The sequence below is a fragment of the Photobacterium carnosum genome (assembly GCF_021236965.1).
Taxonomy (GTDB): Bacteria; Pseudomonadota; Gammaproteobacteria; order Enterobacterales; family Vibrionaceae; genus Photobacterium; species Photobacterium carnosum.
This window is the reverse complement of sequence record NZ_WMDN01000022.1, coordinates 1-57671: the sequence shown is the minus strand read 5'-3', so window position 1 is coordinate 57671 and position 57671 is coordinate 1. Positions and strand designations below refer to the sequence as shown.

General features: G+C 37.7%; 51 protein-coding genes and 1 pseudogene (1 of these 52 running past the window's edge). 28 read left to right on the top strand and 24 right to left on the bottom strand.

Going from position 1 to position 57671, the window contains the following annotated elements; translation table 11 throughout:
* Positions 1-932, bottom strand: partial view of an ATP-dependent helicase gene (locus GLP24_RS16420; RefSeq protein ID WP_232598966.1) — the start only. Its footprint begins 1390 nt before the window's first position; 932 of the gene's 2322 nt are visible here — the first part of the coding sequence; its start codon is at positions 930-932; the stop codon falls past the left edge of the window.
* A 215-nt stretch (positions 933-1147) separates the two neighbouring features.
* Here GLP24_RS16420 and GLP24_RS16415 point away from each other — a divergent pair, with 215 nt between their 5' ends.
* From GLP24_RS16415 to GLP24_RS16385, 7 genes are all read left to right on the top strand, one after another.
* Positions 1148-1861: a DUF445 domain-containing protein gene (locus tag GLP24_RS16415; RefSeq protein ID WP_101769829.1), complete on the top strand. Its 714-nt coding sequence runs from the start codon at positions 1148-1150 to the stop codon at positions 1859-1861.
* A 241-nt stretch (positions 1862-2102) separates the two neighbouring features.
* Positions 2103-2867 carry a metal-dependent hydrolase gene (locus GLP24_RS16410; RefSeq protein ID WP_101769828.1) on the top strand — a complete coding sequence of 255 codons (765 nt, stop codon included), beginning with the start codon at positions 2103-2105 and terminating at the stop codon, positions 2865-2867.
* Between the two features lie 216 nt (positions 2868-3083).
* Positions 3084-4187, top strand: coding sequence for a phosphoribosylaminoimidazolesuccinocarboxamide synthase (locus tag GLP24_RS16405; RefSeq protein ID WP_232577751.1), 1104 nt, complete (start codon positions 3084-3086; stop codon positions 4185-4187).
* 477 nt (positions 4188-4664) lie between these two features.
* Positions 4665-4841 (top strand): trimethylamine N-oxide reductase system protein TorE, encoded by a 177-nt coding sequence (gene torE / locus GLP24_RS16400; RefSeq protein ID WP_101769826.1) that lies wholly within the window; start codon positions 4665-4667, stop codon positions 4839-4841.
* Positions 4842-4884: 43 nt separating this feature from the next.
* Positions 4885-6063 (top strand): pentaheme c-type cytochrome TorC, encoded by a 1179-nt coding sequence (torC, locus tag GLP24_RS16395; protein WP_152654221.1) that lies wholly within the window; start codon positions 4885-4887, stop codon positions 6061-6063.
* Between the two features lie 20 nt (positions 6064-6083).
* The gene (gene torA / locus GLP24_RS16390) at positions 6084-8552 is read left to right on the top strand and encodes a trimethylamine-N-oxide reductase TorA (protein WP_232616276.1); all 2469 of its coding nucleotides are present in this window, start codon (positions 6084-6086) and stop codon (positions 8550-8552) included.
* A gap of 278 nt (positions 8553-8830) precedes the next feature.
* A complete protein-coding gene (locus tag GLP24_RS16385; RefSeq protein ID WP_101769823.1) occupies positions 8831-9127 on the top strand; it encodes a hypothetical protein in 297 nt (98 codons plus the stop codon).
* Between the two features lie 79 nt (positions 9128-9206).
* Here GLP24_RS16385 and gnd read toward each other — a convergent pair whose 3' ends face one another.
* Genes gnd through zwf form a run of 3 tightly spaced genes read right to left on the bottom strand, consistent with a single transcriptional unit; the run spans position 9207 to position 12884 of the window.
* On the bottom strand, positions 9207-10655 hold the full coding sequence (gnd, locus tag GLP24_RS16380) for a decarboxylating NADP(+)-dependent phosphogluconate dehydrogenase (protein ID WP_101769822.1): 1449 nt from the start codon (positions 10653-10655) through the stop codon (positions 9207-9209).
* Position 10656: 1 nt separating this feature from the next.
* Positions 10657-11382: a 6-phosphogluconolactonase gene (gene pgl, locus GLP24_RS16375; protein ID WP_232601082.1), complete on the bottom strand. Its 726-nt coding sequence runs from the start codon at positions 11380-11382 to the stop codon at positions 10657-10659.
* 2 nt (positions 11383-11384) lie between these two features.
* On the bottom strand, positions 11385-12884 hold the full coding sequence (zwf, locus tag GLP24_RS16370) for a glucose-6-phosphate dehydrogenase (protein WP_101769820.1): 1500 nt from the start codon (positions 12882-12884) through the stop codon (positions 11385-11387).
* A 617-nt stretch (positions 12885-13501) separates the two neighbouring features.
* On the opposite strand from zwf, the gene GLP24_RS16365 reads away from it, so the two are divergent.
* The gene (locus GLP24_RS16365; protein WP_101769819.1) at positions 13502-13837 is read left to right on the top strand and encodes a PBPRA1643 family SWIM/SEC-C metal-binding motif protein; all 336 of its coding nucleotides are present in this window, start codon (positions 13502-13504) and stop codon (positions 13835-13837) included.
* A 123-nt stretch (positions 13838-13960) separates the two neighbouring features.
* A complete protein-coding gene (locus GLP24_RS16360) occupies positions 13961-14428 on the top strand; it encodes an RNA methyltransferase (protein WP_101769818.1) in 468 nt (155 codons plus the stop codon).
* A 54-nt stretch (positions 14429-14482) separates the two neighbouring features.
* Here the strand turns inward: GLP24_RS16360 and GLP24_RS16355 are convergent, their stop codons facing one another.
* Both GLP24_RS16355 and GLP24_RS16350 read right to left on the bottom strand, forming a co-directional pair.
* Entirely contained in the window at positions 14483-16618 is a 2136-nt protein-coding gene (locus GLP24_RS16355) for a diguanylate cyclase domain-containing protein (protein ID WP_232575445.1), read from the bottom strand.
* Positions 16618-17814, bottom strand: a complete 1197-nt coding sequence (locus GLP24_RS16350) for a sugar ABC transporter substrate-binding protein (RefSeq protein WP_101769834.1) — start codon at positions 17812-17814, stop codon at positions 16618-16620. Before GLP24_RS16350 ends, GLP24_RS16355 begins: the two co-directional genes overlap by 1 nt.
* Before the next feature lie 197 nt (positions 17815-18011).
* Here GLP24_RS16350 and GLP24_RS16345 point away from each other — a divergent pair, with 197 nt between their 5' ends.
* On the top strand, positions 18012-18578 hold the full coding sequence (locus GLP24_RS16345; RefSeq protein ID WP_269155028.1) for a C40 family peptidase: 567 nt from the start codon (positions 18012-18014) through the stop codon (positions 18576-18578).
* Between the two features lie 20 nt (positions 18579-18598).
* Here the strand turns inward: GLP24_RS16345 and GLP24_RS16340 are convergent, their stop codons facing one another.
* The 7 genes from GLP24_RS16340 to GLP24_RS16310 form a co-directional block, all read right to left on the bottom strand.
* Complete coding sequence (locus GLP24_RS16340) at positions 18599-19393, bottom strand: ATP adenylyltransferase family protein (RefSeq protein ID WP_101769816.1); 795 nt, start codon at positions 19391-19393, stop codon at positions 18599-18601.
* 415 nt (positions 19394-19808) lie between these two features.
* On the bottom strand, positions 19809-20969 hold the full coding sequence (locus tag GLP24_RS16335) for an amino acid permease (protein ID WP_232616275.1): 1161 nt from the start codon (positions 20967-20969) through the stop codon (positions 19809-19811).
* Between the two features lie 99 nt (positions 20970-21068).
* On the bottom strand, positions 21069-21212 hold the full coding sequence (locus GLP24_RS16330) for a hypothetical protein (protein WP_232575443.1): 144 nt from the start codon (positions 21210-21212) through the stop codon (positions 21069-21071).
* A gap of 213 nt (positions 21213-21425) precedes the next feature.
* Positions 21426-21812 carry a DUF805 domain-containing protein gene (locus GLP24_RS16325; protein ID WP_101769814.1) on the bottom strand — a complete coding sequence of 129 codons (387 nt, stop codon included), beginning with the start codon at positions 21810-21812 and terminating at the stop codon, positions 21426-21428.
* Between the two features lie 19 nt (positions 21813-21831).
* Positions 21832-22107 carry a hypothetical protein gene (locus tag GLP24_RS16320; protein ID WP_101769813.1) on the bottom strand — a complete coding sequence of 92 codons (276 nt, stop codon included), beginning with the start codon at positions 22105-22107 and terminating at the stop codon, positions 21832-21834.
* A 96-nt stretch (positions 22108-22203) separates the two neighbouring features.
* Positions 22204-23427, bottom strand: coding sequence for a NupC/NupG family nucleoside CNT transporter (locus tag GLP24_RS16315; RefSeq protein ID WP_101769812.1), 1224 nt, complete (start codon positions 23425-23427; stop codon positions 22204-22206).
* A gap of 263 nt (positions 23428-23690) precedes the next feature.
* Complete coding sequence (locus GLP24_RS16310; RefSeq protein ID WP_101769811.1) at positions 23691-24605, bottom strand: LysR family transcriptional regulator; 915 nt, start codon at positions 24603-24605, stop codon at positions 23691-23693.
* A gap of 303 nt (positions 24606-24908) precedes the next feature.
* Here GLP24_RS16310 and GLP24_RS16305 point away from each other — a divergent pair, with 303 nt between their 5' ends.
* From GLP24_RS16305 to GLP24_RS16270, 8 genes are all read left to right on the top strand, one after another.
* Complete coding sequence (locus GLP24_RS16305) at positions 24909-25730, top strand: phosphate ABC transporter substrate-binding protein (RefSeq protein ID WP_232616274.1); 822 nt, start codon at positions 24909-24911, stop codon at positions 25728-25730.
* Between the two features lie 93 nt (positions 25731-25823).
* The gene (gene pstC, locus GLP24_RS16300; RefSeq protein WP_232577759.1) at positions 25824-26735 is read left to right on the top strand and encodes a phosphate ABC transporter permease subunit PstC; all 912 of its coding nucleotides are present in this window, start codon (positions 25824-25826) and stop codon (positions 26733-26735) included.
* Positions 26736-26741: 6 nt separating this feature from the next.
* Entirely contained in the window at positions 26742-27641 is a 900-nt protein-coding gene (gene pstA, locus GLP24_RS16295) for a phosphate ABC transporter permease PstA (RefSeq protein ID WP_045040667.1), read from the top strand.
* Positions 27642-27658: 17 nt separating this feature from the next.
* A complete protein-coding gene (pstB, locus tag GLP24_RS16290; RefSeq protein WP_232616273.1) occupies positions 27659-28408 on the top strand; it encodes a phosphate ABC transporter ATP-binding protein PstB in 750 nt (249 codons plus the stop codon).
* A gap of 200 nt (positions 28409-28608) precedes the next feature.
* Positions 28609-28953, top strand: coding sequence for a DUF1971 domain-containing protein (locus GLP24_RS16285; protein WP_045037919.1), 345 nt, complete (start codon positions 28609-28611; stop codon positions 28951-28953).
* Positions 28954-29093: 140 nt separating this feature from the next.
* A complete protein-coding gene (locus tag GLP24_RS16280; protein WP_221944947.1) occupies positions 29094-29486 on the top strand; it encodes a hypothetical protein in 393 nt (130 codons plus the stop codon).
* 180 nt (positions 29487-29666) lie between these two features.
* Positions 29667-31325, top strand: coding sequence for a mechanosensitive ion channel family protein (locus tag GLP24_RS16275; protein ID WP_232616272.1), 1659 nt, complete (start codon positions 29667-29669; stop codon positions 31323-31325).
* 354 nt (positions 31326-31679) lie between these two features.
* Entirely contained in the window at positions 31680-32132 is a 453-nt protein-coding gene (locus GLP24_RS16270; protein ID WP_232575437.1) for an META domain-containing protein, read from the top strand.
* Between the two features lie 84 nt (positions 32133-32216).
* Here the strand turns inward: GLP24_RS16270 and metE are convergent.
* Positions 32217-34512, bottom strand: a pseudogene (gene metE / locus GLP24_RS16265) (5-methyltetrahydropteroyltriglutamate--homocysteine S-methyltransferase).
* Positions 34513-34790: 278 nt separating this feature from the next.
* Between metE and metR the strand changes: the two are divergent.
* Complete coding sequence (metR, locus tag GLP24_RS16260) at positions 34791-35702, top strand: HTH-type transcriptional regulator MetR (RefSeq protein ID WP_232616271.1); 912 nt, start codon at positions 34791-34793, stop codon at positions 35700-35702.
* A gap of 24 nt (positions 35703-35726) precedes the next feature.
* On the opposite strand, the gene GLP24_RS16255 is transcribed toward metR, so the two are convergent.
* A complete protein-coding gene (locus tag GLP24_RS16255; protein WP_232616270.1) occupies positions 35727-35915 on the bottom strand; it encodes a DUF4250 domain-containing protein in 189 nt (62 codons plus the stop codon).
* A gap of 166 nt (positions 35916-36081) precedes the next feature.
* Positions 36082-36750, bottom strand: coding sequence for a hypothetical protein (locus tag GLP24_RS16250; protein ID WP_232575433.1), 669 nt, complete (start codon positions 36748-36750; stop codon positions 36082-36084).
* Positions 36751-37037: 287 nt separating this feature from the next.
* Here GLP24_RS16250 and glpA point away from each other — a divergent pair, with 287 nt between their 5' ends.
* The 4 genes from glpA (at position 37038) to GLP24_RS16230 (ending at position 41819) form a co-directional block, all read left to right on the top strand.
* Complete coding sequence (glpA, locus tag GLP24_RS16245) at positions 37038-38714, top strand: anaerobic glycerol-3-phosphate dehydrogenase subunit A (RefSeq protein ID WP_232616269.1); 1677 nt, start codon at positions 37038-37040, stop codon at positions 38712-38714.
* Complete coding sequence (gene glpB, locus GLP24_RS16240) at positions 38714-40057, top strand: glycerol-3-phosphate dehydrogenase subunit GlpB (protein WP_232579234.1); 1344 nt, start codon at positions 38714-38716, stop codon at positions 40055-40057. Before glpA ends, glpB begins: the two co-directional genes overlap by 1 nt.
* Complete coding sequence (glpC, locus tag GLP24_RS16235; RefSeq protein WP_221945496.1) at positions 40057-41265, top strand: anaerobic glycerol-3-phosphate dehydrogenase subunit GlpC; 1209 nt, start codon at positions 40057-40059, stop codon at positions 41263-41265. The genes glpB and glpC overlap by 1 nt, the downstream gene beginning before the upstream one ends.
* A 137-nt stretch (positions 41266-41402) precedes the next feature.
* Positions 41403-41819 carry a hypothetical protein gene (locus tag GLP24_RS16230; RefSeq protein ID WP_232616268.1) on the top strand — a complete coding sequence of 139 codons (417 nt, stop codon included), beginning with the start codon at positions 41403-41405 and terminating at the stop codon, positions 41817-41819.
* 15 nt (positions 41820-41834) lie between these two features.
* Here the strand turns inward: GLP24_RS16230 and GLP24_RS16225 are convergent, their stop codons facing one another.
* Complete coding sequence (locus GLP24_RS16225; RefSeq protein WP_232604474.1) at positions 41835-43037, bottom strand: MFS transporter; 1203 nt, start codon at positions 43035-43037, stop codon at positions 41835-41837.
* 314 nt (positions 43038-43351) lie between these two features.
* Between GLP24_RS16225 and dcuC the strand changes: the two genes are divergently transcribed.
* A complete protein-coding gene (gene dcuC / locus GLP24_RS16220) occupies positions 43352-44719 on the top strand; it encodes an anaerobic C4-dicarboxylate transporter DcuC (protein ID WP_045037933.1) in 1368 nt (455 codons plus the stop codon).
* A 160-nt stretch (positions 44720-44879) separates the two neighbouring features.
* On the opposite strand, the gene GLP24_RS16215 is transcribed toward dcuC, so the two are convergent.
* The 3 genes from GLP24_RS16215 to GLP24_RS16205 form a co-directional block, all read right to left on the bottom strand.
* Positions 44880-47060, bottom strand: coding sequence for an FUSC family protein (locus GLP24_RS16215; protein ID WP_232616267.1), 2181 nt, complete (start codon positions 47058-47060; stop codon positions 44880-44882).
* Entirely contained in the window at positions 47057-47962 is a 906-nt protein-coding gene (locus tag GLP24_RS16210; protein WP_232616266.1) for an HlyD family secretion protein, read from the bottom strand. The genes GLP24_RS16215 and GLP24_RS16210 overlap by 4 nt, the downstream gene beginning before the upstream one ends.
* A 67-nt stretch (positions 47963-48029) precedes the next feature.
* Complete coding sequence (locus tag GLP24_RS16205) at positions 48030-48245, bottom strand: DUF1656 domain-containing protein (RefSeq protein WP_080159154.1); 216 nt, start codon at positions 48243-48245, stop codon at positions 48030-48032.
* 171 nt (positions 48246-48416) lie between these two features.
* On the opposite strand from GLP24_RS16205, the gene GLP24_RS16200 reads away from it, so the two are divergent.
* Positions 48417-49319, top strand: a complete 903-nt coding sequence (locus tag GLP24_RS16200) for a LysR family transcriptional regulator (protein WP_232616265.1) — start codon at positions 48417-48419, stop codon at positions 49317-49319.
* 93 nt (positions 49320-49412) lie between these two features.
* On the opposite strand, the gene GLP24_RS16195 is transcribed toward GLP24_RS16200, so the two are convergent.
* Positions 49413-50183: a ribonuclease H family protein gene (locus tag GLP24_RS16195; RefSeq protein ID WP_232616264.1), complete on the bottom strand. Its 771-nt coding sequence runs from the start codon at positions 50181-50183 to the stop codon at positions 49413-49415.
* 214 nt (positions 50184-50397) lie between these two features.
* Here GLP24_RS16195 and GLP24_RS16190 point away from each other — a divergent pair, with 214 nt between their 5' ends.
* The 3 genes from GLP24_RS16190 (at position 50398) to GLP24_RS16180 (ending at position 55439) form a co-directional block, all read left to right on the top strand.
* Complete coding sequence (locus GLP24_RS16190) at positions 50398-51639, top strand: mechanosensitive ion channel family protein (RefSeq protein ID WP_101769791.1); 1242 nt, start codon at positions 50398-50400, stop codon at positions 51637-51639.
* A gap of 224 nt (positions 51640-51863) precedes the next feature.
* Positions 51864-54242: a YgiQ family radical SAM protein gene (locus GLP24_RS16185; RefSeq protein WP_232598980.1), complete on the top strand. Its 2379-nt coding sequence runs from the start codon at positions 51864-51866 to the stop codon at positions 54240-54242.
* Between the two features lie 189 nt (positions 54243-54431).
* Entirely contained in the window at positions 54432-55439 is a 1008-nt protein-coding gene (locus tag GLP24_RS16180; RefSeq protein WP_232616263.1) for a phospholipase A, read from the top strand.
* Here the strand turns inward: GLP24_RS16180 and GLP24_RS16175 are convergent.
* The 3 genes from GLP24_RS16175 to GLP24_RS19885 all read right to left on the bottom strand — a co-directional run.
* Positions 55436-55591, bottom strand: a complete 156-nt coding sequence (locus GLP24_RS16175) for a hypothetical protein (RefSeq protein WP_162841613.1) — start codon at positions 55589-55591, stop codon at positions 55436-55438. The genes GLP24_RS16180 and GLP24_RS16175 overlap by 4 nt on opposite strands.
* A gap of 149 nt (positions 55592-55740) precedes the next feature.
* On the bottom strand, positions 55741-56487 hold the full coding sequence (locus GLP24_RS16170; RefSeq protein ID WP_101769785.1) for a DUF2884 family protein: 747 nt from the start codon (positions 56485-56487) through the stop codon (positions 55741-55743).
* A gap of 69 nt (positions 56488-56556) precedes the next feature.
* Positions 56557-57671 (bottom strand): M10 family metallopeptidase C-terminal domain-containing protein (locus GLP24_RS19885; RefSeq protein ID WP_269155026.1); only part of this gene is annotated, 1115 nt, incomplete at its 5' end.

Here is a 57671-nt window from a genome sequence, read left to right as displayed (position 1 = left end):
GTTTGAAAGTCGTGAAACCGCTGTTTATTATTAGCAATTAAATGACTCGCAGTTAATGCTAGGCTATGACCAAATCGAAATGTATGCGATAAGCTATACGTTGTTGCGGGTGCAAAATCTTGTTCAAAATTAAGCATAAATTGTGGCGCACTGCCACGCCATTTATAAATACACTGATCGACATCCCCCACAGCCACTAATTGTGCTTGTGGTGATAATAGTAATTTCAATAATTGATATTGTGCGGTATTTATATCTTGGAATTCATCAACTATCATAAATTGAATACGTTGGTGATAGTAAGCCAATAAAGCATGATCATTTTTTAATAATTGAATTGTTTCCACCAGCCAATCATCAAAGAATAGCTGTTTACGCTCTTTACGTACGGTTTCAAAGTTCCAAAAAGCGTCAACAATAAAGGCATATTCTCGGTTAATTTCTGAAATATCAAAGACTTCTTTTGGCGGCAGCATATGTGCTTTTACTAATCCAATAAAACTCATTAACAATTCAATAGTACGAGGATCTTTAAACGTCTGTTGCTTTTGATACGATTTTTCTTGTGCCGCCATTTGACGTAATACAAGTTTAGCAATGGTTTTATCACTATCACCATTATTAAAATCGATTTGATAGCCCGTCGTGGACAGATACCCCGACTGCCTTAATAACTGAAAACAAAAACTATGAAAAGTATGAACAGGTACACGTGCTGCCATCGGAATTTGAACTAATTTTGCTTTAAAATCAGTACGGATATCACGATTAAACATGAGCACTAACATATTGTCAGCAACAATGGTCTGTAATTTATGTTCAACAACCCCTATTAGCGTTGTTGTCTTACCCGTTCCAGCGCCAGCCACACACAGTGCATTACCTGACTGATGATGAATAAAAGCAGTTTGTTCAGCTGTAAAACGGGTCATTAAAAATACTCAGTAAGACAATAAATGCAGAGCAGGCGAGTATAACAATTGCCATCTGAAGTTTAAATCGTAAAACCACTATTACTGTCAGTGAACACAAATGTAGCATTGGTCTGTTTCTATCTGTTAGAATTTAGGCTAATTTTGAATGGCACAATGCTATTTACTGACCCTATGACCGTATATATCGGTGTTATAACGACTAAGAACTGCACATGTTAAAAAATAAAAGCTTCATGACTAATGCCCTCTCTCTTCTACTTTTATTTATTGGTTATATTAGCAATCAGCATATTATTCTTTATTGTGGCTTATTTGCCTTTTCAGGTGCATTAACCAACTGGCTTGCCATTTATATGTTATTTGAAAAAGTACCGGGGCTTTATGGCTCAGGTGTTATTCCTGCTCGTTTTGAAGCATTTAAAGCGGCAATAAAAGCATTAATGATGGAACAATTTTTCACTCAACAAAATATTAGTCGTTTTTTAAACCAAGATACCGACCAATCAACATCACTTGATATGCAGCCAATTATCAACAAGATTGATTTTGCACCAACATTTGATTCATTACTTGATGTCATCATGAACTCATCATTTGGTGGCATGATCACCATGATGGGGGGGCCAGAAGCAATGGAACCTTTACGTGAACCATTCATCGCAAAAATGAAAGAGTCAGTAATAGACATCAGCCACCAAGACAACTTCAAAATTGCACTTAAACAACAATTAATCAAACCTGAAACATTGCATGATATTGAAGATAAAATTGAAGATATTATTGACCAACGTTTAAATGAACTAACACCGAAGATGGTTAAAGAAATGGTTCAAAAAATGATCAGTGAACATCTTGGCTGGTTGGTTATTTGGGGCGGTGTTTTCGGTGGTGTCATCGGTATTATATCAGCACTTATCACGGGCTAATCAAAACATCTTCTACTACCTAGTTGCCGTATTCTTTTTAAATAGTATGCGGCTGCTATACTCATTTTACCCTCTACTTATTTACAGCGTAATTTAGTCACATCCATTATAACAAAATCCAAACTGATTCTTTTTTACTCACTTACTTTCATTAATTGCACTAAAAGTGTGATAAATATTGAACTATGATAACTAACAGTGATAAATACCTGTATATGTATCCAGTTGGAACTCATTTTTCTTGGCAAATTTCTCAACCCACTTCACGATTGCAGCAATTGTCAGTGGCTTAACAGCAACCACACTGTTGTCTGCTGATCATATTAGCCCTAGCATTGCACTATGGATGACCTTTTTTGGCACCATTGGTGGACTTTTACCTGACATAGACTCAGACCATTCAACGTCGATGAAAGCCTTGTTTACGCTCTTAGCGGGGTTTTGTTGTTTTCTGCTCATTAGCCACATCTACACTCATGTGGCAATGTTAGAACTGATTCTGTATGTCGTATCATTATTTATTACAATTCGTTATTTTGGCAAAGCCGTATTTGATCGTTGTACCGTTCACCGAGGCGCATGCCACTCTATTTCATTTGTTAGTCTCATTGCTTTATGTTGTGTCAATATTTGCGCATTACTCGGTCACACGGCAACAGATAGCTGGTTTGCGGGTGGGTTTGTGTTACTTGGTGGTATCGTGCATTTAGTCTTAGATGAAATATACAGCGTCGATCTGTCAAATAAACGTTTTAAATCATCATTTGGTACGGCACTTAAACCGTTTGCCTTTACCAAACCATTTATTAGCCTTGCTCAAATTATCATTATTGTTATCTTGTTTGAATTAGCACCAAGCTATGACGGTGCTTTGCACGTTGTCACTAATTGGAGTCATTTTCAATTCACTCCTGACTGGTTCAATATAAACGATACTAAACAATGGTTCTTACACATGTTTTATATTACACCTCGTGATCTACATGCCTTTTATCAACGTTTTTAATCCCCAATAAAACACTATCTCATGATGTAAAGTATGGTATTCCACTACCATACTTTACATTTAGTACTATTTTAAAACAAAAAGCAATCGTTTGCTTTTTTGCTGGTAGTCCAAGATTTAACCGCGTATTATGCTAAAAAAAATGAGTACTTAAAATAAATTGGATCTTAAGTATTCGGTATTTCGATGTCATCATTTTGAAATAGGAATTTCACCATGAACCTTGCAGATCAAGTTCTTGCCGTCAATGACGACCTTCCCATTCGTACTGATAAACCCGTTCATAGTGGAAAAGTACGCTCTGTTTATTGGTTAACAGAAGCTGACAGTCGTCGCCTTATTCAACAAAAAGGCTACAACGTTCAACCTGATGCGCCTCTCGCAATTATGATTATCAGTGATCGTATCTCTGCATTTGACTGTATTTGGCATGGTGAGGGGGGGTTGAAAGGCGTTCCAGGCAAAGGAGCTGCACTCAATGCAATCTCAAACCATTGGTTTAAACTATTCAAAGACAATGGATTAGCTGATAGTCATATTCTTGATATTCCCCACCCCTTTGTCTGGATTGTACAAAAAGCAAAACCAGTAATGGTGGAAGCAATTTGTCGTCAATATATTACAGGTTCAATGTGGCGAGCATATACGCAAGGTGAACGTCAATTCTGTGGTATTCAACTACCAGAAGGATTGAAGAAAAACCAAAAATTACCACAATTACTAATGACCCCGTCAACCAAAGGTATTCTAAAAGATATTCCAAATGTACCTGAAGCTGACGATGTTAATGTGACTCGTGAAGATCTCATCAATAACTACCAAGCCTTTAATTTCCGGAATACGGATGATATTAATTATTACGAAAAACTATTAGCCGATGGGTTTACCGTGATTAGTGATGAATTAGCTAAATTAGACCAAATTTTTGTCGACACTAAATTTGAATTTGGCTACGTCACAGATACGAGTGGTAATGAAAAACTTATCTATATGGATGAAGTCGGTACACCAGATTCATCACGAATTTGGGATGGTGCCGCTTATCGTGATGGACAAATTATTGAAAATTCCAAAGAAGATTTTCGTCAAGTCTTACTTAATTATTTTCCAGATCCAGATATTTTATTAAATAAAGAACGCATGCCTGAACGTTTTGCATTAGCCGCAGACAATGCTCTGCCTCAAGATATATTAATGCAGATATCTAAAATCTATACGGGCATCGCTGAGAAAATAACAGGAAAGCCGATAACGCTAAGCCAAGATCCTAAAACTGAAATTATTGATATTTTACGCAGTGAATATCAGTTAATTGATTAACATTCATTCGAGAGCTATCTAATAGCTCTCTCTTTTCATCCTTTTCCATTAACAATTTCATTCATATCACACCTTAAAAATTATTTTATTCACATTTCTATTTGTAATAGCTTTAACGAAATACACCACCTGTCACCCACCTCTTAATTTAAAATCAATATTCCCTATGAATAGCACCACAACAACCAACAACCACACCCAGTAAACCCTAACAAACCAAACAAAAATATAACATCACCACAATTATGCCCTCCATTTTTTGTAATAATCGCTCTTAAATAATAATTAAATTACACATACTTGCTTTTAATATTAACAATTCAGTTTGAATTCAAAAAATACTATTTTAATAACAGAATAACGCATTTATTAATTGAATAAGTATAGCCGTCTACTTTATGATCATGTTGTTATTAGAATTGATATATCTATTTATAAAAAATAACTTTTACCTTTACATAAATTTTAGGAGGTTTTATGAGCAGTATTACTGATTCTACTGCCAAGAAAACACGTAGCCGCGAATGGAAAATGTTCCTTTTTATTACCATTTTCCTGTTCCCTATTTTAAGTGTCATTTTCGTTGGCGGTTATGGTTTCACAGTCTGGATGTTGCAATTGTTTATTTTTGGTCCTCCCGGTCACGGTGGTTGATCCTCTACTTCACGCTGCAAGCATCATTTAAAGAGAAACAATAATGAAAGCATTTTTAAAAAAAGCTTGGCTAACCCTATCACGCCCAAGTGTTCACATTAGCCTTGGTGTTCTAACCCTTGGCGGTTTTATTGCAGGTATTATTTTCTGGGGCGGATTTAATACTGCACTTGAAAAAACCAATACTGAAGAATTTTGTGTAAGCTGTCATGCCGATAATGTCGTACCTGAATACGTTAATACTATTCATGATAAGAACCGTTCAGGGGTTCGAGCAACCTGCCCAGATTGTCATGTACCCCATGATTGGACTGATAAGATATCTCGTAAAATACAAGCAAGCAAAGAAGTGTTTGCTCACTTCGCTGGTGTTATTGATACCCCTGAAAAATTTGAAGATCGCCGTATCGTGCTAGCACAGCATGAATGGGAGCGCTTTAAAGCAAACGGTTCACAGGAATGTCGTGATTGTCACGATTATAAAGGCATGGATTTTGAAAAAATGTCCCCTGTTGCGCGTGTTCAAATGAAAAATGCAGCAGAGCGTGATCAAAGCTGCGTAGATTGCCATAAAGGTATTGCTCATCACTTACCAAAAGATATGGATACCAGTGGTGGCATGGTGTCAGAGTTAGTCCAACTTTCTCATGGTACTGACTATAGCAAGGGCGAAGAAGTTTATAGCGTTCGCTTCCTTCCTGTTTACGAAGATAAAGCGATGACAATTGAAGCCGGTATTCTAAATCCAGCTTCTGGCGTAAAAGTTATCGATGAAACTAATGATGCAATCGAAGTAGAGATTGCCGGTTGGCGTAAAGATAAAGGTTATGGTCGCGTGATTCAGGAAGATTTTGGTATGAATATTCCGGTTGCTTCTCTACTTAAAGAATCAGCACAAAACGATAAAGTGGTTGATAAGTATGAAGAGAAAGTTGATGACCTAACTGGTCTTCCTTGGCAGCGTGTTACTGCCACAGTATGGATGCCTAAAAATTCATTAGTCAATGACATCACACCAGTATGGGCTCAGGCAAAAACAGCGTATACCACTAACTGTTCAGTGTGCCATACCCAACCGGCTGAAAGTCACTTTGATGCAAACACATGGCCGGGGATGTTTAACGGAATGTTGGCATTTGTAAACTTTGACCGTGATAGCGAAGCCATTGTATTGAAGTACTTACAAAAGCACTCTTCTGATTTTTCTAATGGCCAACACTAAGCATTGATGGAGTAAATACTATGTCAGTATCAAGACGCTGTTTTCTAAAAAGCCTAGCCACAACAAGTGCGGCCACTGTGATTGGCCCAAGCCTACTCGCCTCTGCAAATGTATTTGCTAATGATGAGATATCTCAAGGCACATGGCGCTATTCTGGCTCTCACTGGGGTGCATTCCGTGCTCAGATCTATGCGGGAAAAGTACAACAAATTGAAGCGATTGAAATAGATAAAAACCCAACTGAAATGCTCAATGGCATTAAAGGCATTATCTATAACCCATCACGTGTTCGTTACCCAATGGTACGTCTAGAGTGGCTTAAAAAACACAAGTTTAGCGGCGAGACTCGCGGTAACAATCGTTTTATTCGTGTGACATGGGATGAAGCCTTAGATCTGTTCTACCGTGAACTTGAGCGTATTCAAAAGGACTACGGTCCATGGGCGCTCCATGCAGGTCAAACAGGCTGGCGTCAAACGGGTCAGTTCCATAGCTGTACTAGCCACATGCAACGTGCTGTCGGTATGCATGGTAACTACATTACTAAGGTTGGCGACTACTCAACAGGTGCTGGTCAAACGATTATGCCTTATGTACTAGGTTCAACGGAAGTATATGCTCAAGGTACGTCATGGTCTGAAATTTTAGACAACAGTAAGAACATTATTTTATGGGCTAACGATCCGGTTAAAAACCTCCAAGTAGGTTGGAACTGTGAAACGCATGAGTCTTACCCTTACCTTGAGCAACTAAAAGAAAAAGTAGCGAAAGGTGAAATCAATGTTATTTCGGTTGATCCGGTTAAAAACAAGACCCAACGTTACCTAGAAAATACCCATCTTTATCTTCACCCTCAAACGGATGTACCGTTTATGCTGGGTGTGGCGCACACGCTTTACACTGAGAATCTTTATGATAAAGAATTTATCAAGATGTATTGCTTGGGCTTTGATGAATTTATTGGTTACGTAACTGGCGACACCAAAGATAACGTTGAAAAAACACCTGAATGGGCCGCTGAAATTTGTGGCGTTCCCGCCGATCAAATCCGTGATTTTGCCCGTATGCTAGTTAAAGAGCGTACTCAAATTCTGTTTGGTTGGTGTATTCAGCGTCAAGAACATGGCGAGCAACCTTACTGGATGGGTGCAGTTATTGCTGCGATGGTAGGACAAATTGGCTTACCTGGCGGTGGTATTTCTTATGGTCACCATTACTCAGGTATTGGTGTTCCATCAACAGGTTTTGCAGCACCCGGTGGCTTCCCACGTAACGTAGATGAAGGTCAGAAACCCAAGTGGGATAACAATGATTTCAATGGTTATAGTCGTACCATCCCTGTTGCACGTTTTGTCGACTGTATTTTAGAACCGGGTAAAGAAATTAAATACAACGGCTCTAAAGTGATTCTACCTGATTACAAAATGATGGTGATCAGCGGTAACAACCCTTGGCATCACCACCAAGATCGTAACCGCATGAAGCAAGCATTTCAAAAATTACAAACCGTTGTTACGATTGATTTTGCATGGACGGCAACCTGTCGTTTCTCTGATATTGTGCTACCTGCATGTACTCAGTTTGAACGTAACGATATTGACGTTATGGGCTCATACAGTGGTCGTGGCTTAATCGCAATGCAAAAATTGGTTGATCCGTTATATCAATCAAAAACTGACTTTGATATTTTCACTGAATTATCACGTCGTTTTAATAAAAATAAAGAATACACCCGTGGCATGGATGAAATGCAATGGGTTCAAATGCTGTATAACGATTGCCGAAAAGCCAACGCTGGCAAATTCAATATGCCGGAATTTGATGTTTTCTGGAAACAAGGTTTTCTAGATTTTGGCACCGGTAAGCCATGGGTTCGTCACGCTGATTTTAGACAAGATCCAGAAATCAATGCGCTAGGTACACCATCAGGTTTCATTGAAATATCCAGCCGTAAAATTGCACGTTATGGCTATGAACACTGTCAAGGCCACCCAATGTGGTTTGAAAAAACAGAACGTTCGCATGGTGGTCCAGGCTCTGATAAACACCCATTCTGGATGCAATCTTGTCACCCTGACAAACGCTTGCACTCACAAATGTGTGAATCAGATGAGTTACGTGCAACCTATACCGTCCAAGGCCGAGAGCCGGTGTACATCAACCCGAAAGATGCCGCAGCAAAAGGCATTAAGAATGGCGATGTTGTACGTGTATTTAACGATCGCGGTCAATTACTTGCAGGTGCTGTTGTCACAGACAGCTATCCACAAGGTGTCGTTCGTATAGAAGAAGGCGCATGGTACGGCCCATTAAATGAAAAGATTGGTTCGATTGATACCTATGGCGATCCAAATACTCTAACCATGGATATTCCAACCTCCGAATTAGCACAAGCAACCAGCGCCCAAACGTGCTTGGTGAGCATTGAAAAATTCAAAGGCGAATTACCACCTGTAACGGCCTTTGGTGGGCCAATTGAAGTGAGTTAATCACAACAATAGTATACAGAGCCCCTTTCATCATCATGGTGTCGGGGGTTTTATTTATCATCATGTCATATTCCAGCCCCCCTCCAGCCAGTTAAAAAAAACATAATCTCGCCAAAAACGTTTTATAAACAAGCAAATTGTCGCTAATGGGTTATTTTTCAGCAAACTTATTGTGCATATATTGATCAATTCAAAAATGTAAGCGAAAATAACCTTATAGGCATGGAGGTTTATAACAATTGTATGTTTATGGATATTTGACTTTAAAGGTACAGAATATGTCAGGTTTCGCCTACCCTCACACTTGCCCATTAATTGATAAACAAATAGGTCGAGCAAAAGGTGATTTAACAACCTATGCCCGTGATTTATTACGTTCTTATAATATTGAAATCAGCGGTAAAGAGATGCTGCTTGCTGGTGAAGAGTTATTTAGCGCACTGAGCGATATTTTTGAAAAAACACGAAAAACAAATGAAGATATGCGCACAGAAGCTCATAAGCAAATAGTGGCGCTTGAAGCTGAAAATATGGAATTACGCGCATTACTCTATTGCCAGCGTATGGCGAGTTAAATCTAGATTCTTCATAATACATCACGCATAAAAAAAGCCACCGCAAAACGGTGGCTTAATCATATCGATTACTTAGACATTATACGTCGTAAGTAGTAGATGCTGTATTACCGCCAGTACCCGTCCAGTTCGTATGGAAGAACTGACCACGAGGCTGATCAATACGCTCATAGGTGTGAGCACCGAAGTAATCACGCTGCGCTTGAATCATGTTCGCTGGTAAACTAGCTGTTGTGTAGCCATCAAGGAAGGTTAATGCTGATGTCATTGTTGGCATTGGTAGGCCAATTTCCATCGCTTTTGATGCTACTTTACGCCATGCTGGCATGCTGCTTAATAGAATATCTTTAAAGTAAGTATCTGAACCTAGGAATTTGATTTCTGGGTTTGTATCGTATGCATCACGAATATTACCTAGGAATGCACTACGGATAATACAACCGCCACGCCACATAAGTGCCACGTTGCCGTAGTTTAGATCCCAGTTAAACTCTTCTGATGCTTCACGGATTAACATAAAGCCTTGTGCATAAGAAATGATCTTTGATGCAAGTAGTGCTTGACGTAATGCATCAACCCACTCTTTCTTATCACCATCAATCTTAGCAATTGTCTTACCAAATAAGCTTTCTGCTTCAACACGTTGCTCTTTCATTGAAGAAACACAACGTGCAAATACTGCTTCAGTAATAAGTGTTAGTGGAATACCCAAATCTAGTGCATTAATACCGGTCCACTTACCTGTACCTTTTTGGCCCGCAGTATCAAGAATTTTTTCAACAAGAGGCTGACCATCTTCATCTTTATAACCAATAATTTCAGCTGTAATTTCAACTAAGTAGCTATCTAACTCAGTCTTATTCCACTCTTGAAGAATAGCTTGCATTTCATCATGAGACAGCTCTAAACCAGACTTCATGAAGTGGTATGCTTCGCTGATTAACTGCATGTCACCGTATTCGATGCCATTGTGAACCATCTTAACAAAGTGACCTGCACCATTTTTACCCACCCAATCACAACAAGGCTCACCCGCTGCTGTTTTTGCAGAGATTGCTTGGAAGATAGGTTTAATTACAGGCCATGCTGCTTCAGAACCACCCGGCATGATTGAAGGACCAAAGCGTGCACCTTCTTCACCACCAGAAACACCAGAACCTACGAACAATAAACCTTTAGCTTCAAGTTCTGCGACACGGCGGTTAGTGTCTGGGTAGTTTGAATTACCACCATCAATAATGATGTCGCCTTTATCAAGCAGTGGTACAAGCTTATTTATAAATGCATCAACAACATCACCAGCACGTACCATTAACATGATTTTACGTGGTGATTCTAACTTAGAAACTAAATCTTCTAATGACGTAGCACCGATGATGTTAGTGTCCTTTGCAGGACCTTCAAGGAATTCTTCTACTTTAGAAACGGTACGGTTAAACGCAACAACTTTAAAACCATGGTCATTCATATTAAGGATCAAGTTTTGACCCATAACCGCTAAACCAATAACACCAATATCGCCTTTCATACTATTCTCCTTGTGCTAGCAACGTTGCAGCTGCTGCATCTAAATACCATTCTGTTTCGCCATGAGAGGCTTTAATTTTTGCTGCCGGATAAGCAAGTTCATCCGACGGTGTACTATTTATTTCAGATAAGACCTCAGCCTTACTTTCACCCAATACCAGATACGTAATACGGTCAGCATTTTCAAGTAAACGTGCCGTTTTTGAAATGCGTTGCTGACCACTTTGTGGTTGAGTGGCAATCACTGCTAATGCAGGATCATCAAAATTAGTCTGATGTGGAAATAAAGAAGCAGTATGACCATCGCCACCCATGCCTAATAAAATCCAATCAAATGCAGGTAAACCTTGTTTATGTGGAATTACTGCATCCATTTCTGCGGAAAAACGTGCACATTCAGCGACAGGCTCTGCTTCACCACGAATACGGTGGATGTTCGCAGCTGGAATTATAATATGCTTGAATAACAATTCATTAGCTTCGCCAAAATTACTTTCAGCATCGGTTGGCGCAACGCAACGTTCATCGCCCCACCAAAAATGAAGATTCTCCCATTGAATATTTTCAGCAAAAGGCGCTTGCGCTAATGCTTTAAATAACAATTTCGGAGTACTTCCACCTGATAATGAAATATGTACCGCTTGAGATTGTAAACTCATCGCTTGCATCGTTTCAGCAAGAGAAATCACTACATCGTGTGGCGTCGCAAATACTTTATAATTCATCATGCTTATAACTCACAATAATCAGTATTAGCCAAATTTTTACAAGGGAAACGCCATTGACGACTATCATTCATTAATAGTTCATCCGCTTCTTTTGGTCCCCATGTTCCAGCAGCATAACCAAATAAATGCTCAGGTTGTTCTTTATAATCGAGAATCGGTTGTACGAACTTCCAACATGCTCTTACTGCATCAGTACGTGCAAATAATGTAGCATCCTGTTTCATACAATCTAACAATAAACGCTCATAAGCAGTCAACATATTCATTGATTCAAGTTTGTCATAATGAAAATCCATTGACACTTCTTGAGATTCAAAACCTGCACCTGGTTTTTTAAGGCCGAAGCTCATTAAAATACCTTCATCAGGTTGAATACGAATAATCAATTTGTTCTCTGGTGCATTTGCGCCAAAGACTGGGTGCGGTGTTTTCTTAAAGTGAATGACAACTTCAGTAACACGCGTCGGTAAACGTTTACCCGTACGAACATAAAACGGCACCCCGTTCCAACGCCAGTTTTCAATAAACATCTTCATACCGACATAGGTTTCAGTACGAGATTCATCATCAACACCGTGCTCTTGACGGTAACCTGGAAGGTGTTTACCACGAACATCAGATTCAGTGTATTGACCTAACACTAAATGGTTAGTCAGATCGTCTTCTGATAATGGTTTAAAGCTTTGCATCACTTTAACCACTTCATCACGGATAGAGTCAGCATTAATTGCTGCTGGTGATTCCATACCAACCATTGCGAGTACTTGCAATAAGTGGTTTTGGAACATATCACGTACAGCACCCGCGCCATCGTAATAACCACCACGATCTTCAACGCCTAACGCTTCAGATGCTGTAATTTCAACGTAATCAATAAAGTTACGGTTCCATAATGGTTCAAACATACCGTTTGCAAAACGGAAAACTAATAAGTTTTGTACCGTTTCTTTGCCCAGATAATGGTCAATACGGTAAATTTGATGCTCTTGGAAACATGCGTGAATCTGCTTATCTAAAGAAATAGCTGATTCAAGATCATAACCAAATGGCTTTTCAACAATCAGATTTTTCCAACCGTCAGCTTCATCGTTAAGACCGTGAGCCGCAAGGCATTCAGGAATAACACCATATAGGCTAGGTGGCGTTGCAAGATAAAAAACCGCATTACCTTGAGTATGATGAGTATCTTTGAATATGTCTAAACGTTGCTTTAATACTGTATATTGATCAGCATCTGAAGTATTCAATGCTTGATAATATAAATGCTCGCAGAACTCCGTTAATATCGCTGCATCTGTCTTTTCATTTTCTTCTAATGCAGAACGCAGTTTATCACGAAATTCCTGATCGCTATATACCGTACGACTAACACCTAAAATAGCGAAATCTTCTGGCAATAAACCATTAGCGTATAAATGATAGAACGCAGGAATCAATTTTCGATGAGTCAAATCGCCTGACGCACCAAAAATCACAATTGCGTTATTTTCTGGTTTAACCATGTCATGTTCCCATTTATTTACAGATCATTCGATCTGGTATAGCAATCAATTGCTTGGTATAACGGGCTTTATTATGCCGTAATTTTCAATTTGTTCTCTGTTTTTCGTGATAAAAATTGAAAATTTTTGTTATACCTTAATTATCATTTTAGCTAATTAGTAAATCCAATCTGTAGCATTTATTGCTAATGTATTAACATATCAGACAATTTAGCACTGTTTATATTTTCTATACTGCGTATGTTAACAATTATTGGCGACAGTGATAGACGAAAAAACCTATTAATTTGATAGGTTTTTTCGTTGAACTAATAGATTTAAACATCTAACCACATTCGACTAAATTCTATAAAACCGCTCAATTGTGAAGACAATTTCAGGCTAATGCAATCGATTACTTGGTGGCAAGCAAAGAATTAAACATCGTCTGCTACATTTTCCATCATATCTTCTGAATATTTTTATTACGACGGCATTAGCTCAATGCTTGATAAGCGACACAATGGCGGTTATTATGCCCGCAATTTCAGCCACCTTACTTTTGGTGGCTTTTTCGTTATTAAGCGTATTCATTCAACAATGACAACGCTAATATTACATAGCAAACAGGTTATCCCATGTCTAAATTTTTCTTTAAAGGCCGCATCGAAAAAAAACCAAAACACAGCAGCTGTGGCTATAACACAAAGCGTGAAAATAAGCTTGGCACGGAAACCAACCCACTCACACTGATTGTGAACACAGAAGCACGCCAACAAGAGCTAGAAGTAGAACTTGCAGAACAACAGCTTTTTGCATCATTTACAATCAATGCTGACGTTGAAGAAGATATTACAGAATTAACGGCAACATTAAACAAACCAATAACGACAATGTTTGACAAAACACCTAACCGTAATGACCTTTGTTCATGTGGCAGCGGCAAGAAATACAAAAAATGTTGCGGTAAGTAAAACCTCACATAAAAACAGGAGCCTCAGTTCCTGTTTTATTCTCCCCCTAAATAATGGTACCTACTGCAAAAATATCGCATTTAGGTATACAATCCCGCCACAATTTCTAAAGTAGATGTACATATGAGCAAAAAAAGTCAGGGTTACTCTTGTGTAGGCCTTTTTAATCCCAAAACGCCTGAAAATGTCGGCTCTGTTATGCGAGCAGCGGGCTGTTATGGTGTCAACTCTGTCTTTTATACTGGCACTCGTTATGATCATGCAGCGCAATTTTGTACTGATACCAAAAATGCTGCGCTTGATATCCCTTTAATTGGTGTTGAAGATCTAAAAGCTATTATTCCTGTCGGCTGTGTACCCGTTGCCGTAGATTTAATTGATGATGCGAAGCCATTACCTGAATATAAACACCCAAAACGTGCGTTTTATATTTTTGGTCCTGAAGATGGCACATTAAAAAAAGAAATCACTGATTTTTGTCGTGAAACAATTTATGTTCCAACAAAAGGTTCAATGAATTTAGCAGCGGCGGTTAATGTGATCTTATATGATCGTATGGCAAAGGGTAGTAATTACTCGAATCATAAATAAGCCTCCGACATTCAAACCACTGCAACATCTATGTATATTGCAGTGGTTATATTACTACTGTTTAATACCCGTAGTTTCATAGAAATGATGTTTATCTTTATACATCGCTTTATCTGCAACTAAAAAAATCTGCTCTACTGAGTATTGATCAGTACTGGCATACCCAACAGCAAAATGAATTTCAACACGTTTTCCATCAGGCAAATAGGCATAATTAATTTGATTGCGTACTTTTTCTAACCGACGCCATAAAATGCTACAACTTTCAGAATCGCCAGCTTCTAAAATAATTGCAAACTCATCCCCACCAAGCCGATAAACTTTATCCGTCACTCGAGAAGTTTTAACTAATAGTTTACTTGTCTCAATTAATAATACATCACCCATACTATGACCATAACAATCATTTGCTCGTTTTAGGCCATTAACATCCAATATAAACACACCAAAATGTCGCTCTGGATAACGATTAAATAATTGAATATGCTCGTCTAAATCTAGATCAAAAGCCTTTCTATTCGCTAATCCTGTTAATGAATCAGTAACCGCTATTCGCGCTAGCTCTTCATTTAATAACCGGCCTTCTAATTCAATTGATAATTGGCGAATAAATAAAGAAATCACTTCAAAGTCATCATGTTCTAATGCCATATATTGCATTACTATTATACCTGTAATGTCATTCTGACTATTTTTAACTTTAAAACAATGCAAATATTCACCATTACTTGGCACACGATAATAATCGCTATAATGACTTTCAGGCTGTATATCTTTATTTTCTAAACGAGACTGATCTATATTTTCACAGGCCCATATACCTTTATTATCGGCATAATTTTTCATTGCCCAACCAGCCATCGGGTATAAAGCGACCACTTGTGTCATTACCGTTTCAATAATATCGCCAGATTGAAGCTCATGGCTAAACGATAATAATGATTGCAACATCGAACGTCGATTTTTTTCTCGTAATAATGAACGACTAAGTGCTAATGTTTTCTCTTTAACTTTTTTTTCTAATTGATCATTAAAATTAACTAATTGTAAGTTCGCTTGTTCTTTTTCTAAATATGCAATATTTAATTCTTTATTCGTCGTGGCCAAATTTGCCATTTGAGCTTGAATCGTTTTTGCCATATTACGAATGAGTTGCTCAACCATTAAAAATTCAGCAAAACGTAATGTTTTATTCGCGCTTTTATATTCGCCGTGGGAATAAGCTCGCACCACATCCATCAATCCACTTAATGGTCGAGCAATCCAACGATAGATCAACCCCGCACTAAAAAGTGACAGTAGAATAATAATTCCACCAAATAATGTTATATATTTCAATGAATTAATATACGGATTCTCTCCAATATATTTACCCATATACACTTTCATTATGTATTCAATAGGTTCTGAAATATACTTATTTTCTAATTTAATCTTTATTGTTTTATGTATTGTCGGTGTTTTATTATTTATAACGCCTTGAGTAATAATGATATTATTTATATCATCAATATTATTCACACTTCCTCTGTCATTGTTGTGGAAAACCACTTGTTCTCCATCTTTCAAATAAGGCCGTAATACTTTAATAATATTTTCTATTGGTACAACAACAATTAAATATCCTAATGGTTCTCGTTTTAAACCATTTGTCATCGATTGAAAAATAGGTACTCCAACGACGATCCCTCGACGAGTGGGATTAAATTTAAATGGCATTAAATCTTCACCATTATAATAAAAAACCCATTGTCGTCCGTTATTATTTTGATGAGATAAACGATAACTAAGTATATCTTTTAATTTAAAAAAAGAAGATAAGCCACGAATACCATTATAACTTTCAATTTCAGCCCATTGATCATCAACTAAATAAGCAGCTTGAATTAATGGTGCATTTTTAACTAATGTACCTAAAGAAGTATTAACATGACCCGCAAGAAAAAAGTTATCAATAGCTTGAACAAATAGTCTATCACGTGACAGTACATCTAAACTTGTTGATAGTAATGAAAATCGATAATCAAATTCTTGCTCAATCGTTTTAGATAATCGGTCTAGCATATCAATACGATAATTCTCTTCTACATCTGATTGTTGTTTTAAAAGTAACCCACCAACAATCGCAGCAGGTACAACAGCAATAATTAACATTAATAATGCTAATGATGATTTTAAGCGTAATTTCATCAATTATGATCCAAAGATTGAAGCTGTTTTATCGCCATTTTTTGCATATGTTCCGCAGTATATTCAGCGGTTGCTCCAGCTTTATAATGTTGAAAACCAATCGCTATAGCCTGCCATGAAATAGCCATGTTCATCATTGATGGCATCGGTTTCGTTAATGCCATTTGATTAAACATAATTAAACTATCACCCTTTGCTCTTACTTTAAGTTGCTTATAATACGCCATAGATATAGGTAATAAATGCGCTTTTTCATACACTGCCTGCTGATTGCTTAATTTCTGAACAAACTTTGCAAAACTCTTAATTACTTTCTGCTTATCTTTTAAGCGAAGTGAACAACTAGGAATAGCCAAAACAAATGTACTTGCCATTGGATGCATTGTATTACCATTGACCTTAGGTAATACAGCAACGCCTAAATCATCACCCAACATCACTTTTAAATCATGATATGCCCAATCACCATTAATAGAATAAGCACTTTTACCTTCAACAAAATCACGCTGGGAACAACGGTAATCACAATGTCGATCAATAATGCCTTGATCTGCCAATGAACGGTAATATTTTAAAGCTTTAACCATTGCTGGTGTATTAAGAGTGATTTTTCCATTAGCAATAGGCCAGCCATTAAATACCGATAAAAAGGGCATAAAATAATACATATCATTATAATTCCACCCTATTGGTATAATATTTTTAGCCAGCAATTGTTTTTTTATTTGAATAAGCTCTTTAAAATCTGTAATCGGTTGTGTCACATATTTTTTATTATAATATAAAAGTAAAAAATTACCTTGAATCAGAGGTATTCCCCAATACTTTCCGTCTAATTCTACAGAAGCTTTTACTCTTGAACTTAGTTCTTCTTTATACCAATCACCAGGAATAGACGATAAATTCATCATTTTATGCAATCCTAAAAAATCAGAAGGAATAACAATAAAATCAGGTAAACCACCATCTTGAGCACTTAATAAAATTTCTGCTTTTATCTCTGATGGATCAAGTTGTACAATTGAGATGTTAACATCATGTTTTTTTTCATATACCTTTGCCATTACTGTTAAGAAATCACGATTCTGATGTGAAGACCAAATAGTTAATGTCTGTGTTGCTAATACTGTTTTTGAAAATAAAAGTATGAAGAACAAAAAAGAAAACTGGAAAGTATTTAATAACTTATCAGACATTATTTTGATTATAACCAGATGCATATTATGATATGTTTTGTTTGACATATAAAAACTCGAAGTAAATAAATCTCATTTAGATAAATTGTTATATTAATAAAAATTATAATGCTTAATATCTATTGTAAGCTAAAAATAAACCTTTAGTATTAAACTACTCACACTTAATTAATATCAATATAGAAACAATAAATACCATGAATATATATTTTAAAGCCATATTACCTTTATCTTTATTGTTCGTCGTTGCTTGCGAGTCAAACGTAAATGCATCACCCCAAACAATCAAAGAAATAAGTATATTCCATAAAAAAAACATTCGCCAATCTACTGCAACCAAGACAACAGAAAATCATAAAATGATTTCTTTCGCAAAACAATATCTCGGAACACGTTATGTTTGGGGAGGAATTACACCGAAAGGGTTCGATTGTTCAGGATTTATTCAATACGTATATAAACATTTTGATATTGACATCCCCAGAACAACAGCTAGCTATACCCAACTATTTGATAAATCCATACCATTAAAAAAGGCAAAAGTCGGTGATCTTATTATTTTTACCGGTACAAATTTAAAAATAAGAAAACCCGGTCATGCAGGAATAATTACGGAAGTAAAACCAGGCATACTTAAATTCATTCATAGCTCATCATCTAAAAAACACTTTGGTGTCACTGAAACAAGCTATTACCAAAGCGGCTACCCAAAACGTTTTTTAACCGTAATACAAATGCCAAATCCATCAAAAAGGGAGTCTTAACACTCCCGTCATTGTTATCTTTAAGGTACAACACATTCAGTTAATAACCGTAAACAACCGTACTTTGTTAACCAATCATATTGCTGCTGATCTTTTACTAAAAAACATCCAGAGTAATTCAAAGCATTAGTAAAAATATCACCAATATGATTCGTTAGCCGAGGGATCACTAACATCCAATGCTGAGTTAATAAAATATTATAAGGTAAACATTCTATAGGCTCGTTAATATTTAACGTCACTTTTTTAGGTGTCAGTCCTAGATCATGCATTGCAGCCAAATAGCAAAAATAGGTCTTTTCACTGTTGATACGATCAAAAGTAAATAATTTATGCCTAAACGGTAGCTTGCCCGATAAAATCATATTCTCTAACGGCATTACGGTTTTTATTAACTGCATATGTCGATGACGTTGGCTCGCACCCGCCTCTGATGCTGAGTTAAAAAAACCAAGGACATTGGGATAAGTAACACCCTGAATCCAAGCTGAAAAATCATAAAGATCAAGTAAAGATGATTGCTTAACAAATTCTTTGCTACAAATCAGCAAATGAGGCTCACCAACTGGATACTTATTTAATAGACACACATGCTCATGACCTACAGTATCAACAAACATTTGTTCATCATAAGGCAAGAATGGATTACTTTGTGTCAGTCCTTGTTGCATTTTTTTAGTAAAATTATCATTCATGATCTTAATAAAAAAATCAATTCCCTGCTCAGAAACAACTGAGCTCATGGTCGCAATAGGCAGCAATACTTGTGCTTCTCTTGCATTTTTAGCAACTGTTAAAGCTTTATCCCATAGCATCTACAAATACCTGCAACCATTCTAATCATTAGAAAATAGAACAACACTAATCACTCACCTAATAAAAAAACAGTAAGATTAGATCCCAAGGATACCTTGTGTAATTTAAAGTTTACACTTTTAGAAAAAAAGCACTCTAACGAAAAATGGTTAGAGGATAGCCCTCATTGAGGAAAGTTTGTATTATCATTCCTACAAAGTTTATTCGTTACTTGCGATAATAATTCGTACTCCAAAGTAACCGATATACTTAAATGATTAAACTTTATACTGGTCATATAAAGGGCTTTAAAGGGTATTCCAGATCGGTCAATCGGCTACCCTACTCCTTTTTAAATAGGTTTAATCCTTTGTTTTAAAAACAAAAAACGCCCACAGATAAGATAATGAGCGTTTCATGTCTACTACTCACTTACTAAATAAGCTGAGCACCAACTAAAAAACAACCAAAGAATAAACTCATTAACATTGCCAATGATCCCCCTGCAACTTGATAATCAGTACTCGGTACTTTTTGAACTGATTTTCTTATGTTGTGAATCATCAACATCGGTATAAATACAGCAATAAATACTAAAATCAGACCAGCATAATTTAACACCGCTAAAAACTGATTTGCGGCAAATATAGCCCCAAGCAAAGGTAAGATAAACGTTAAAACATAAGTTACAGCACGATTCTGTCTGAACAAATCAACATTCTGATCAAACAACGACATAGCCACACCTAAAAATGAAGTTAATAATGCTAAGCCAGTAAATACAGACAAAATGATATGTATACCAGAGAATCGAGCACTCAATGCATCAATCAATACAGAGACATTATCAAACTTAATCAATTGCTCTGCTGATAAACTCCCAACAACAGCATACAACCACAACAGATAGCAGCTTAATGGAATTAATGAGCCTAATAACACCATATTTCTTAATTGCTTATGGCTTGCTTTATCATTATATGAAACTAATGATGGAATAACAGGGAAGAAACCAAAACTGGTAAACAATACCGCACTGGTTTTAATTAAATCAATATTGCTATTATTACTGGCTTCAAAAAAGTGATTAAAACTCATACCGGGTATCAAAGCGCATAATGTAATAATTAATACGACAATCATGATTAAAAATAGAACACGATTAAGCTTATCAACCACCCCCGTACCAGCGGCAACAATACAACCGGCTAACACCGTAAAGATGATCTGACTTTGTATTAATGACAATTGCAGGCCAAAACCTGTGGTTAATTTTTGTAATAAATCACCAGCACCAATAATGTAAGCCATTAATAAACAAACAAGTAAAGCATAAAGTAATCCATTGGTAATTAATTGCCCGCCTTTACCTAACGTTTTTCGTGCGATGGTATTCATGCCTAAACCACCACCAACTTTAATACTTGCTTCTAGTAATAATAAAGCAGCATAAGTCGTGCCACTCCAAATAAGTAGCATCAATAAAGAGCCGGATAATAAACCGAATTGTGCTAATACCATAGGTATGGCAAGCATGCCTGCGCCTAACGCTGTGCCCGCAATAATCAGCGAACTTCCTAATAATTTAGTATTCATATTTTTCTCTTTTCTTATTGTTAGATATAACAATCCATATATCTGAAATCAGATACATTAGTAATATCATGTGATTTTTTAACGAATAAAAAAGTGCGGTTACAGAGAACCGTTACTAAATCGGAAGCTAAAATAAGAGACAGAAGAGAAAACCATTACAGTGCATCTCGCATCAGAAAAGAAACCATGCGATGCCAGTGATGAGGGGGATTGATAGTGTTTATATTGGTGTTGTTGCGTCATTATCGTACTCCTAAACGATGAAACTCAATTTATTAGCAATATTCGGTCAGAATATAAATACTGTTTCGGTCAAAACAGTTTAGTTAGCTAATAACATCATACTAAAGCACATTGTTCAGGAATGGAATGAATGATTCTATTTCTGTTTCTATTCAATAAAAAAACCCAATCCGAAGACTGGGTCATGTTCATTTAATAAAGATAGCAACGAATTTAAACGCTTAGTGTCGAATTATCATTCTGTTTTGGATTACGACCAAAACGGTTGCTGCCTTCGGTACTGTTTTGTACCATAAAATAAAGCAGCACTAAAATGCCAACAATTGGTATTAACATAATTAATGCCCACCAACCGGTACGATCTTGATCATGCAATCGACGAACGGTTACAGCAACGGTAGGAATAAAGGCAAAAGCTGCATATAACGCACCTAACACACCATAACCTTCCATTACAGTTGGTAACTGCAATGTTGTATCAACAAGACTACAAGCTAGACTTATACATGCGTTAATTAAAGTAAAAAACCAAAATTCTTTTCGACGTGAACGCCCTTGAAATTGGGCATATTTACGAATAACGGCAAAATACCAATTCATTCTATCTTCCTTGTGAATATTAACAACGCTTGATGCGGACAACTTTCATTATTTCAAATTCTAAACCTGCCACAATCATTGAATCAACATAATAGGTCATATTTACTTTTGCACCAGTAAGTGTCCTATATCTTGCTTTACGTTTAAACTTAAAAGGCACGTTATAGCCGTCAATCATCAATGAATGCTGTATCCACTCGCCATCATCTCGCTGCGTGTGTGAATATACTGTTAGCCCTTCACTATGAATCAATTGTTCATGTTTAGCTATGAGTTTATCACTGTCAGATTTCATTGATTATTTTCCCACTATCAGTACGTTATCTTCGAAACAAAAACAGAGAGCCAAGCTCTCTGTTTATTTTAATTTTATAATGGGAATATACTACTCTTAAACAGGAAGAAATAAACCTGCAAGTGTTGCACTCATTAAATTAGCGAGAGTTGCTGCGAAAATAGCCTTCATACCTAAACGTGCAATTTCAGGACGACGTTTCGGCACAATGCCACCTAATCCCCCCATCAACATTGCAATAGACGTTAAATTTGCAAAACCGCATAAGGCAAACGTTACAATAGCTTGTGAGTGCTCACTTAGTTTAGCTAACGTTTCAGGTTTCATTAATTCTGCAAATGCAATAAATTCATTTACTGCAATTTTAGTACCAATAAGACTGGCAGCCGTCGTTGCTTCTGACCAAGGCACACCAATTAGCCAAGCAACAGGCGCAAACAGGTAACCAAAAATCAAATTTAAACTAAGATCATTAATTCCAATCCAATGACCAATATGACCTAAGCCACCATTCACCATCGCAATTAAGCTAATAACAGCCAATAAACTTGCACCAACCGCCATCGCAATTTGTAAGCCACTTAATGCACCACGAGAAGCCGCATCAACTAAGTTAACAGGTTCATCTTCTTCGCCGTCATCTTCGTCTTCCATGCTGTGTACGCCTTCGGTTTGCGGCACAACCAGTTTTGCCATCATCAACCCTGCGGGAGCTGACATGAAGCTTGCTGCAATAAGATACTTTAATTGCACCCCTAGACCAGCGTAACCGACCATGGTACCACCAGCAACAGAAGCTAAGCCGCCAACCATTACGGCAAATAATTCAGAACGAGTCATTCGAGCAAGAAATGGGCGTACAACCAATGGTGCTTCTACAGAACCAACAAAGATATTCGCGGTTGCAGACATTGATTCAGTGCGTGTAGTACCTAATAAGCGCTGTAATAAGCCACCAATACCACGAATCACCCACTTCATTATGCCAACATAATATAATACGGAAATTAATGCAGAGAAGAAGACAATAGAAGGTAATACATTAACCGCAAAAATAAAGCCCAGTTTAAATTGAGCTAGCTGACCAAATAAGAACGACGTACCTTCATGGCCATATTCAATAACCCCAGATACTGCACCAGACACACTATTTAAGACTACGCGACCAACTGGCACATAAAGAATAAAAGCAGCAAATAAAACCTGAATGCAAAAAGCACCAAGCACACTGCGCCAGTTCACTGCAGATCGGTTTTCAGAAAATAAAAAACCCACCACAAAAATAACAAATATACCGAGTATGCCGATGAGATAATGCAAAATTATTCCCCAATGTTTGGTGTAGTAAACGATTGCGGAGAGAGTGTATTCATAAAAAAAAGTGTGACAAGGATCAAATTGTTACTGCAAATAACAGTAATCTAACAAAACACCGTTAAATTGCATTATTTTCAACCTAAGCAAACGAAAATCGTCGCATTAGTTCCCCTGAGGGATACTATTACCTCTAATAATTACAATTTGAAACAATTTTTCATTCTTTTTAGCCAACCGTTTGCGTGAGATCGCTGCTTTTTACATCATTACCATTTACAGAGAATATTACCCATATCTATATGACGACGAATAAATGCAATAAACAGATTCACTTTATTGGGTAAAAATTTATGTCTTGGATAGACCGCATAGAGCGGCATATGTTGGGTTAATTGCCAATCTGGCATCAGTCGAATTAACTTACCTTGACGGATCTCATCAGTTAATAAATACGTTGCTAAATAGCCAATACCATTACCCGCAATCGTTGCATCACGAACCGCATCCGCAGAATCGACCCGATAATTACCTGTCACTTTAATATCCTGATTTTTATTTTGCTGACTAAAACTCCAAACATTATCTTTACGTTCACGACTAAAATAAATAATACAATTATGTTCCGTTAGGTCACTTGGTTGATAAGGCACACCATGGGTTGCTAAATATTCAGGACTTGCCACCAGCACAAAATCACAATTACTCAAATGACGAGCCACAAAGCCTTCTGGTGGTGAGTCCATAAATCCAATCCAAAGATCAAGCTGTTCCGCAATTAAATCAACTCGATGATCAAACAAACTCAATTCTAAATTGATTAATGGATGCTGAGCATGAAACTCATTGATATAAGGCGCAACATGATTAGAAGCAAAAGATTGTGCGATACCAACGCGTAGTAAACCTTGAGAGTTATCTTCACTCCCTAATAACTCACTTTCTGCTTCATTTATTTCTTCCGCTACTTTTTCACAGTGCTTAGCAAATAAACGCCCTGCCTCGGTTAATGCAAATGATCGCGTTGTGCGTTGCACCAATTGCACCCCCAATCGCTGTTCTAATTGTTGAATCAATTTACTTACTTGAGTGCGTGAAATATCAAGTAACTGCGCGGCTTTAGTAAAGCTTTGTTGTTTAGTAAGAGCATTGAAAACAATCATTTGCTGTGCTTTTTTTAACATCTACAACCTTTATATCTAATAAAAAATCATAATAACTCAAATACGTTAATACTGGTGTTACCGTAAATACTATTTCTAGTTGATAGTATATGTTATCTCGTTATTTACTGAATATTGATTCCTTCTTTTCATCAGAAATAACATACAACAACCAAACAACGTGTTACATACTTTTCCGTGTTTCATTACAACATTCATAGAGTGTTCAAACTTCTGAAACATTATTGTCATATAACTTTTTTAATCTTTGTTCTGTTCATTCAAACCTATTGGCGTTTTACCCAACAAGAAAGGATTAGGAAAATGAAAACAAAGATTATCAGCGCAATTGTTGTTGTCAGTTCATTTGCTGTTAGTTCTACGGCGTTTGCTGGCGAGACTATCTCTGTTGTAGGTTCTAGCTCCGTTTCGCCCCTCATGGAAGTATTGGGTGAGACGTATGCAAAATCTAACGATGTCACTGTAGAAGTTCAAGGGCCAGGATCATCAGCAGGTATTCGCGTTGCTCACGATGGCTCTGCTGATCTAGGCATGTCATCTCGCAGTTTAAAAACCGCAGAAGAATCACCACAAATAAAAGAAGTCGTGATCGCTCGTGATGGCATCGCCGTTGTGGTTAACAACAGCAACCCTATAACCGATTTAACTAAAGAACAAATTGCTGAAATCTACAAAGGTAACGTAACAAACTGGAATCAAGTCGGTGGTGAAGATAAGCCGATTGTTGTTGCTACCCGTGATACAGCTTCTGGCACCCGCGGTGCATTTGAAGACATCATGTCACTAAAGAAAAAAATTAACGATATTAAAGTCTCTGCAATTTCTCAAAAAGCACAAGTTGCTAGTGGTAATGGTCAGCTAAAAACCACGGTTGCTAATAACCCTTTTGCTATCGGCTATATTTCACTGGGTTCAGTTGATAATACCGTTAAGGCACTAACAATTGACGGGCATAAACCATCAATCGCTGCAATTAAAGCCGGTGACTACAGTGTTCAACGTCCATTTATTGTGGTTTACAAAGAGGGTCGTCCATCAAATGAAGCATTGGATTTCTTAACATGGGTTCAATCACCAACCGCGCAAAAAATTGTTGCAGATAAAGGCTTTATCTCAATTAACTAATTTTTATTTTAGCGCTCAACTTAATTTAAAGTTGGGCGTTTTTGACTTCTCAGAAATAGGCTACTCATTGGTATCCTTTCTGGAGTGTAGATTATGACCATCGCAAATATTGAAAAATCGACTCAGGATATACCGCGGCTAAAGTCAAAAAAACGTATCGACTGGCGGGAAATGTTTTTTAAATACCTTTTTATGCTTAGTGCAGCAATCGGTATTTTATCCCTCGTTACTATTGGCTACTTTATTTTCCGTGAAGGTTATGCTGCTTTTGCTTACTCTGGCGTTACAGGCATTATACTAGGTACAGATTGGTTACCCCCCGCACTCTACGGTATTGCACCAATGATTGTTGCGTCACTTGTTTCAACAGCAGGCGCAGTTATGATCGGTGTACCCATTGGAGTACTAACAGCAATCTTTATTGCAGAAATTGCACCAAGACCACTAGCGAATTTAATTCGTCCAATGATTGAACTACTTGCGGGTATTCCATCGGTTGTTTATGGCTTTTTTGGATTGGTTATTATTGTACCGCTTATTCAAGACATCTTTAATGTACCCGCGGGTAACACTATTCTTGCAGGGATCATTGTACTTGCTGTAATGATCCTTCCAACCGTCATTACTATCTCTGAAACCTCAATCCGTGCCGTACCTCGCGCCTATAAAGAAGGGTCTTTAGCACTTGGGGCTTCATCAATATTTACTATTTTTAAACTGATCGTTCCGGCTGCTCGCTCCGGCATTATGACTGGGGTTATTTTAGGCGTAGCACGTGCACTTGGCGAAACGATGGCAATTATCATGGTAATGGGTAACTCCCCTGCTATGCCTGAAGGTTTACTCGAATCAGCACGAACGCTAACCGCCAACATCGCGATTGAAATGTCTTACGCAACCGGTATTCACGCCAGCGCACTGTATGCGACAGGCATTGTGCTGTTAGTGTTTATTATGACCCTAAACGGTGCGCTTCTTTACCTAAACCGTGAGCGAGCGAGGTAATTCACAATGAATAATAGTCATACATTATCAACTCAAACGAGTCGATTAGAAAATGCGAATCCAGCAGCACAAAAACTAAAAGACCGCTTATCACTCGCTCTTATCTGGTTATCCGCGGGGGTTACGGTTGGCTTTTTATTATGGGTTATGTGGTACATCCTCAGTAATGGCCTCTCTCATGTCGATTGGTCTTTTATTAGCTCAAACTACACCACCATCGGTAAAGAATCTGGCATTTGGCCAATGATTGTTTCGACACTCTATATGGTACTCGCATCAATTTCTGTTGCGGCACCATTAGGGATCATGACCGCGATTTATCTTACTGAATATGCAAAAGTAGGTAGCCGTTTAGTTAAAGTTATTCGTTTTTGTACTGAATCTTTAGCGGGTATTCCCTCTATTATTTATGGCCTTTTCGGTATGACCTTTTTTGTGGTTATTCTTGGTTTCGGCTATTCAATTTTATCCGGTGCATTAACGTTAAGTATTTTGATTCTTCCTGTGATTATTCGTACCACTGAAGAAGCATTAATGGCCGTACCACAAACTTACCGTGAAGGTTCATACGGTTTGGGTGCATCTAAAATTTATACTATTTGGCGACTCATTCTTCCTAGTGCAATGCCAGGAATTGTAACCGCTATTATCCTCAGCGTCGGTCGTGTTATTGGTGAATCTGCACCGGTATTTATGACAGCAGGCATGGTGGCGCGTATTCCAGAGAGTGTGTTTGACTCAGGACGTACACTTACTGTTCACCTGTACAAGCTAACGCAAGAACTCTACACCGTACATGAATGGAACCAAGCTTATGGTACCGCGACCGTGCTCATTATTGTTGTTCTTGTTATTAACCTAATTACTAAGCTTATCGCTAGCCGTTTTAATACTGCGACTTACTAAATTCTGAGGATATAAACATGAACAAATTTAATATTGAAAATCTGGATCTTTTTTACGGTCAAAACCAAGCATTAAAGAAAATCAATTTACCGATCCCTAACCGCCAAGTTACCGCTTTTATTGGACCATCAGGCTGTGGTAAATCAACCTTGTTACGTTGTCTAAATCGTATGAACGACTTAATTGAAGGCGTAACCATTAAAGGTTTATTAACCATTGATGATGAAAATGTCTATGGCAATATCGACGTCGCTCAATTACGCATTAAAGTGGGAATGGTATTTCAAAAACCAAATCCATTTCCGATGAGTATCTATGAAAATGTTGCTTATGGTTTACGAGCCCAAGGCGTAAAAGATAAAAAAACCTTAGACACTATCGTTGAGCAATCACTCCGTGGCGCAGCATTATGGGACGAAGTCAAAGATCGCTTAAAATCTCATGCCTTTGGTCTTTCTGGTGGTCAGCAGCAACGCTTATGTATTGCTCGTACTATTGCGATGAAACCTGAAGTGATATTAATGGATGAACCAACATCAGCCCTTGATCCGATTGCGACTAAAAAAATTGAAGATTTAATGGAAATCCTTAAAAAAGAATTTACGATTGTAATTGTTACCCACTCAATGCAACAAGCCCGCCGTATATCAGATCGCACCGCATTCTTCTTAATGGGTGAATTAGTTGAACATAATGAAACACAAAATATCTTTAATAACCCAACAGACGATCGTACTCGTGGTTATGTCAACGGTGATTTTGGTTAAAACAAGATGCAACGAATAATAATAGCGATGGTACAACTTGCCTCTTCTTTATGAAGGGGCTTTTTTATTTAACACTAAAAATATTAGTTAAAAAACAAGCATTACCACAACAAAAATAAAACCATTGCAACCTCAATTATAAAGATGTATTTTATAGTCATGTTTTATAAAGCTACTATCATAAATCAAAGGAAATTCTCATGACAGCCATTCCAAGTGATTATGTTAATTATAAATCCACACCTATTTTCACACCTGAAAATATTCCAAAAATGTTTCTTCATCTGCATAACACCCGTGCAGGTGTCTATGGCAAAATATCTGTATTACAAGGTCAGTTAAAATTCTACGGTTTTAAAGATCGACGTGGTGATATTGAACAAGAAATTATTATAAAAGCAGGTAGTACCGCAATTAGTCCACCGCAATATTGGCATAAAGTAGAATTTTTAACAGAAGACACACAATTCCAAGTACTTTTTTACGCACAAGAAAACAGCCAAATTGTACGCGATAACCTTAATGAACGTACAGTTCAAGAATAATGACGCTATAGCACAGGCTTACGATTATCATCACTTAAATGTGAAATTAACCTTATAATGACAGTAGCTTAAAAATTATAAGCTAATCTTATCTATACAGGCCAATCACTCATAAGTGATGTATATAATAAGGTGTAAGAATGTGCTATAAACAACCGATTAATCAAGTTACAACGTGGATAAATGTACTTACATCAACCAATGTTCCGATAAAATCAGTTGCGCTGTTAATTAATAATTCACCAGTGCAAAATTTATTTATTGAACAATTTAATCTACTTAATATTAAAACCTATCAATTAATAAAAAAGGCAGATCCAGACCTTTTTATCAATCAGATCCTTAATAGTGACTGTAATATTCTTCTCGTCGATAAGTCTAGCTATCCGCTATTACGACAATTAATACCCTCTTATGCACAACACGATATTTTTATTGTTCTTATACAAGAACCTTGGATGCCAGATTGGACATGGACTTTCACTCAATGTCATTTTTTATGTCAATCAGACCTTCCATCAATGATCGCCTAAATCTATTTAGTAATGATAAAGACATTTTTCTATATATATTTGAATATCTATAGCCGTAAGCGTCGATTTAGCTATAATCTGCAGACATTTGTCTAATGACAATAAATAACTTGTTATCAATAATGCAATATATATTGGTAATATCATGTTTCCTTATCACCAGCAGGAGTTTACCGCAACATGCGCTTACTGGTATTAATGCTTATCTTCGTTTCTACACTAAGTTTTGCTAACACAAAACCACAGCCGACACCCCCTCAAGAAATTAATGTTGAATATCAACAGCTTCAAAAACTCAATCTTGAACTAAACACATTAGCAAAAGAAGCAACATCAACAACTGGTTCATCACTTGATGTAGTGCGTTTACAATTACTCAATAAAAACAAAGAATTAAGACAAACACTAACTGATTTAATTGACGATAAACAAGCGGATAAAAAGCTACTACTAAAACAAGTAGAACAACAAATAAAGTTTGCAGCCGAAGCTGAAAAATTTTTACAAACTAAAGTTGAACGCGATCAAAAAGATCTCGATAAAGCAAAAGATACGGATAAATTAGTCGCATTAAAAGCCCTAACTGAAAGCCGTGATTTTATCATTCTCGTTCTTAATGATGAATGGGAAAATTACCAATGGATGGAGCATTTAGGTAAACCACAACCTAATTCGGTTAAAGCACTCAAAAAGAATATTGAACATCGTCTTGATTTCATGTCTGCATCATTAACTTTTGGTAGCCAAGCACTAGAGTTAAACGATAAACAAATAAAATCAGCGACGGGTGATGAATTAAAAACATTACAAGTTACCCAAATTTTATCGCAGCGCCAAGTCAGTAGTGACACTAAAAACTTAACAGATTTAGTTAAACTTGCTGACGGCATGGGACTAGATACAGCCGAATACAAACGGTTGTTATTTGAACAAACAGGTAATGTCACTGATGACTTACTAAATAGTAAAGTTATGTGGTCAATCGTTACATCATGGACAACTGATTTTAGTTCATGGTTGTTTGAAAATTTACCGCAAATGATATTTAAAGTTATTATTTTTGTTTTTATTATCTTTGTATTCAAAACATTAAAGAATATTATTCGTAAAATGGTAACACGTGCAGTATCGACAAAAAATTTAAAAATGTCGATATTAATACAAGAATTCTTTATTTCAATGTCGGGTAAAATTGTATTTGCGATTGGTATTTTAATCGCACTATCACAAGTAGGTTTAAACCTCGCACCAATCCTTACTGGTTTTGGTGTTGCCGGTATTATCGTTGGTTTCGCATTACAAGATACATTATCTAATTTTGCATCAGGAATGATGCTATTGATCTACCGTCCATTTGATGTCGGTGATTTAGTAGAAGCAGGTAGTATCACAGGTAAAGTGAGCCACATGAGTTTAGTAAATACCACAATCAAAACATTCAGTAACGAAATTATTATCGTACCCAACAGCAAAATTTGGGGTGATATAATTAAAAACGTAACACATGAAAAAGTACGTCGTATCGATATGATTTTCGGTATTGGTTACAGTGATGATATCGAAAAAACAGAGCGTGTTTTGCAAGATATCGTTGAATCTCATCCTTCTGTTTTACGTAGCCCTGAACCAACCATCAAGTTACATACATTAAATTCATCATCCGTGGATTTCATTGTTCGTCCTTGGGTTAAGACTGATGATTATTGGGATGTATATTGGGACATTACTCGCGAAGTAAAAATGCGATTTGATCGTGAAGGCATCTCGATTCCGTTCCCACAACAAGATGTGCATTTGCATATGGTTGAAAAAGCCATTGAATCAAAAATAGCGTCATAATAAACAAGGCTATGTCTCTCAAAGGGTAAGTCTCACTTACCCTTTTATTTTTTTCAAAAAACGAATAAAACACGCCCTTTGCTTATTCACCCATTTTTCACATAGATGTCACTAAACATGTCACAAATATACCTTTAGTAACAAATAAACCCGCGAGATTACCTAATAAATAGGTATAATCCTTATGAGCAAGTATTGAAGTAAACGCGTTTTTTATTCAATATTCCCATAATTAGCATGGCGTTAACGAACATGCCTTAAAAAGAAATGACAGTTATTTTGTCAAGCAAACCGCCACATATTGTGTTTGCTCTTTTGCTCACTCATCAACATTACTGTTCAGGAATAACTATAATGAAAAAGCGTCTATTAGCTGCACTGGTACTCCCTATGATGTTAGCTGCATGCTCTACAACAGGTATTACAAAAACACCACAACCAGTAACAAGCAATGAGCTTGCTAATGGTAACTGGTCTTTAGTGCAGATTGATAATCAGGATCTTACTCAACCGGAAGCCGCTCAAGCACCCACTTTAACACTAGCTGCAGATCTTGCTGCTAATGGCCATGCTGGTTGTAACCGTTACTTTGGTCAGGCTGAAGTAAAAGACGGTCAATTCCGTATTGAAAAAATGGGAATGACGATGATGTTATGCCCAGACAGTGAAATGAAAGTTGAACAAACGTTTACACAATCACTTTCTGATTGGAGTAAAGTTAACATTTCAGGTGATACCATGACGATGACTAACGCAAAGCATACATTAACGTTTGCTCGTGATGTTGCAGCAACAACAGCAAAATAATCGCCTCTCAATAAAAATAAGAGCTGTTTACACACTTTCGATAATAAAGAAATCTGCGTAAACGGCTTTTTTATTATTCACAGATTATGCAGCACTGACCTTGTGATATTTTTCACGCAGAATATGTGCCGCAGTCACCATATTGGTTAAGGCGGCTTCAGTTTCCGTCCAATTCCGCGTTTTTAAACCACAATCAGGATTGATCCATAAACGCTCAATCGGAATTAATGTCGCGGCTTTATCAATTAATGCCGTTATCGTATCGACGTCTGGAATATTAGGCGAATGAATATCATACACGCCAGGACCAATTTCATTAGGGTAAGCAAACGCTTCAAACGCCTTGAGTAAGTCCATATCTGAACGTGATGTTTCAATCGTTATCACATCAGCATCTAACGCTGCAACAGACGCAATAATCTGGTTAAACTCGCTATAACACATATGAGTATGAATTTGTGTTTGTGGTGCAGCCCCTGCGGCTGAGATCTTAAACGCCTTGACTGCCCAATCGAGATACTCTTGCCATTGACTTTGTTTTAGCGGTAACCCTTCTCTTATTGCTGGCTCATCAATTTGAATAATTTTAATTCCAGCGGCCTGTAAATCAGTAACTTCATCCCGTAACGCTAAAGCAATTTGATTTGCTATCGCCTCTCGTGATAAATCTTCACGCGCAAACGTCCAACCTAATATCGTTACAGGGCCAGTTAGCATACCTTTCACCAGTTGAGTCGTTAATGATTGGGCATAGCGGATCCATTCAACGGTCATTGGCTGGGCGCGATAAATATCCGACACAATAATTGCAGGTTTTACACAACGCGAGCCATAGCTTTGCACCCATCCATATTGCGTCACTACAAAGCCCTCTAGTTGCTCTGCAAAATACTCCACCATATCATTGCGTTCGGCTTCACCATGAACGAGAACATCAAGCCCTAAACGATGCTGGCGAGTAATTGCCTCTTGAATATGTGTTCGTAGCGCTTGATTATAATCAGACTCAGTGAGACGCCCTGCTTTAAAATCACTACGTTGACTACGAATCGTCGTTGTTTGCGGAAATGAACCTATGGTAGTAGTCGGTAATAATGGCAACTGTAACGCGTGTTGCTGTTGAATCGCCCGTTCAGAATAAGGAAGATCGCGTTCAGCCCATTGAGGCCTAATTGCCGCTGTCCGTTGTTGTACTTGCAGATTATTCACTCGCTCACAGCTCAGCCGATCTTTTATGCTAGCGCTATAAGCTGCACATTCGGCAATCGCATTCTGATCACCATCAAGCGCTTGGGCTAATAACGTAATTTCACCACATTTTTGTTTCGCAAAAGCGAGCCATTGACGAACATCGGCATCGAGATCTGTTTCACTATCGACATCTAGCGGGCTATGTAATAACGAGCAAGAGCTTGCCAGCCATAAATTCGCTCCCAATTGTTGTTTAATTGGTTGTAAACACGTTAGCCATTCAGCTAGATCAGCTCGCCACACATTACGCCCAATGATCAGGAATCGCCTCAGTTACAGCGGCTAATTGTGCAGGTGCTGCTGATAAATCGATATGCAAACCATCAACACTGAGCTGCGAAATTACAGCTAATTGGTGACTAATATCATCAAAATACGTGGTCAGTAATAATTTAGGCCCACCGTGTAACACTTGATAAGCCAATTTAAAACTCGCGGCCCACTCTCGCGGCAATTCAAGGGCGAGTGCTGGTTCATCAATCTGTACCCACTCGACACCTAATGCCGCTAATTTAGTCAATATTTGCTGATAGGCCGTCAACAATCGTGGCAGTAATGTTAAGCGATCGAACCCTTGTTGTTTTTCTTTTCCTAGCCATAAATAAGACACAGGACCTAATAATACGGGTTTGACATTATGACCCGCTTTTTTTGCCTCAGCGACTTCTTCAAACAACTGTTGCCAACTAACATTAAAGCTATCTTCCGCCGTAAATTCAGGCACGATATAATGATAGTTAGTGTTAAACCATTTCGTCATATCAGCGGCAGCACAGGTGCATCCTGTTGGTGCTTTGCCACGTGCAACACTGAACAACGTATCTAAATCAGGAAAACCTTGTTGATGGCGTGTTGGAATATGTCCAAGCAACATGCTGGTTCCTAATACATGGTCATACCAAGCAAAATCCCCAACCGCAACATAATCAAGTCCGGCTTTAATTTGATCATTCCAATGACGATGACGTAAGTCTTTTCCAACCTGTTTCAGTTGTGCTTGATCACTCTCACCACGCCAATAACGCTCTTGAGCAAACTTTAATTCACGCTGACTTCCAACCCGTGGATAGCCAAGTATATGAGTGACTATTTTTGCTGCTGTGGTCGTTTCATTTGATGCTATTGTCATTGTTATACCCCTATAATTCAATATTTTATCAACCATAAAACCATATAAAAACAATGGCTAAGATGACGTCGATTGATTAACACAGTGACGGACAACAACACTGACAACAAGGTGATTTATCTCATAATGATCATGAATTTATTTCACATTGGAATACTGGTAATTCATCTAATTAACCATTAAAGTGGACATTTAGACGTCTAGATGTTTACAGCCACCAATTAACAGCGTAGATTAAAAAACAATCAATTTATGTCGCAAAGATCCAAGGATGGAACATGATTGAACTTAAACATCTAAAAACATTAACGGTATTAAGAACAACGGGCTCACTCACCGCAACAGCCAATAATTTATGCCTAACGCAATCAGCGCTCTCTCATCAATTAAAAGATCTTGAACAACGTTTAGGTAACCCACTTTTTTTACGCAAAACACGCCCTGTACGCTTTACAGCAGAAGGAAAAGTACTATTGGCTTTAGCGGATAACGTTTTACCTACAATACAAGCAGCAGAACAAGAATTAGTTAGCTGTAGACATCAAACAGCCGGTCGATTACAGATAGCAATTGAGTGCCATTCTTGTTTTCAATGGCTAATGCCAGCATTAAAACAATACCAAGTCTTGTGGCCAGATGTGGATATTGATTTTTCATCAGGGTTTAGTTTTGAGCCAATCCCAGCCCTTGCAAAAGGCGAATTAGATTTAGTCATCACATCCGATATTCAACCTCGTCATGAAATTCATTATGAGCCACTGTTTGATTTTGAAATGTGTTTAATCGTTGCGCCACAATCAGCATTAGCTTTTAAATCACATATTGTGGCGGCTGATCTTGCAGATCAAACCCTACTCAGTTATCCCATTCAGCGTAACCGACTAGATATAGTTAAACACTTTCTACAACCCGCAGGCATTGAGCCATTAGCATGGAAACAAGCAGATAATAGTTTAATGTTAATTCAGATGGTGTCAGCAGGAATGGGAGTCGCGGCGTTACCGAATTGGGCGGTTGATAATTTTGTGCATCAAGGATTAATTGTTAGTAAACCATTAGGTAAGGGATTATGGCGGCGTTTATTTGCAGGGGTACGGGCTTCAGAACAAAAACATCATTATTTAGAGGCTTTTTTTGCAACGGCGAAACAACAATGTCAGCAACATTTACAAGGCATTAAAACGGTTTAACACCTTGTATAATGCCATCGCTATTTACTTAAACTGATTATTCAACGGATCATAGTGATAACCCTGTTTGGCCATTTTTTCAGAAAGCTCGGCCTCACTTAATTCATAACGAGATGCTAATTCTGCCATTGAATGACACTCTAATCGTAAACGCTCATTAACGATACCAATCACAATATGGGTATCCATACCAAGTAAATTATTGATTTCCATTCTTCCCCCTTACCACTTTGTTGTGGCTTAATGATCACAACTCACATTGCACCTATTTATTAAGGATAGACGATATGTGATCCTTTCTTCTTTTCGTAAAAAATAAATATAAAAAAAGCCCTTATCTCTACCAAGATAAAGGCTCATAACACTGATAATTTAAGTATTAGAATAACGTTAATTGCATTACCGCAGAAAATGTAAGTAGCGCAGCCGCCACTAATAACTGCCATTTATTGATCGTTTTATTTAATAATATATGCCCTGTCCACACCAGCATCGCTACCACTAAACACAATAATGAAATAACAATTTCAACGGTATAAGGTGCTGTTGCAGCCTCTCCCATAAAAATCACTTTCCAAACTAAGAGTAATACCGAAACAATAGCACTGATAAAACCAACAAACGGCAATATACGGTGGAAAGCCTGTAAACGCGTACGTGAGAACGTCAATAAAACATGAGCCAGTAAACTGCCATATAAAGCTATCGCCACTAAACTCAGCAATACTTCAGGCATATCCATCATCGGAAATAATAAAATCCAACTAATAAATCCCAGTAAATTAGATCCATAAAGTACTTTTAATGGTCCTGAATCTCGCGTTTTACTGGTTTTCACTTTGACGGTAAAGAATAACAAACTCAATAAAGGCAATACAGCCCATGCTTGGCTAATGGCAGCGAGTAGCCAACCGACAAGCAATACTGGCAACATTTTATGCACTCGCCCTCGTTGGCCAGGGCAGATCTCCCCTTTGGTGAGTACTAACGTAAGAATACATTGCGCACCAAGCAGTGCTGGAATTAAAAATGCGAGATAGCCGATCATAATAAGCATCAATTAAAAATAAAAGGAGCACAATTATACTCAAGTCACAGCAAGATGCGAATGAGGGACTTCTATTAACAATTATCCACAATTCATTGACAGCCATTGGCTTTATATTATCCAAACAACACTTCAATGAACAAAAAGGAACGCGAAAAATGTTCGTTCGCTCATTTGTGTGCGATCGCTCACCAAACGTTATGTAATTTAGTGGCATATTATCCCTATTAAAATAGTGGGCGTTATCAACGCTAACAATATATTCAATAACGATAAGCGAAGCGAACATGACGACTTGGTTAGAAACAGAGGTTGTGATCATCGGTGGTGGCGCAACAGGAACAGGAATTATGCGTGACTGCGCCTTGCGCGGTATCAAATGTATCTTAATTGAGAAGGACGATTTAGCCTCTGGTACAACTGGCCGTAATCATGGCTTACTTCATTCAGGTGCTCGCTATGCGGTTACTGATCCAGAATCAGCTAAAGAGTGCATCATTGAAAACCGTATTCTTAAAAATATTGCCCGCCATTGTGTAGAAGATACGCAGGGATTATTTATTTCCCTTCCCGATGACGATCTGCAATTTCAACAACAATTTATCAGTGCGTGTCAAAGTGCCGATATTGACGTTGAACAATTAACACCACAACAGGCATTACGATTAGAGCCTAACTGTAATCCACAGCTTATTGGTGCGGTAAAAGTCCCCGACGGTACAATTGACCCTTTTCGCCTTGCTTCTTCCAATGCGCTTGATGCAATCGAACACGGTGCACAACTTTTTAATCACACTTTTGTCACCGCGCTTATTCAACACAATGGCGTCGTTAAAGGGGTTAAATGTTTAAATTTAAAAACCAATACCCACTTTGAAATTAGAGCTCAACAAGTTATCAATGCCGCCGGGATCTGGGGACAACAAATCTGTGAATATGGCGATCTTAATATCACGATGTTCCCAGCTAAAGGATCATTATTGATCTTAGATTATCGAATTAATAACTTAGTGATCAACCGTTGTCGTAAACCTTCTGATGCCGATATTTTAGTCCCTGGTGATACCATTTCATTAATTGGTACAACATCTGAACGTATTGATTATAAAGATATTGATGATTTACATGTCACTAGCAGAGAAATTGATATTCTCTTAAAAGAAGGCGCCAAACTAGCACCTATCATGGCTAATACCCGTGTATTACGGGCTTATGCGGGCGTGCGACCATTAGTTGCTGTAGATGGCGATACTAGTGGGCGTAATATTAGCCGCGGGATCGTGCTATTAGATCATGCTGAACGCGATAGCATGGACGGTTTTATTACTATCACGGGTGGTAAGTTAATGACTTACCGCATGATGGCTGAGTGGACAACCGATCTTATCGCTAAAAAACTGGGTAACACCACCCCTTGCACCACTCATCAACAACCATTACCCGGTTCTGAACAACCAAAAGCCATTAGGCATACCGCTAGTTTAGCTAAACCTGTCTATCAATCTGCCTATTACCGTCATGGTGAACGTGCTGAGCAATTTTTAACCGATGATAAAAAAAGCCAAGCTATTATTTGTGAATGTGAAATGGTGACCTGTGGTGAAGTTGAATATGCCATCAAGCAGCTGGATGTGCATAATTTAGTCGATTTACGCCGCCGTACCCGTGTCGGGATGGGGCCTTGCCAAGGTGAATTATGTTCTTATCGTGCTGCTGGTTTATTTGCTGAATATGGTAATACTGATGGTAACCACGCCAGCCATATTCTCAGTGATTTTCTTGAAGAACGCTGGAAAGGTATTAAACCTGTTTTTTGGGGTGATGCTCTGCGCGAAGGTGAGTTCTCTTATTGGATCTATGAGGGTTTATTTGGTGTGAGTGATATTCCACCAGCATCTACATCTACATCTACATCTACATCTACATCTACCAACACTATCAATCGAAGCTGCGAGGAAAAATAATGAAATTTGATAATATAATTATTGGTGGTGGTGTTGCTGGCTTAACCTGCGCTATTCGTTGTGCTCAAGCTGGACTCAAAACTGCTGTTATTGCCGCTGGTCAAAGTGCGCTGCATTTTTCTTCAGGCTCAATTGATGTATTAAGTCGTTTACCTAATGGCACAACAATACATTACCCTTTTGATGAATTTGATACTTTATCCCATCAATCCCCGCTACATCCTTACAGTAAGTTAGGACTTGATGTTACTCGTCAAGCCATTGATTGGTATCAACAAACAATGGCAAATATTGGTATTAAACTGCACCATCAAACGGATGATTGTAACCATTTGCGTATTACCCCAATGGGAACCTTTAAGGCTACGTGGTTATCACAATCAACAGTGCATCCTTTTCCGATGTTTGAGCCCGCTAAGTCATTGCGTAAATTAGCATTAGTTACAATTGATGGTTTCCGTGATTATCAACCCCAATTAGCGGCTGATAATTTACGTCTACTGCCCCACTTTGCTAACGTGGAAATTACCACTGCCGCCATTGCATTGCCTGACGCTGAATTAATGCAACGTAATCCGTGTGAATATCGTTCAATTGATATTTCTCGTGTCTTAGCTGACGACAATAAATTACAACGTTTTGCCTTAGCGATGAAAAATACCATTGGTGAGGCTGATTTAGTGATTCTTCCTGCCGTGTTTGGTAATGGGACAGGTCTTAAAGTTATTAGCAAACTTGAACAATTAACTGGTTACACATTATGTGAAATTCCAACGATGCCGCCATCATTACTGGGTATACGTTTGGAAGATGCAATGAAAGGTTATTATAAATCATTAGGTGGATTGATCCTTGCAGGTGATGAAGTCACTCATGGCGAATTTGAAAATAACCAACTCCAACGTATTTTTACGCGTCATCACGGTGATATGCCGTTAGTCGCTAATCATTATTTATTAGCCAGTGGTAGCTTCTTTAGCCGTGGTTTACACGCGGAACGTCATCATATTGAAGAAGCTATTTTTGGGTTAGACATTGCGCCATTAGCATCAACGAACCACCAGCACTGGTATCAACCACAATTTTTCAGTGACCAACCGCATCCGTTTTTAGGAATGGGTGTTGAAACGAATCAACAATTACAACCAAGCCTTAATGGCAATGTAATTACTAACCTTTACTGTGCAGGCGCTATTTTAGCCCATTACAACCCTGTTTTTGAAGGTAGTGGCAGTGGTGTTGCTATCAGTACGGGTTTTCATGCTGCACAATCAATGATCGCCTTACACGACAAACACACATCCACAGCAATTTTTCCATCATTAGCAGAGGGCAATATCTAATGCTCAAGCAAGATACCAGTTTTGACCAATGCATTAAATGCACCGTATGTACCGTTTATTGCCCTGTTGCTAAAGCAAATCCTAATTACCCCGGCCCTAAACAATGTGGTCCAGATGGTGAACGATTACGGATTAAAAGTGCTGAATTTTATGATGATATGCTTAAGCTGTGCACCAACTGTAAACGCTGTGAAACCGCTTGCCCTTCTGGTGTAAAAATCGGTGACATGATTGCGGTTGCACGCAGTAAACATGCGAAACACGCACTTCATATTAAAACAATCCGTGATTTTGTATTAAGTCATACCGATTTAATGGGTACTGTCGCGACACCGTTCGCTCCTATCATTAATGCAATTACAGGCCTAAAACCCGTTAAAAAAATCATGCATAAAACCATAGGCGTTCATGATCATAAAACACTACCTAAATATTCTCATGGCACATTCCGCCAATGGTATAAAAAGCACTGTGCGGATCAAACCCATTATCCGCAACAAGTGCATTATTTCCACGGTTGTTACGTAAATTATAATAATCCACTGTTAGGCCAAGATTTCATTAAAGTCATGAATGCCATGAATATTGGGGTGCAATTATTGGATAAAGAAAAATGCTGCGGCGTACCATTAATTGCAAATGGCTTCTTTGATAAAGCCAAGAAAAATGCATTACTTAACACCCAAAGTTTTGAAGCAGTTATTGAAAAATATAATTCAACCATTGTTTCAACTTCTTCAACCTGTGCCTTTACTTTACGTGAAGAATATCCGCATGTATTAAAGATTGATAACGCAAAAGTTGCCGATCGGATTGAATATGTCACCCGGTTTTTACTCAAAGCGTTTATGAATGGTAATACTCCTAAACTAAAACCCGTTAATAAAAAAGTGGTTTATCACACGCCATGTCACCTTGAACGTACTGGCGGTAGTTTATATACCATTGAATTACTTAAAATGATCCCTGGGCTAGAGCTTGAAGTCTTAGACAGTCAATGTTGTGGTTTAGCGGGTACTTATGGGTTTAAAACTGAAAATTATGATACATCTATGAAAATTGGTGAGGATTTATTTCAAAAAATACGCAGTGCTAACGCTGACTATGCCATTACTGATTGTGAAACTTGTAAATGGCAAATTGAAGAAAACACTGATTTAACAACAATTCACCCGATCAGTTTGCTCGCAATGGCACTCGCTGATTAAACATTACTTTACCAATCTTCTATTTTTGATAATACTCATCATATACGCAGTATTTTCCCCGATTAAATACTGCGTACTTTTCACTCGTTCAATAGCTAACACGAGATTGGTTCATCAAATATTTAAGAAACCATATTATGTTATACATCAAAGAATTAGGATTACTTTTTACCGCACTCATTTTAAGCAGTTGTTCATTTATGGCCATTGCTGCTGATAGTCATGAAACAATCCACTTTAAAACAGGTACCAATAGCGGTGAATATATAACAACAACGACCAATTATGATGTGAATAACTATATTTTTTATGCTAAAAAAGGCCAGCATTTAAACATTACGCTTGATACTAAAAGCTCGAAATTATGGGTAATACTCTTAGACGAAAAACTTAAGAGAATTGCTGATTTAACCCCCTTTTCAGCTGACCTAAATGATAATGGTGAATACATATTACCTTACAGCGGTAAATACAGTGTTCGTATTGGTCAATACCGTGCCTTTGCTCGTCGAGGTGAAAGCAGTCATTATAAATTAACCATCACAATTGATTGATCGTTATAAATCACGTTAATTGAGCTGTAACGGTAAAACAGACTGTTGTTTCGCTTTAATTAATAATCCACAACAAACAAACATCACCATATATAACAATGTGCCACCAATAACAACGGTATCCCAACCACCATGTAGCCAACAATATATCAAGAAGAAACCGCCTAAACTGCTCCCAACATAATAATGAACCAAATATAGCGCAGTGGCGGTTGCCTTTGCGACTTTGGCATGTTGGCTCACCCAAGCATACGCTAATGAATGAGTGAAAAATGCACCAGAGCTTAATAATAGCAAGCTAATCAATATGGTGACGCGTGATTCAATTAAGCCTAACCACAGACCACTTAGGCTTAAAACACCCCCTAAAATAATACCTGATAACGGACTATATCGGCTTGCCCAACGACCACTCAATCGTGATGTTATGGTGCCACTGAGATAACAAAGAAAAATTAATGACGCCCAACTTAAAGGCAAATTAAACGGTGCGGCAACCAATCTAAATCCAGTTACTGAATAAAGATTAACAAACAGAGCAAAATTCACACCACCAATCAGCATTGCTAGCCATAATATCGGTTGTTTAATATGCGCGATCACTTGATAAGCATGGATACGAAAACGGCGGTGGTGATGAATAAAGTGTTGCTGTGATGGCAATAATCTAATCACGACGACCGCACCAATAAAGCTCATAACAGCCATGCCTAACACAGCCCAATGCCAGCCTAGTTGTTCGCCAATTATTCCGCCATATAATCGTCCAGCAATTCCGCCTAATGAATTAGCACTAATATAGCCCCCCACCGCTAATACTAACGCTTTCGGACTAAACTCTTCCGCCATATAAGCAACAGCAACGGCAATATAACCAGCAACTGAAATACCCATGACCCCTCGAGCTAAAGTAAGCGCAAATAAATCATGAGCAAAAACCATTACTACACCGACAATTGGCATCAGCAATAAACTGATCACCATAATCATGCGCCGACCCACGATTTCAGAGGCAATAGCCCATGGAATAAGGCATACCGCTAACATTAATGTTGCCGCGGCTAAGACCCAATTGATTTGTGTTGCCGAGACGGAAAATTCAGTCGCCATTAATGGCAACATCGGCTGGAACAAATACAAATTACAAAAAACGATAAAAGAGCCTAATGCCAACGCAAAACTGGTTTTCTTATAGGCCAATGTATTTGTTTCTATCATAATTTCACCATTAAAAAATCCATTTGAGTGTGCTATATCATTAAAATAACAATGCCAACAATAGCCCAATTAATGTAAAACCGCATTCTACCTTGCTAAATTTAACAGATAAAAAACAGTTATCCGTCAATTCAACCTTAAAAATAAAACCAAAAAATTAACATTACCAATAAAAATATGGATGAGATCATATATTGATTGCTTAACAGTCGTTCATAAGCTTTTTTTTAGCTACATTACTCACGTAATTTATGAAAATATGCAAAAAAACATCATAAATACATATTTTTTTAGTTTTAAGGAGAGGAGTTTCCATGACGGAATTGTTAATTGGTTTGGTGATCACCATTGCTGTTGGCTATTACATAGTAAAAGGATATAAAGCAGCAGGTGTACTTCTTGTTGCGGGTATTCTTCTATTAATTCTAGCTGGATTTTTAGGACACACGGTCTTGCCAAAAGGCATTACATCAACAGGGAATTTACTAACAGACTCACTTGAGTATGTTAAATATATGCTCCAATACCGCAACGGTGGTCTTGGCTTACAAATTATGTTGCTATGTGGTTTCGCAACATATATGACCCATATTGGTGCTAACAATGTTGTTGTAAAACAATTTTCAAAACCCCTTTCTTTTATTAAGTCACCTTATGTTTTATTAGTTGCGGCTTATATTGTTGCCTGTCTAATGTCATTAGCAGTAAGCTCTGCAACGGGTCTTGGGGTGCTATTAATGGCAACCTTATTCCCAATGATGACCGCAATGGGTATTTCTCGTCCAGCAGCCGCTGCTGTATGTGCCTCACCTGCCGCAATCATTCTTTCACCAACCTCTGGTGATGTAATTGTGGCCGCAGAAAAATCAGGCTTACCTTTACATGTTTTCGCAGTAGAAACTGTATTACCCGTTTCTATCTGTGCCATTATCGTGATGTCAGTCGCTGCATTTTTCTGGAACAAATACCTTGATAAGAAAAATAATACGCCAATGGAAAAGCTAGATATTTCTGAAATAGAAGTAAAAGCACCTGCTTATTATGCGATTTTACCTTTCTTACCTATTTTTGGTGTTTTCCTATTTAACGGTGAAACCATTCCAGGTCTAACTCTTGATATTTATACTATTGTAGTACTTTCTATTGTCATTGGTGCCGTAGTTGATTTCTTTACTAATCGTTTCAATGGTAAAGAAACCCTTGAAAATCTTGAAGCTTGTTACGCTGGTATGGGCGATGCTTTTAAAGGCGTTGTGATGTTATTGGTCGCAGCAGGTGTATTTGCGCAAGGCTTAATGTCAATTGGGGCAATTGATAACCTACTTGCTCTTGCTGACAAAGCAGGTGCTGGCGGCGTGGCACTCATGCTATTACTAACAGCGTTAACTGTTGCTGCTGCAATTGCAACAGGTTCAGGTAATGCACCTTTCTATGCTTTTGTTGAGTTAGCACCACAGTTGGCGGTTAAGCTTGGTTTAAGCCCTGCATTCTTGATTATTCCAATGCTACAAGCGTCAAACCTAGGTCGTACTATTTCACCGGTATCAGGTGTTATTGTTGCAACATCGGGTATGGCACAAATCAGTCCATTTGAAGTCGTTAAACGTACTGTGGTTCCGGTGCTTTGTGGTTTAGTTACCGTCATTATCGGTACGATGGTATTAGTACCTATGTACGCTTAATTATTATCACTCCATAATTTAACGAGTTAAGCCCACTGATAATATATTCTCAGTGGGCTTTTTTATGGCATCACTCACGATCTACACTAACGATCACAACGACTAAAACGCTTATTATATGACTTATCGCTTATTACACGCCTTAGCTGATAAAGGCTGTTTATAATCCAAATGGCGTAAACTTTAATTGATATAAAGACTGTTTCATCACTTGCTCAGTAACATTCTCAAGAGACCCCATTAAGAGTAAAAGAGATGTGATTAATTGGTAAATTTTATCCATTTCATCTGGAGTAAGTTGACCATAAAATGATGGTAATTTATCTTTGTAGTCTGTTAACTTATTCTGTAATACGACTAACTTAGAAGCATGTGTTGTAGCAACATTTTCACAGATCATCGTAACCCCAGTGATCGCAATAAGCTCCTGAACACACCCAACAATAAACGTATTAATGCTTTGATTGTATTGCGTTGCTTGCCATTGTTCATAGTTATCGGTAAATGAACGGTAATAAAAACAAGATCGATAACCTAAGTTAAGTAATGTTGTTACTTGCGTTTGATCGATCTGCTCATAGTTCGCCCAGCTAATTTTTGTACTCGCCATTTCTGCAAGTGATACCGCTTGTACTGGTGTTGAAAAACTCAATGAAAGGAATTTATTCGCATTTTCATTAACCAGTTTTTTTAATCCAAAATGTAATCGAATTCGAAATTGACTAAGCTGACGTAAAAACACATATTCAGGCTGACTTGAATAAATGCCATTATAAACCCAGAAAATAACCAACAAACTGATAGATAGCAGCGTAATCGTTAACAGTGACGTACCTACGCTATAGGTCGGTGTTAATTGAATCGCACTGGTTGTCATTAACATCAAATTCTGACAACCCAATAAGCGATGAAATACCTGTTGCGGTTGATTAAAATAAAACCACAGTACAAAGACATTAATAAAATAAAATAACCCTAATTGCCAAAGTTGACTTAAGTGAGGCAAAATAAAAATATATTGGAATAATGCTAATACAGACCAAACGATCATATGCATTAATATATAACGCGGGCTTACAAAGGGTAACGATAAAGCAACACTACCAAAGACAAGGCTTAACAGCACGATCATTACTCCCCCTTGCATGGGAATAAAAAGCCACAAGCCAACGCTGATCCAAAAAATCACTAAGATCTTAAAAACATTAATAAGTCGTTCGGAATCTAAAGATATATTAAACAAAGCAGATGATGGTTTCTTTTTTAGCGTTATCTCTGATGGACTTTCACTCAAAATCGCTTGAGTCAAATGTTGGTATATCGACGCTTGCAACGCATCCATCTTGGCTAAGTTTTGTGCTAACATCATTAAAGCACCATGCTGTAATTCTTTACAATTAAGTAATGAATCCAATGAAAATGGAGCCACAAATAAAGTGTTATCAACCATATGCTGACGAATGCAGTGATTTGTCGCCTGTGGATTTTCAACGACATAACTCAATAAGGTGATTGAATTTATATATCTATTTTTGAGCGCTGTTAATACCTCGATTAACGCTTGTTTTTGTTCCGTCGTAAACTTTTCGTCAATAAGATTAATAGCTTCAGACAAATGTCCACCCAGTAGAACCCATTGGTTTTGTTCATTTCTTATTGTCTCCCAAATGGGAAACTCACTGTTGATTTGATAACTATCTGTTTTCGCTGCTTGCAGTAAATCATCGATACGGGCTAAATATTTTAAACTATCGCTCCATGAAACATTACGGCTTAACATTTCATTCGATTGAATATCAATAATCGCTTGTTCTATCTTTTCTTGCTTAGTTTTAGCGTTACTTAGTAACGTATTAAGTAACACAATACGACTAGATACAGGGCTAAAAACACTAAAAACAAAGCTAAAACAAATAACGCCAAGAATGGTTTCTTGTAATCTAAGTGCAGCAATAGCAAAGGTTTGTTCTGCTGATAATTTCCCCATCACAATAATGACGCATGACACCATCAACCCGATAGTCCACGCATAACCATTTTTAGGATTCGTCTGTTGATAGATGCACACAGCAATAATCAAAGAATAAACCAACAGAAAAGCTAAAGGTTGTTGACCAAATAAATCAATTAAAACGAAAGCAATAATAACACCAGCAAACGTACCAATGATTCGATGACGACCTTTTTTTAAAGAATGACCATTAGTTTCTGTTGCAGCCATTACAATCACAGCAAAAGCAGCCCAATAAGGCTTATTCCACCCCAAAGCTAAAGCAATGACGATGGATAGCGTTAAAGCTGTAGCAACTTTTAATGGCATTACCCAGCGTCTTGTACTCATAGCATTCCCTTAACCATTTTGATTAAGCTCTGATTTTGTTGGTTTTTATGAATGACAATAGAAGCAGAAGAACCAATACGAAATTGAATACCATCAGGAATATGATCTAAACGAATTTGAACGGGAATACGTTGAGCTAAGCGGATCCACTGAAATGTTGGATTCACATTTGGCAATAAAGAAAGTCCTGTACTACCATTTTTATGGGAAATACCATAACCAATACTCTCAACTGAGCCTTGTAATGGTTGATCGCCATACGCCATTAAGGTCACCGTCGCTTTATCACCTGAAGCCACATCTTTAATATCGGTTTCTTTAAAAAATCCTTCAATCCAAAAACTATGCTTATCAATAAGAGCAACTACGGGTTGATTAGCGACAACTTGAGTGCCGATATTTACATTTAAGTTAGTAATATAACCATCAACAGGAGCGGTCACTTTAGTAAAACTTAAATCTAATTTACTTTGATCATATACCGCTTGAGCCGCTTCAACGCCCGCTTGAGCTAATCTCACTGATATTTTTTGCTGCACTAATGTCATTTGAGAAATAGCACCAGGTTGGCGGTGTATTAATTCACGCTCTCGTGTTGCTTCATCTTGTGCTCGCTGCAATTGTGCTTTTGCTTGATCTCGATTTCCCTTCGCTTTTTCTACTGCTATTTCATAAGGTCGAGGATCAACAACAAAAAGAACTTGGCCTGTTTTTACTTCACTATTATTTTTTATATTCAATGCAATAATAGGCCCAGTAACCCGTGGCGTAATTTGGACAATTTGGGCGCGAACTAAACCATCTCGCGTCCAAGGATTAATAATATATTGTTGGTATTTCCAGCCAATTGCAGCAAGCGCAATAATGACAAAACTACTAGTAATAAATAAGCGTTTAAACATGGTTATCTCTATTATATTCAACTTACTACAGAGTATTAGAACGATCTCTTAACATAGTTTGAAATCATTATGACGGAAAAATAAACGTACTAATGAGCACGGTATAAATAACTGCAATCGATAACTCAACTAACGGTGGGTTTGATACATATCGATACCATTTAACCGTATTAAAAAGACGGACAGTTAAAGAGGTACAAATAATTGCGATAAAACCTGAAATCAGAAGAGGCGGAAAGTAAATTTCTCCGATAGCAATCTCTTTAGGTACGAGATTTAGCATGGTTGTTGTCCGCTACTGTGAGTTTATATAAGTAATAAAAAATTTATTTACAATAAAGTGTAATCATAGTCATATTATTGACTTAAATAAAGATACGAATATGGAATACAATCACAACTGTGAGTTTCTAATGATAGAAATTATCACAATTTTTTATTAGGAATTGCCAAAATGGATCGTATAACAAGCATTGAAATTTTTGTAAGAGCGGTTGAATTAGGTTCATTTGCGGCAGTCGCAGAAGAACGTGATATCAGCGCACAAATGGTAGGCAAGCACATTCACGGATTAGAATCGTCATTAGGTGTTAAATTACTCGCTAAATCAACACGTTTTCAAGCGCTAACCACCGCTGGCGAACAATTTCATCGACGGTGCCTTAATATTTTATCGGAAATGAAAGCCGCCCAAGAAGACATTTATCTGGATCTCAATGAGCCAGTGGGTAAGTTGAAGATATATTGCGGTGTAAACTTAGGTATTAGCCTACTCTCCCCTTTATTAGGTCAATTTATTCAAAAATATCCACAATTAGAAATCAATTTAACATTAGATAATAATCCACCAGATATTCATCGAAATGGCTACGATCTTATTTTTCATGATCGTATTGAAGGTTATGAGTTTTTAGTCGGACACCAAATTTGCAGCTTCGAGATGATTGCTTGTGCTACGCCAGAATATTTACAACAACACGGTGTTCCACGAGAACCAAAAGCATTAGAGCATCATCAATGTTTGAGACACACAACAGCTTATAATGCCTATTGTTGGTGCTTTAAAAATCAAGCTGGCGATCATTTTTCACCGCGTATTTCATCGCGATTTACAATCAATAGTGGACAAGCGATGCTCGCAGCGGCGATGGAAGGTGCGGGAATAACAATACAACCTAACTTTCAAGTTCAAGCAGCATTAGATTCGGGAATATTAGTCCAAGTATTAGCGGATTATCAATTACCCAAAATTGATCTATTTATGCTTTATAAACCGTCATTACGACAAACGTCTCGACTAACGTTATTAAATGGTTTTCTACAACGTGCAATAAAGAACCAACTAAATATTAAATAGTGCTCTACGTTAATAATAAATAGCTCAATTGCAAATCATTCTGTTAACGCAGAGATTAATTTGTAACTGAGCAATAAATATTCCAATGGTTTATTAACCTGCGCGAAGTGCAAGTAAAGCGGGTAAATCATAAGGCGGTTGATATAAACAAAAATCAATAACTTTAGTATCAACCGCTAAAATTGACATTCGATCCGCAAGTTCATTACCTTCAATACCAACATGACCATTGACATGGTGAATCATAAGTTGTGATTTTAATGCTTGGTAACGAGTGAACATTTGTTGAATTAACGCGAGGTTTTTTATCTCACCGCCAGCCTTTTTCCAACCATTTTTTTGCCATGTTATCGCCCATTGGGTAATACATTGTATCGAATATTTTGAATCACAAAAAACCGCCACGGCAGACCCTTGGGCCAATACCTTTTCGGCTAAGATCAGCGCTTGATGAAGTGCATTTAACTCGGCCGTATTATTGGTGCCCATCGGCTCATATAAGCCATACCATAGCTCACTTAGCTGGTTATTACGATATAACGCCAATCCAGATCCCGCTTTACCGGGGTTAGGATCACAGCCACCATCCGTGAAAATTTTAACGTCAGCCGTTAACGCATGGACTTGTTCACTGGTTAATGAACCTTTACTTGCTGTGGTACGTTTTGCTGATGTTTTTTTAAATTGTGGTGATGAACCAGAAATTTGCGCTAGTTTTCCAAAAGCTGTGACCGCTTCAGCTTGGGTTGGAAATGATTTATATCGTGCCCCTGCAAATTTATCTACTTGCTGCTTACAACTTGCCCAGTCACTGTAAATACCCGGTTCACGACCACTCCAAACAACATAATATTTTTTGGCCACCTGTTTCTCCACACTCTCTTTAATATCGTACTGATTGCTCAAGCGAACATACATACTTGGTATTCTAAGATTCTACCACTAATGTACCTTTCTGATTATGCTAAGATAAACACCACTATAAAAAATACTCGTATTCATTATCAATGTGTTCTCAAACCAATAACAATATCGAGCAACTTACATTTTTATTTACAGGTGAGTTTGGAGTTCAGTTTTGAGCCATAAAATACGCTTAGACATTGCTAATGGCATGTCACAGCTTGGGATTAATGTTCAACCACAAGATAGCATTTCAACCGCTGTCTTTATAATACTTTGTTGTGTAGTCGCTTTCTTAGTTTATGTCTTTGTTCGCTGGGGATTGCTCGCGATATTGCGCTCCGCTATTAAACGTTCCCAAGCAACATGGGGACACGTCATGGTACGGCATAAAGTCTTTGAAAAGCTCTCATTAACCATCCCTGCAATGGTGCTCAATCTTGTTATACCACTTGTATTAGATAAACATGCACTCCTGAGTAGTTTTATTGATCGCACATTAAGTTTATGGTTAATTATTGTATTAGTAAGAAGTACTTATGCCTTCCTTGATGCCACTAATGATATGGCCGATATTAATCAAATCAGCCGTAATTTGCCGGTAAAAAGTTTTGTTCAATTATCAAAACTTATTATCTTTTTTATTGGGTTTATTATTGCTATTTCAGTGCTTGCTAACCGCTCACCAATTTACTTTTTAAGTGGCCTAGGCGTTGCAACAGGTTTAGTATTATTAGTCTTCCGCGATACTATTTTAGGCTTTGTCGCAGGTATTCAACTGTCAGCTAACCAAATGGTTAAAGTGGGTGATTGGATCCAAATGGATAAATATGGTGCTAATGGCAGTATTGATGAAGTTTCTTTAACAACCGTTAAAGTAAAAAACTGGGATAATACCGTTACCAATATTCCCGCTTATGCATTAGTACAAGACTCGTTTATTAACTGGCGTCAAATGCAAGAATCTGGTGGTCGACGCATTAAACGTTCAGTGCTAATTGATATTGAAACTATTAAATTTATCGATGAACAGCAACAACAAAAATTATCGCAAATCCCTTATGTGGCGGACTTTATAACCAAGAGAAATGCTGAAATCACGACAAGTAACGCACATGCACTTCAATTAACTAACATAACGGTATTTCGCGCCTACTTAGAAGCTTACCTAAAACAAAACAGTAAAATTCGCCAAGACATGACTTTTCTTGTACGCGAGTTAGAACCAAGTGCTCAGGGATTACCCGTTCAAATTTATGTGTTTGTTAATGATACACGCTGGGCTTTTTATGAAGCGGTTCAGTCAGATATTTTTGATCATGTGTTAGCCATTTTGCCTCAATTTGGGCTTGCCGTGTATCAAAGCCCTGATGGCTCAGATGTACGTAGTTTACAAGCTAGTGTTGCGGCATCCTAACACTGCTGTTTTCGACGTATTGGATGATTATTTTTAACATTCAATACGTCTGTTATTACAAAAAAATCATTCCTATTAGTGCTTCATATCACACAATAAATAGCGATAGTTACAACTCCAATGCCAATTTATTAAAAACTTTGTTTAACATCAATATTTATAATCACTAGCCAGCCTTTTTATGAGCCGCTATAATTCCCGCCTCAAAATACAGAGGTCAAAACATGCACACTAAAGTAACTCCTATTGATAGCTATCCTAAGTATTGGGCTGAATGCTATGGCACCTCCCCATTCTTGCCAACATCTAGAAAAGAAATGGATGCACTTGGTTGGGACAGCTGTGACATTATCATTGTTACTGGTGATGCCTATGTTGACCATCCTAGTTTTGGTATGGCGGTCATTGGTCGCTTACTAGAATCTCAAGGATTTCGCGTTGGTATTATTGCCCAACCTAAATGGGACAATAAAGATGACTTCATGGCGTTAGGTCAACCCAATCTTTATTTTGGTATAACATCTGGCAACATGGATTCAATGATCAACCGCTATACCGCTGATCGCAAACTACGTAAAGATGATGCTTACACGCCTAATAATGAAGGTGGTAAACGTCCAGACCGCGCCGTCTTAGTTTATTCTCAACGCTGTCGAGAAGCATATAAAGAAGCGCCTATTGTTTTAGGTGGTATTGAATCTAGTTTACGTCGCCTCGCTCACTACGATTATTGGTCAGACAAAGTCCGTCGTTCAGTATTGATGGATGCGAAAGCAGATATTTTATTATTTGGTAACGCTGAACGGGCGCTAGTTGAAGTATCACACCGTATTGCCAATGGCGAAGATATTAAGTCATTAACTAACATTGCAGGCACTGCGGTAATGATCAAAGATATTCCTGAGCGTTATCAGGAAATTGATTCATCACGCATTGAAAAACCTGGCCGTCCAATGGTGATGCAAAACCCATATGCCACCGAAGAGACATGCGCTTCTAATAAAGAAGAAAAAGAAAAACAACCACAAGTTATTCACGTTCGCCCATCTCGTCATGATGCTGAAAATACAGTCGTACGCTTGCCATCATATGAAAAGTTGGCAAATGACCGTATTTTATATGCACACGCTAGCCGAGTAATGCACTTAGAAACTAACCCTTATTCTGGACGTGCATTAATTCAAAAACACGCTGATCGTGAATTGTGGATCAACCGTGCACCGATTCCATTGTCTACCGAAGAAATGGACTTTGTATTTGGATTACCTTTTGCTCGCGTACCTCATCCAAGCTACGGTAAAGCAAAAATTCCAGCTTATGACATGATTAAAACCTCGGTTAACATCATGCGTGGCTGTTTTGGTGGTTGTTCTTTCTGTTCGATTACTGAACACGAAGGCCGTATTATTCAAAACCGCTCGCAAGAATCAATTCTTCATGAGCTAGAAGATATTCGCGATAAAGTTCCAGGTTTTACCGGTACTATTTCTGATTTGGGTGGCCCAACAGCAAACATGTATCGTTTAGGCTGTTCTGATCCACGCGCTGAAGCAAACTGTCGTCGTCCATCATGTATCTTCCCTAAGATCTGTGAAAAACTGAACACTGACCATCAGCATCTGATTGATTTATACCGCAGTGCTCGTGGCGTTAAAGGCATTAAAAAGATCCTGATCGCATCAGGCGTTCGTTATGATTTAGCCGTAGAATCACCTGAATATGTCCGTGAACTTGTGACTCACCATGTGGGTGGCTACTTAAAAATCGCACCTGAGCACACAGAGAAAGGCACTCTTGATCTGATGATGAAGCCTGGTATGGGCACTTATGATCGCTTTAAATCGATGTTTGAGCAGTACAGCCAAGAAGCAGGGAAAAAACAATACCTTATTCCTTACTTTATTTCAGCGCACCCAGGTTCAACTGATGAAGACATGTTGAACTTAGCATTATGGCTTAAACAAAACGATTATCAGTGTGATCAGGTCCAAAACTTCTACCCATCACCAATGTGTAATGCAACGGCAATGTATCACTCAGAAACAAACCCGTTGAAGAAAGTGAAGTACAAAGGCCGTGAAGATTTATTTGTCGCTAAAGGTGAACGTCAACGCCGCCTTCATAAAGCGCTCTTACGTTACCACGATCCACTAAACTGGCCTCTTATCCGTGATGCGTTAATTACCATGGGTAAAAAGTATCTCATCGGTAATCGTCCTAACTGTTTAGTGCCAGAAGCTGGCAGTGAAGCAGAAATGACGCCAGCCGAGCGTCGTGGTTCAGGTCGTCATGGTTCTAAACGTTTTGCAACCAAGAACCCAAATCAACCTGATATTCGCACTGATGGTAAACGCCCTCAGAGTAACCGCAATGGTAAGCCGGCTAGTAATGGCAAACCTCAAGCAAGCGGCTCTCGTAATGGCGGAACGGCACAAACGAGCACAAACAGCAATCGTGGTGGCAGCAATAATAACACGACCAATACGAGTAATAATCGTAATGGCAAACCCACTCAAGCAAGTGGCCACCCAGCGAATCGTAATGGCAAACCTAGTGGTCAACGACCAAATGGAAAGCCAACGCGCAGTCGTACTGGTGCATAATGAGCACTGAATATAAAACACTAATGATTTAATAATAAACGCCGTCTTTTTTAAGACGGCGTTTTTTTTTACAAATACTCAACTTAATGTTATTCATTTGAATGATTAATTAGGTACACTAATCGTAATATAAAAGACACAATTCATTAGCAACGTCTATTTTCAATTTTTTAGGGATAACTGATCATTGTGAGATGTATTTATACGGTTTGCTTTACTTCTTCATTATTCATTGCAAGTACTGCCATTGCTAGTACATCTCCAGATTATGATACTTGCCTACTCAATGCTGTAAAAACTAAAAATGGCATGCTGACATTGAATGACATTCGTGCACAGTGTTCTGATAATATTGCGAAAACTATCCATATAACAACACCATCACAACCATCACTTATGTCTCAACGTTTGCAAGATGAACGTGACAACGCATTAAACCCCTTTGTTATCACGCCTCATCGTATGAATTATTTATTACCGATCGTAATGACTGACAGCATTAACAACTCTGCTTATAAGGACAGTCAATGGGGCGGTAAAATGAAGAATGCTGAAGCAGAATTTCAAATCAGTTTTAAAACACCATTAAATTATGACGATTTATTTATTCACAATGATGGTTTATTTGCAGCGTTTACATTGAAATCATATTGGCAACTGTATGCTGAGGATATCTCACGTCCATTTAGAGAAACCAACTATCGCCCTGAACTATTTTACCTCGCACCAACCCCTTGGACACCTTTTGAAGCCAATACGTGGATAACGTTAGGCATAGAACATCAATCAAATGGCCGTACTCAAGGGTTATCTCGTAGCTGGAACCGGGTCTATACTGATTTGATTGTTGAAAAAGGGAATTTCGTATTATCACTACGCCCTTGGTGGCGAATTCCTGAAGATAAAAAAGACAACCCAGCATCTCCCAAAGGAGACGATAATCCAGATATCATTGATTTTATGGGACATTATGAAGTTAATGCTGTTTATAAGTGGCAAGATTACGAATTTAGTTTTACTGGTCGTCAAAATTTTTCGACTAACAAAGGTTATGGTGAACTTGGTATGACCTTCCCTTTATGGGGTAAGTTGCGAGGATATACTAAATATTCAACGGGTTATGGTGAGAACCTAATTGATTACAATCACAAACAACAACGACTGGGCATCGGTGTTGCATTAACGGATTTGCTCTAACGAAACAGTTCAAAGCCAATAAAAATGATCGCAGCAGAGCCTAATACGGCCACTAATCCCGTTACAATCTGGTTTTGCTGCGATTTTGATAAATAACGAATAACCCAATAAGCAAAAGCTAGTAATCCAAAAATAACCAATAACTTAAACATTCTGCACTCCTTTGACTTTAACTAGTAAAAATATATAGATAGCCAACGACCCTTACACTGCAACCTCCTCTATCAAGTGTAGGTGTTAATACTAATAAAAATAGCACCTAATAGTGCTATTTTTAATAGTGTCTTATATTGAACAATAATTACATTTTAAACATAGGTATATTTTGTAACTGTGGAATTATTTGTTGAAGTTGTTGTTCTTGCTTTGCTAACCCTTCAATTGAACCGCACAAATCATTGGCTTTCACTTTCATTTCACCACTATGCTGAGTCACGGTATCGGTGATCTGGGTCTTTAGCTGTGAAAATTTCGTCTGCATCTGACTAAAATCTACATCGCCATTTTTCATTTCATCAGCCAGTGCTGCTAATACACTTGAGATCGATTCGACGGTCACTTGTTGCATTGCATTTTCAAATTCAGTTTTCCACGTCGTATCCATGCTACTAAATACATCAGCAGGCATTACAAACTCACCCTGTTGATTATGAAATTTTTGTTGGGCTTGCTTACTCAATTGATTAACGAGTGTCTGTACTTTTGCAAAAGCCGCTTGTGAATCAAAGCTACTAGATACATCTTTTAAAACCGCTAAAGCTAAGCCTGTCCCTTGTTGGGCTAACGCTGCCATCTGCGGCAAATAGGTTTGCATATTATCACTGTATGCTGTTAACGCTTTTTGTTGCATCGCATTAAGATCAACCTGTTGACCATTAATAAATAAATTATTGTTATCATCAATCAATAACTTAGGCTTTCCTGCTTCATAAACAGACACACTGCCTTTATCAATATGAATAGGGTTAGGCACATCAACAGGACAACTTTGTGCATACACAGTACTTGAACTTAATAACAGTAAACCGCCAATTAACCCTTTTATCATCACTATTTTCTCTTTAATTTGATCAAAAAAAGCAGCTCGTTAAAGCTGCTTCTCTCAGTTTAATTAATGTTAGTGGTTATTATCAACTTGAAATGCATTATGGTTAAACAAAGATGACACAATATCTGCAGAAGATACGCCATCAGCTAAACCCAAGTCATGCTGTGGATTAATGTTTTCTAACACAATATGCTGCTTTCCATGATCCACATTCAGTGTAATATTTCCTCTATCATCGGCGCTAGCTTTCACATTATCTAATAACAAATTCATATCAGATTGAGAATTATCGTTTTCAGTTGATAAAAGATCTCTAATGTCGATCTTATCCTTACCTAGCTCAAAATCAGTAATGGTATCAGTATTAGACACAGTAGAAAGCGACGTATCATGCCATGTAAACATATCGCTACCATTACCACCCGTTAAAATATCATTACCTTGTCCAGCAACTAGAATATCATGACCATCAAAACCAAATAATGATTCACCTTGTTTATCAGCAACTAAAGTATTATCTTGTTGATTACCAAAGTTATCGCTCAACTTAAGATTACCGTTATTAAGTAACGATCCGAGCTTATCTTCATTGCTCATATTGAGTGAATTATCACCAAAGAGATCATTATAGCTGACGCCGTTCAAAATGATGTTTTGAACCACTTTATGGTGATCATCAAAAATCTGAATTTCAGTATTGTCTTGTTGCTCAACAATATTCAAATGATTATTCAGATCATCTAAAGACTGAATGTTTTTTACGTGTAATGAATCACCTAACGCAATAGTATCAATACCTTTTTCAAAATCCATGATAGTGTCAGTCGCTGGTTTAACATCGGTACCAAAATTATTTTCTGACCATAAGAAGATATCCTTACCCTCTCCTCCTGATAAATTATCATTACCAAAACCACCATCTAGTAAATCATTACCAAGACCACCATTTAAAGTATCATTACCACCGTCACCAATAAGAATATCATGGCCTTTACCACCACTGAGATGATCATTACCGCCATATTCATTGTTACCAAATTTATCTAAATGATCAGCAATGAAATGATTTATATCTGAAGTAAGAACCTTACTTACATCACCTGAATGTTCTTTATTAGCAAGATACTGCTTAAGCTGATCTGCGGGATGATCTTTACCATAATCTTTCTGAAATTTACTATCTA

Bases quoted from the DNA above. Each gene is read 5' to 3' on its own strand.
- GLP24_RS16415 (WP_101769829.1), top strand. From the start codon at position 1,148: ATGTTAAAAAATAAAAGCTTCATGACTAATGCCCTCTCTCTTCTACTT.
- GLP24_RS16405 (WP_232577751.1), top strand. From the start codon at position 3,084: ATGAACCTTGCAGATCAAGTTCTTGCCGTCAATGACGACCTTCCCATT.
- torE (WP_101769826.1), top strand. From the start codon at position 4,665: ATGAGCAGTATTACTGATTCTACTGCCAAGAAAACACGTAGCCGCGAA.
- torC (WP_152654221.1), top strand. From the start codon at position 4,885: ATGAAAGCATTTTTAAAAAAAGCTTGGCTAACCCTATCACGCCCAAGT.
- torA (WP_232616276.1), top strand. From the start codon at position 6,084: ATGTCAGTATCAAGACGCTGTTTTCTAAAAAGCCTAGCCACAACAAGT.
- GLP24_RS16385 (WP_101769823.1), top strand. From the start codon at position 8,831: ATGTCAGGTTTCGCCTACCCTCACACTTGCCCATTAATTGATAAACAA.
- gnd (WP_101769822.1), bottom strand. From the start codon at position 10,655: ATGAAAGGCGATATTGGTGTTATTGGTTTAGCGGTTATGGGTCAAAAC.
- pgl (WP_232601082.1), bottom strand. From the start codon at position 11,382: ATGATGAATTATAAAGTATTTGCGACGCCACACGATGTAGTGATTTCT.
- zwf (WP_101769820.1), bottom strand. From the start codon at position 12,884: ATGGTTAAACCAGAAAATAACGCAATTGTGATTTTTGGTGCGTCAGGC.
- GLP24_RS16365 (WP_101769819.1), top strand. From the start codon at position 13,502: ATGTCTAAATTTTTCTTTAAAGGCCGCATCGAAAAAAAACCAAAACAC.
- GLP24_RS16360 (WP_101769818.1), top strand. From the start codon at position 13,961: ATGAGCAAAAAAAGTCAGGGTTACTCTTGTGTAGGCCTTTTTAATCCC.
- GLP24_RS16355 (WP_232575445.1), bottom strand. From the start codon at position 16,618: ATGAAATTACGCTTAAAATCATCATTAGCATTATTAATGTTAATTATT.
- GLP24_RS16350 (WP_101769834.1), bottom strand. From the start codon at position 17,814: ATGTCTGATAAGTTATTAAATACTTTCCAGTTTTCTTTTTTGTTCTTC.
- GLP24_RS16345 (WP_269155028.1), top strand. From the start codon at position 18,012: ATGAATATATATTTTAAAGCCATATTACCTTTATCTTTATTGTTCGTC.
- GLP24_RS16340 (WP_101769816.1), bottom strand. From the start codon at position 19,393: ATGCTATGGGATAAAGCTTTAACAGTTGCTAAAAATGCAAGAGAAGCA.
- GLP24_RS16335 (WP_232616275.1), bottom strand. From the start codon at position 20,969: ATGAATACTAAATTATTAGGAAGTTCGCTGATTATTGCGGGCACAGCG.
- GLP24_RS16330 (WP_232575443.1), bottom strand. From the start codon at position 21,212: ATGACGCAACAACACCAATATAAACACTATCAATCCCCCTCATCACTG.
- GLP24_RS16325 (WP_101769814.1), bottom strand. From the start codon at position 21,812: ATGAATTGGTATTTTGCCGTTATTCGTAAATATGCCCAATTTCAAGGG.
- GLP24_RS16320 (WP_101769813.1), bottom strand. From the start codon at position 22,107: ATGAAATCTGACAGTGATAAACTCATAGCTAAACATGAACAATTGATT.
- GLP24_RS16310 (WP_101769811.1), bottom strand. From the start codon at position 24,605: ATGTTAAAAAAAGCACAGCAAATGATTGTTTTCAATGCTCTTACTAAA.
- GLP24_RS16305 (WP_232616274.1), top strand. From the start codon at position 24,909: ATGAAAACAAAGATTATCAGCGCAATTGTTGTTGTCAGTTCATTTGCT.
- pstC (WP_232577759.1), top strand. From the start codon at position 25,824: ATGACCATCGCAAATATTGAAAAATCGACTCAGGATATACCGCGGCTA.
- pstA (WP_045040667.1), top strand. From the start codon at position 26,742: ATGAATAATAGTCATACATTATCAACTCAAACGAGTCGATTAGAAAAT.
- pstB (WP_232616273.1), top strand. From the start codon at position 27,659: ATGAACAAATTTAATATTGAAAATCTGGATCTTTTTTACGGTCAAAAC.
- GLP24_RS16285 (WP_045037919.1), top strand. From the start codon at position 28,609: ATGACAGCCATTCCAAGTGATTATGTTAATTATAAATCCACACCTATT.
- GLP24_RS16280 (WP_221944947.1), top strand. From the start codon at position 29,094: ATGTGCTATAAACAACCGATTAATCAAGTTACAACGTGGATAAATGTA.
- GLP24_RS16275 (WP_232616272.1), top strand. From the start codon at position 29,667: ATGCGCTTACTGGTATTAATGCTTATCTTCGTTTCTACACTAAGTTTT.
- GLP24_RS16270 (WP_232575437.1), top strand. From the start codon at position 31,680: ATGAAAAAGCGTCTATTAGCTGCACTGGTACTCCCTATGATGTTAGCT.
- metR (WP_232616271.1), top strand. From the start codon at position 34,791: ATGATTGAACTTAAACATCTAAAAACATTAACGGTATTAAGAACAACG.
- GLP24_RS16255 (WP_232616270.1), bottom strand. From the start codon at position 35,915: ATGGAAATCAATAATTTACTTGGTATGGATACCCATATTGTGATTGGT.
- GLP24_RS16250 (WP_232575433.1), bottom strand. From the start codon at position 36,750: ATGATCGGCTATCTCGCATTTTTAATTCCAGCACTGCTTGGTGCGCAA.
- glpA (WP_232616269.1), top strand. From the start codon at position 37,038: ATGACGACTTGGTTAGAAACAGAGGTTGTGATCATCGGTGGTGGCGCA.
- glpB (WP_232579234.1), top strand. From the start codon at position 38,714: ATGAAATTTGATAATATAATTATTGGTGGTGGTGTTGCTGGCTTAACC.
- glpC (WP_221945496.1), top strand. From the start codon at position 40,057: ATGCTCAAGCAAGATACCAGTTTTGACCAATGCATTAAATGCACCGTA.
- GLP24_RS16230 (WP_232616268.1), top strand. From the start codon at position 41,403: ATGTTATACATCAAAGAATTAGGATTACTTTTTACCGCACTCATTTTA.
- GLP24_RS16225 (WP_232604474.1), bottom strand. From the start codon at position 43,037: ATGATAGAAACAAATACATTGGCCTATAAGAAAACCAGTTTTGCGTTG.
- dcuC (WP_045037933.1), top strand. From the start codon at position 43,352: ATGACGGAATTGTTAATTGGTTTGGTGATCACCATTGCTGTTGGCTAT.
- GLP24_RS16215 (WP_232616267.1), bottom strand. From the start codon at position 47,060: ATGAGTACAAGACGCTGGGTAATGCCATTAAAAGTTGCTACAGCTTTA.
- GLP24_RS16210 (WP_232616266.1), bottom strand. From the start codon at position 47,962: ATGTTTAAACGCTTATTTATTACTAGTAGTTTTGTCATTATTGCGCTT.
- GLP24_RS16205 (WP_080159154.1), bottom strand. From the start codon at position 48,245: ATGCTAAATCTCGTACCTAAAGAGATTGCTATCGGAGAAATTTACTTT.
- GLP24_RS16200 (WP_232616265.1), top strand. From the start codon at position 48,417: ATGGATCGTATAACAAGCATTGAAATTTTTGTAAGAGCGGTTGAATTA.
- GLP24_RS16185 (WP_232598980.1), top strand. From the start codon at position 51,864: ATGCACACTAAAGTAACTCCTATTGATAGCTATCCTAAGTATTGGGCT.
- GLP24_RS16175 (WP_162841613.1), bottom strand. From the start codon at position 55,591: ATGTTTAAGTTATTGGTTATTTTTGGATTACTAGCTTTTGCTTATTGG.
- GLP24_RS16170 (WP_101769785.1), bottom strand. From the start codon at position 56,487: ATGATAAAAGGGTTAATTGGCGGTTTACTGTTATTAAGTTCAAGTACT.